This is a genomic window from Oribacterium sp. HCP3S3_B9 (assembly GCF_052064255.1).
In the GTDB taxonomy this organism is placed as follows: domain Bacteria; phylum Bacillota; class Clostridia; order Lachnospirales; family Lachnospiraceae; genus Oribacterium.
Map to the genome: position 1 here is coordinate 1 of NZ_JBQHVY010000013.1, position 57,671 is coordinate 57,671.

Consider the following 57,671-nt stretch of genomic DNA (forward strand, 5'->3'; position numbering starts at 1 on the left):
AGCATCATTATAAAGGAGTGGACCACTAAGATAGAGCTCGTGCCGACCGTTCAGAAACGGAATGCGGCCGTTTTGCTTCGCAAACCCGGCCGATTAGCTCCGCAATATGCAGTTTTCCGAGAAAGTGGTATAATAGCCCAAAAGTTTGAGCGAAACGTTGAGGTTTTATATGAAAAAGCTAAGTAGCATCCTGCTCATCCTTTGTGTCCTGCTCCTCGGATGTCAGCGGCAGAACCCGCTGGTCTATAACGTGAATAAATCCGACGAGCTCCGGGAATATGAATCCGAATCCGAAGAGGAATCGAGATTCGCCGAATCCCTGGCACAGAAGGAGAGTATGAAAGAGGCAGAAAGTCTCGCCGCAGCAGAAGCGGCGGTCTGGACGAAAAAGCTTCCACAGAAAACAGCAACGCGCGTCAAGGGAATCTACCTTACGGCAGTCACTGCCGGTTCCTCGCGCATGCAGGACATCATCGGGCACATCGATGAGACCGAGCTAAACGCCGTCGTGATCGACATCCTCGGCGATAAGGGCCGCATCGAGTACCAGATGTCCTCCCCGCTGATCGACGAGATCGGATCTCAGGAAGACACCATCCCGGACCTCCCGTCCCTGATGAAGACGCTGAAGGCGCATGGCATCTACACCATCGCCCGTATCGTCACCTTCCGTGACCCCTACCTCGCGACCGTGAAGCCGGAGTGGATGAACCATAACGCCGACGGCAGCGTGTTCACCGATAATTCCGGCATGGCCTGGGTCGACCCGTATAACCGCGACGCCTGGGAGTATAAGGTCCAGGTCGCGGAGCAGTGCGCCGACGCCGGCTTCGACGAGATCCAGTTCGACTACGTCCGCTTCTGTACCGACCGCGGCATGAACGGCGTCGTCTACCCGGAGGAGGAAACCCAGGGCATGGATAAGACGGACATCATCACCGAGTTCGTCCGCTTCGCCTCCGATCGCCTCGCAGCAAAAAATGTATTTATGTCTACCGACGTCTTCGGAACCATCATCGGCTCCTACGTCGATACCGTCTCAGTCGGACAGGACTACCCGGTGATGGCCGGTGCGGTCGATTATATGTGTCCGATGATCTACCCATCCCACTATGGAAACGGAAATTTCGGTCTCGAGGTCCCGGATCTCGAACCATATAAGGCCATTCTCGGCGCGTGCAATGCCTCCAGAAAGGACCTCGCCCTCGACTATACCGAAGGCGTGCATCAGGCGATCGTGCGCCCGTGGCTGCAGGGCTTCACCGCCAGCTGGCTGCAGAACTTCAAGCGCTACGGTGCAGCGGAGATCCGCCAGCAGATCCAGGCGGTCTACGACGCCGGCTATGACGAGTGGATCATCTGGAACGCCAGCAACGAATACGACTGGAGTGCCTACCTGAGTGATGAGCAGGCTGCCCAGGAAGATCAGCAGATAAAGGCGAAGCGTGCCGCCGACGCCCAGGCCGCCATCGACGCGAGCCGCGCCGCCGAGGAAAGCGAAGCCGCAAGCCGCGCCGCCGCCCTCGAATCCATCGCCCAGTCGAAGGAGGATGCCGCAAACGCCGTCGAAACCGCCGCGGAGTCTTCCGAAAACTGAGTTATAGCGCATATGATGATACATTATGAAAGAGCCCTTTGACGCGGCACGGGTTTCTGTTATAATTGGAGTTTGTTGAATAAACGTTAATTCGTAAGAAACTGAATCACAAGGGGATACAGATTATGAAGTATAATTTTAAAAAGATCGAACCGAAGTGGCAGGCGAAGTGGGAAGAAGCCCAGGCCTTCAAGGCGGTAGACTTCAGCGAGAAGCCGAAGTGGTACGGACTCGTCGAGTTCCCATACCCGTCAGGTGCCGGCATGCACGTCGGTCATATCAAGGCATACTCCTCCGTCGAGGTGCTCTCACGTAAGCGCAGAATGCAGGGCTACAACGTCCTCTTCCCGATGGGCTTCGACTCCTTCGGACTGCCGGCAGAGAACTATGCCATCAAGACCAACACCCACCCGCATATCATCACGGAGAAGAACATCCAGCACTTCAAGGATCAGATGGAGAAGGTCGGCTTCTCCTTCGACTGGAGCCGTGAGATCGCAACCTCTCATGAGGATTACTACAAGTGGACCCAGTGGATCTTTGAGAAGCTCTATGAGCATAATCTCGTATTCCGTGCGAAGACCCTCGTCAACTACTGCCCGCACTGCAAGGTCGTTCTCTCGAACGAGGACTCCCAGGGCGGTAAGTGCGACATCTGCCACAGCGATGTCGTACAGCTCTCGAAGGACGTATGGTATCTCCGCATCACACAGTACGCGGACCGTCTCCTGAAGGGACTCGATGATGTCGATTATCCGGAGTCCATCAAGCAGCAGCAGGTGTCCTGGATCGGCCGCAGCACCGGTGCGTTCGTCAACTTCGAGCTCGCCGATCAGGCAGGAAAGGCCGTCGATGACAAGCTCGAGATCTATACCACCCGTTGTGATACACTCTATGGCGTCACCTTCATGGTCGTCGCTCCGGAGCATCCGACACTCGATAAGTACAAGGATCAGATTACGAACTGGGACGCGGTCATGAACTACCGTGACGAGGCAGCGAAGAAGACCGAGTTCCAGCGTACACAGCTCGTGAAGGAGAAGACCGGCGTACGCATCGAGGGTCTGTCCGCGATCAACCCGATCACCGGTAAGCAGATCCCGATCTTCATCGCCGACTATGTCATGATGGGCTACGGCACCGGTGCGATCATGGCCGTACCGGCACACGATCAGCGTGACTACGACTTCGCAAAGAAGTTCGGTGTTGAGATCGTCGAGGTCATCAAGGGCGGCGATATCTCAAAGGAGGCCTACACCGGCGACGGTGAGATGGTGAACTCCGGCTTCCTCGATGGCTTCACCAACAAGAAGGATTCCATCCACAAGATGCTCGAGGTCCTCACCGAGCGTGGCATCGGTCACGAGGGCGTACAGTATAAGATGAAGGACTGGGCGTTCAACCGTCAGCGCTACTGGGGTGAGCCGATTCCGCTCATTCACTGCCCGAACTGTGGCACCGTGGTCGTTCCGGAGGAGGAGCTTCCGCTGACCCTTCCGGATGTCGAGAACTTCGAGCCGGGTACCGATGGACAGTCCCCGCTGGCGAAGATCGACAGCTTCGTGAACTGCACCTGCCCGAAGTGCGGTGGTGCGGCGAAGCGTGAGACCGATACCATGCCGCAGTGGGCTGGTTCCTCCTGGTACTTCCTCCGTTTCTGTGATCCACACAACGATCGTGCCTTCGCAGATCCGGACAAGCTCAAGTACTGGATGCCGGTCGACCACTACAACGGTGGTATGGAGCACGTAACGCGTCACCTTCTGTACTCGAGATTCTGGCATCAGTTCCTCTATGACATCAAGGAGGTGCCGACACCGGAGCCATACGCGAAGCGTACCTACCAGGGCCTCATCCTCGGACCAGATGGCGAGAAGATGTCGAAGTCAAAGGGCAATGTCATCGACCCGCTGAACATCGTGGACCTCTACGGTGCGGATACCCTTCGTACCTATGTGCTCTTCATGAGTGACTACACCGCCGCTGCGCCATGGAGCGAGGAGGGTGTACGTGGCGTGAAGCGTTTCCTGGACCGTGTGGCCGGTCTCACCGACATCGCGACCCTCGAGAAGGAGGATCCGAGCCTCGAGACGAAGACCCACAAGACCATCAAGAAGGTCTCCGAGGATATCGAGCGTATGAAGTTCAACACCGCGATCGCTGCGCTGATGACCCTCATCAACGACTATACGAAGGCCGGTGCGATCACCCGTGATGACCTCATCACCTTCATCAAGCTCCTCCATCCGTTTGCACCGCACCTCACAGAGGAAATCTATGAGACCATCGGCGGCGAGGGCCTTCTGACCCTGAGTTCATGGCCGGAGTACGACGAGGCGAAGACGAAGGATGCTGTCATCAACATGGGTGTCCAGATCAACGGTAAGGTGCGTGGCAACATCGACATCCCGGCAGAGGCGACACAGGACGATGCCGTCGCAGCTGCAAAGGCGAACGAGCAGGTAAGCAAGTACTTCGAGGGCAAGAACATCGTGAAGGTGATCTTCGTTCCTGGAAAGATCCTGAATTTCGTCGTGAAGTAAATAGTAGTCGCAGTTCAGTGCAGGGGACCCGGAGGAGCGGCAACGGAGGCACAGTACTCCGAGACCGGTTCAATCTAAGCCGGGGACCCTAAGCGGCACTAGGCCCTCTGCAATCGCTGAGTTTTCTTGATGAAAACTCAGCGTTGCTAGAGGGTGCTAAGGAAAATTGTACCAAGTGCCGCTAAGGGGACCCGGCTTGATTTCACACGGTCTCTACGTATGGCCTCCGTTGCCGCCCCCTCCGGGTCCCCTGCCTAAACTGCGACAATCATATCAATATCCAGAGCCGGTGGGCGCGCCAAGCGCACCCACCGGCTATTTCATCACTATGAGAGATAATACGAAGTTTAATATCGAGGAGGAGCTCCAGAAGCTGCCGGCGCTCCCGGGCGTCTATATCATGCACGGCCCGAAGGATGAGATCATCTATGTCGGCAAAGCGAAGGTGCTGAAAAACCGCGTCAAGCAGTACTTCCAGAAATCCTATAAGAAATCCGTGAAGATCCAGCAGATGGTGCATCTGGTGGAGCGCTTCGAGTACATCGTCGTCGATTCGGAGCTCGAGGCGCTGATGCTCGAGAATAATCTCATCAAGGAGCATAAGCCGCGCTACAACACCCTGCTGAAGGACGACAAGACCTATCCGTACATCAAGGTGACGAACGAGCTCTACCCGCGGATTCTGAAGGTGCGGAAGCAGTACCAGGACCGCGCCCGTTACTTCGGTCCATACGCGTCGAACGATCAGGTCAATGAGGTCATCGAGCTCATCCGGAAGACCTTCCATATCCGGAACTGCAACAAGTCGTTTACGGAGGATGCGCCGCTTGCGAACAAGTGCATGTACTATGACATCCACCAGTGCGACGGGCCGTGCATCGGGAAGCAGTCGCAGGCGGACTATAAGCTCCAGGTGGACCGAGCCATCGACTTTCTGAACGGAAAGTACGAGGACATCGTGAAGGAGCTGACTCGCCGCATGCAGCGCGCTTCCGATAACCTGGATTTCGAGACGGCACTCGAGATGCGGGATCTGATCCGGGCAATCGAGGCAATCCAGAACCGGCAGAAGATCGTGGCCTATGATGCCGAGGATCGGGACATCATCGGCATGCGCCGCTCCTTCGCGGACTGCATCGTTCAGATCTTTTTCGTACGTGATGGGAAGATCATCGGCCGTGACCATCAGTTCATCGACATTGACCCAGAGGAAAGTGACGAGAGCATCCTGACGAACTTCATCGAGCAGTACTACAACGGCACTCCGTTCGTACCGCGGGAGATCTTCGTACAGACCGAGCTCGAGGAGAGGGCGGTGCTGGAGCAGTGGCTGAGCCGGGAGAAGGGGAAGCGTGTGTACATCGTGACCCCGCAGATCGGGAAGAAGGAGAAGCTCGTCGAGCTCGCCATCACGAACGCCGGTATCCTCATGAACCGCTATCGTCAGCAGTACCGCGAGCAGGATGTGAAGAATGCCCGGGCCCTCGAAGAACTTCAGAAACTGATCGGACTGCCTGGACTTCCGCTTCGTATCGAGTCCTACGATATCTCGAACACGATGGGTGCGCTCAATGTCGGCTCGATGGTCGTCTACCAGAACGGCCGGCCGAAAAACAACGACTACCGGAAGTTCCGCATCCAGTCCGTCCAGGGGCCGGATGATGTCCGTTCGATGCGGGAAATGCTGACGCGCCGCTTCGAGCATGGCCTCTCGGAGATGCAGACGAACGCGCGGGACGGCAAGGATGATAAGCTCGGCTCCTTCTCGAACTTCCCGGATCTCATCTGTATGGATGGTGGCAAGGGACAGGTGCATGTCTGCGAGGAGGTACTGCGGGCGCTCGGCATCACGAGCATCACGGTCGTCGGTATGGTGAAGGATGATCATCACCGGACGCGGGCGCTGCTGTACCAGGACGAGGAGCTGCCGATCGCGGAGAACAGCGAGGCCTTCAAGCTTCTGACGCGCATTCAGGACGAGGTGCACCGCTTCGCCATCAGCTACCACCGCTCGCTCCGGGAGCAGAAGCAGATCCGCTCGCTGCTCGACGACATCAAGGGGATCGGTGAAGTACGGAAGAAGGCACTTATGCGGCGGTTCGGAGACATTGACCATATCCGCGTGGCCGGGCTCGAGGAGCTCCGGGACTGCCCGTCGATGGACGAGTATTCCGCGCGTCAGGTGTATGATTTCTTTCACAGTAATCCGGAAACGGCGGTCGGAACCTGGCGCGTCGGCGTCGAAGAAAAGCAGTGATATCGTGGCCGCCGGCATCGGAGAGAAGCGCAGCATCCGCGAGTACGAAAAATTACAAGAAAGCCTTCACAAAACCGTAAAAAATTCGTCATGTATTTCGCGGCTTCTCTCATGTACAAAGATTCGAAATCCTGTTAAGATTATAGGCGTCGTCTTCGGGCGGCGCTTTTTTAGTGAACCTTAAAACTTTGAAATGGCTTCAGGGAGTAAATATAGATAGTATGAGAGACGATTTTGAATATTCTGAGAAATCCAGAGGACAGTCCCGTGCACGCGGACAGTCCCATGCGCGTGGAGCGGCATCGAGAAGCGGCCACAGCAGTACGGGCAGTCACAGCAGCGGATATACGGGACCGCGTTCGTCGGGCAGCCACAGCAGCTATGCAGGCGGGAGCCGGTCCACTGCAGGCACTGGAAGCCGTACCGGTCGTTCGACTGGAAGAGCTGGGCGACGCGGCAGTGATTACGGACGGAGATCCCAGGATGGGCCGAACATGAAGCTTGTACTCGGCGCGGTGCTGGCATTTCTGATCGTGGGCGGTGGACTCGTGTTTGCCGTGCGCGGCGGATTTGTCGGCGGTACGCACGAATCTTCGGCGGCTGCGGAAGAGACGACACAGAACGTTCTGTATACCGATACCGATACCATCCATAAGGACATCACCCTCGACCTCCGCGCGATTTCGCCGGACGCGCAGAGCCTGAATCTGAATGGTATGAACCGTGAGGCGGTGAAGCAGGCCATCCACGGTGCCTACAGCTGGAACCTCGTCGTGAAGAACGCGAATCCCTCCATCGACAGCTTCAAGATGCCGGATCTTTCGGTCTATGATGAGGTGAAGGAAACCGAGACGAGCAGCGGCTCCGGAGAGAGTGACAATGATGGCTCCGTACAGAAGGTGGCTGTGGATAATCCGTATGCCAGCGTGACGATCCGTCCGGAGGCGAAGAGCTTCACCATCCCGGATCTCATCGGCGAGCAGGTGGATGCGCAGGTCGATCAGATCTTCACGGAGTATGCGGCGGCGATCGCGGAAGAATCTGCAACGGCGTCCGCCGGCGGTGAGACCTCGGGCGAAGCAGAGGAGAGTACAGACGCTTCGGGAGCGGAAAGTGAGACCGAGAGCACGACGGGTGCAGGCAGCGATTATACGCTGACACTGCCGGATATGAGCGCGCAGATCTCGGACTACATGAAGCAGCTCGCCATCGTATGGAAGATGAGCCCGAAGAACGGCGACATCACAAGCTACGATAAGGAGAGCGGCGAGTTCGTCTTCGGCGGCTCTGTGGCGGGCTATGCTGTGAATGCGGAGGCGACCGCACAGAAGGTGATGGCGTCGATCGGTCAGCATGTCTATGACGCGACCATCGAGTGCGAGGGCGAGAAAATCTCCGCGTCGGATTCCTCCATCAAGGACCTGTATGGCACGATCGGCAGCTTCACGACGAAGACCACGAGCAACGCGACCCGTAATAAGAACGTGAAGCTGGCAGCGGCCGCGATCAACGGTACCGTGCTCCAGCCGGGCGAGGAATTCTCCTTTAATAAGACCGTCGGTCAGCGTACCGAGGCGAAGGGCTATGGTGCGGCCGGCGCGTATAATAACGGCGAGGTCGTGCAGGAGATCGGTGGCGGTGTCTGCCAGGTTTCCTCGACCCTCTATAATGCCGTATTCCGTTCGGGTCTCACGACGACCTATCGTCGCTCTCATACCTTCGCACCGACCTATGTCACACCAGGTGCCGACGCGACGGTTTCCTACCCGGGCCCGGACTATCAGTTTATCAATAATTCGGATCACGCCATCGGTATCCGTGCATGGTATGAGGACCAGACCTGTACCGTTCAGATCTATGGTGTCCGTGTGCTTCCGAAGGGCGAGAGCTGGGAGCTCGTCTGCGAGAAGACCACAGACCTTCCGGTGCCGGCACCGAAGATCATCACCCCGGAGGAGGGAGCAGAGTCTGCGGGCTCTGCGGGCTCCGAGTGGCAGGCCTATAAGGTGATCCATAAGGCCGACGGAACGACCGAGAAGGTGAAGGATCATACGGCACACTACAGTGGTCATACACCGAAGCAGTATGCGCCGGGAACGACGGAGTCGACCGCCGAGTCCTCGATTGCAGAGAGCGGAGAGTCAACCGCGGAGAGTGGAAGCACAGCAGAATCCACGATAGCCGAGAACGGATCGAAGCCGTCCACCGGTGAAACGAAGCCGTCACCGGCTCCGGAGACGAGTCCGGCCGAGACCGCGAAGAAGCCGGAGGCACCGACCCCGGAGACGAGCGCCTCGAATCATGAGGTCATCGAAGCACCGGGGGCACAGGAAGGCCCGGATGACGATGAGATCATCCAGGACGGCCCGTAAGAATTTCGTAAGGGGGTCTGACCCCATTAAATTTTTCTAAACAGAATCTAAACAGAAGTTTATGGGGTCAGACCCCATGAAGATTTTCTTAAGAAGAGAGCAGTTGCAGTGGTGTGCGACTGCTCTTTTCTGTTACGTGGGGAAGTGACTGTACAATATATACTATAGTAGTTTACTAGGATATAATCTTTTTGTGCATTTCCTTGTATTTTATTTAGTAACGCCCCGTTTTTGTTTTGCATTTCATAGCGGAAATGTTATAATTCTTTTCGAGTATGATATCCCACTATGGGTGGGTACATATAACAACCGCTTCAAGTGGTAGTTCATTTTTTCAGGAGGAATTCTTATGGCAAGAAAAATGAAAACCATGGATGGTAACCAGGCTGCTGCACATGCTTCATATGCATTTACAGAAGTTGCGGCTATCTATCCTATTACTCCTTCATCCGTCATGCCTGAGCATGTAGATGAGTGGGCCACTGAAGGCAGAAAGAACCTTCTCGGCGAGACCGTACAGGTAACCGAGATGCAGTCGGAGGCTGGTGCTGCTGGTGCAGTTCACGGTTCCCTCGCTGCAGGTGCTCTTACTACAACCTTCACCGCATCACAGGGTCTTCTGCTCATGATCCCGGATATCTACAAGGTAGCCGGCGAGCAGCTTCCAGGCGTATTTGATGTATCTGCACGTGCACTTGCATCGCACGCACTTTCCATCTTCGGTGATCACTCCGACGTTATGGCATGCCGTCAGACCGGTGCTGCTATGCTCTGTGAGTCATCTGTACAGGAAGTTATGGATCTTACTCCGGTAGCTCACCTTGCAGCGCTGAAGGGCCACATTCCGTTCATCAACTTCTTTGATGGTTTCCGTACCTCTCACGAGATCCAGAAGATCGAGGAGTGGGATTACGAGGATCTCAGAGATATGGTTGACTGGGAGTATGTAGATGAGTTCAGAGCGAAGGCTCTTAACCCGAATCACCCGGTTGAGAGAGGATCAGCTCAGAACCCGGATATCTTCTTCCAGGCTCGTGAGGCTTCCAACCCTTACTACGATGCACTTCCTGCAATCGTTCAGGAGTACATGGATAAGGTGAATGCGAAGATCGGTACTGATTACAAGCTCTTCAACTACTACGGCGCAGCAGATGCTGATCACGTCATCGTTGCTATGGGTTCTGTAAATGATACCATCGAGGAGACCATCGACTACCTTGCTAAGCAGGGCGAGAAGGTCGGCGTTGTCAAGGTAAGACTTTACAGACCGTTCAGCAAGGACGCATTCGTAAAGGCACTTCCTGCAACCACCAAGGTGATCTCTGTTCTCGACAGAACGAAGGAGCCGGGCTCCATCGGTGAGCCGCTGTACCTCGATGTCGTAGCTGCTCTTCAGGGCACAGAGTTCGCAAACTGCACCATCCTTTCCGGCCGTTATGGTCTCGGTTCCAAGGATACCACACCTTCTCAGATCGTTGCTGTTTACAACAACGTTGATAAGAAGAGATTCACCATCGGTATCGATGATGATGTTACACACCTTTCTCTGCCGGCTGGTCCAGCACTTGTTACGACTCCTGAGGGAACCGTTAACTGTAAGTTCTGGGGTCTCGGTGCAGATGGTACCGTAGGTGCAAACAAGAACTCCATCAAGATCATCGGTGATAACACAGACATGTACGCACAGGCTTACTTCGATTATGATTCCAAGAAGTCCGGCGGTGTTACCATGTCTCACCTGAGATTCGGTAAGAAGCCGATCAAGTCTACTTACCTGATCCACAGAGCAAACTTCGTAGCCTGCCACAACCCGGCTTACATGACCAAGTTCAACATGGTTCAGGAGCTCGTTGATGGTGGTACCTTCCTCCTCAACTGCGTATGGAACAAGGATGAGATCGCAGAGCACATCCCTGGCCAGGTTAAGAAGTACATGTACGATCACAAGATCAACTTCTACATCATCAACGGTGTAAAGATCGGTATTGAGACCGGCATGGGCCCGACAAGAATCAACACCATCCTTCAGTCTGCATTCTTCACACTGACCGGTATCATCCCGAAGGAAGAGGCTAACAAGCTGATGAAGGACGCTGCACAGAAGACATACGGCCGTAAGGGTGAGGATGTCGTTAAGAAGAACTGGGCAGCAATCGACGCTGGTGCAAACGCATTCGAGAAGATCGAGATCCCTGCAGACTGGGCAAACGCACAGGATGAGGGCCTTGAGTTCAAGGATAAGACCGAGGGTGCCAAGGATGTTCTTGATTTCGTAAACAACATCCAGAATAAGGTTTCCGCTCAGGAGGGTAACTCACTTCCTGTTTCTGCGTTCAATGCTTATGTCGATGGTACAACTCCTTCCGGAACAGCTGCTTACGAGAAGAGAGGTATCGCTGTAAACGTTCCGCAGTGGAATCCGGATAACTGTATCCAGTGTAACTTCTGTTCTTATGTCTGCCCGCACGGCGCAATCCGTCCGTTCGCATTTACTGCTGACGAGGCTGCAAACGCTCCAGAGGGTATGCTGACCAAGGCGATGACCGGTATGCCGGATTACAAGTTCGGTATCCAGGTATCTGTACTTGACTGTACTGGTTGTGGATCCTGCGCAAACGTATGTCCTGGCATGAAGGGCGCGAAGGCACTCGAGATGAAGCCGATCGCTGAGGAGCTCGACAGACAGAAGTTCTTCGACTACGCAGTAAAGCTTCCTGAGAAGGATGACGTCGTTGCGAAGTTCAAGGAGACCACCGTTAAGGGCTCACAGTTCAAGAAGCCGTTACTCGAGTACTCCGGTGCATGTCCTGGCTGTGGTGAGACACCATACGCTAAGCTCATCACTCAGCTCTTCGGTGAGAGAATGTACATCGCAAATGCGACAGGCTGCTCATCAATCTGGGGTAACTCTTCACCTTCTACACCGTACACTGTAAACGCGAAGGGTCAGGGCCCGGCATGGGATAACTCCCTCTTCGAGGATAACGCAGAGTTCGGTTATGGTATGTTACTTGCACAGAACGCAATCCGTACCAGACTGAAGAAGGAAGTAGAGGAGCTCGCTGAGAAGGATGCATCTGTTAAGGATGTCGCTCAGGAGTGGCTTGATACCTTCGGTGTCGGCGCTACCAACGGTGCAGCTACCGATAAGCTCGTTGCAGCACTTGCTGATAAGACCGATGATCTTTCCAAGGATCTCGTAAAGAATAAGGACTTCCTCGCTAAGAAGAGCCAGTGGATCTTCGGTGGTGACGGCTGGGCTTATGATATCGGCTTCGGCGGCCTCGATCATGTACTTGCTTCCGGCAAGGACATCAACGTAATGGTATTCGATACCGAGGTTTACTCCAACACAGGTGGACAGTCCTCCAAGTCGACTCCGACCGGTGCAGTAGCACAGTTCGCTGCAGGTGGTAAGGAGACCGGCAAGAAAGATCTTCCTGGTATCGCAATGTCCTATGGTTATGTATATGTAGCTCATATCAACATGGGCGGCGACATGCAGCAGACTGTAAAGGCGATCGCAGAGGCTGAGGCATATCCAGGACCATCTCTGATCATTGCATACGCACCTTGTATCAACCACGGCATCAAGAAGGGCATGGCGAAGGCTATGACTGAGGAGAAGCTTGCACTCCAGACTGGTTACTGGAACAACTTCAGATACAACCCGCTTGGTGGCGATAAGAAGTTCACTCTCGATTCCAAGGAGCCGGATTTCACCGGATACCAGGATTTCCTGAAGGGTGAGGTTCGTTACCTGTCCCTCGGCCTTAAGAACCCGGAGAGAGCAAAGGCTCTTGACGAGAAGAACCAGGCTGAGTCTCAGGCTAGATATGAGCACCTCAAGAAGCTCATCGACCTGTACAACAATTAATTCACCTGAACTTCGGTTCACGTGATGTGAGAAGGGAGCCGGCGCAAGCCGGCTCCCTTCGTCGTATAGCCCGTGGCCACGGGTTTGAGGACGGATGAACGGAACTTGCCGATTTATGTATCTCATGCTAAAATTATTTAGTTAAATATGTCAATATATAGCATGTGGGCCTTCGGGCACCACGTAGTAAGGTGAAGATATGAGAAAAGTGATGGTGGCGGTGGTGGGCCGTCCAAACGTAGGTAAGTCTACGCTGTTCAACCTGATTGCAGGGAAGCAGATCTCCATCGTGAAGGATACGCCGGGTGTGACCCGTGACCGTATCTATGCGGATGCGGAGTGGCTGAATAACAAGTTTACACTGATCGATACGGGTGGTATCGAGCCGGATTCCCAGGATATCATCCTGTCCCAGATGCGTGCGCAGGCACAGCTTGCGATCGACACGGCGGATGTCATCATTTTCGTCGTGGATGTACGTACCGGTCTCGTCGATGCAGACTATGAGGTGGCGAATATGCTCCGGAAGTCCGGAAAGCCGGTCGTTCTCTGTGTCAATAAGGTCGACAGCTTCCAGAAGTTCGGAAATGATATCTATGAGTTCTATAATCTGGGACTCGGCGATCCGTTCGGCGTATCCTCGGTAAACCAGCTCGGTGTCGGTGACATGCTCGATGAGGTAATCAAGCACTTCCCGGTCGAGACAGCAGAAGTAGACGAGGATGATTCGGTGAAGGTCGCCCTCATCGGTAAGCCGAATGTCGGAAAGAGCTCCGTCATCAATAAGCTGCTGGGTCAGAACCGCGTGATCGTCTCCAACATTGCCGGCACAACCCGTGACGCGATCGATACGAAGATCGTGCATAACGGAAAGGAATATACCTTCATCGATACGGCGGGTCTTCGCCGGAAGGGAAAGATCGACGATGATATCGAGCGTTACTCTGTCATCCGTACCGTCGCGGCTGTGGATCGCGCGGATATCTGTCTCGTGCTGATCGACGCGACCCAGGGAATCACGGAGGGCGATGCACGCATCGCCGGGATCGCGCATGAGTCCGGAAAGGGCGTCATCATCTGCGTGAACAAGTGGGATGCGGTGCCGGATAAAAATGATAAGACGATGAAGGAATTCCAGACGAAGCTGATGGAGAAGTTCTCCTACATGCCGTATGCGCAGTACCTCTTCATCTCGGCCGAGACCGGACAGCGTCTGAATAAGATCTTCGATCTCGTCAATCAGGTACGGGAGAGCCAGACACTTCGTATCCGTACGGGTGTGCTCAACGACATCATGACGAGAGCGACGGCGATGAAGCAGCCGCCAAGTGATAAGGGCAAGCGTCTCAAGCTGTTCTACATGACGCAGACCGCGGTCGAGCCGCCTACCTTCGTGATCTTCGTGAATGACCAGCAGCTGATGCACTTCTCGTATACGAGATACATCGAGAATCAGATTCGTGAGGCCTTCGGCTTCCCGGGAACACCACTGAAGTTCCTGATCCGTGAGCGCCAGGCCGGAGAGGATGAGTGATGAATATACAGCATATGATCATTTCCCTGGTCGTGGGATATATCTTCGGTAACATACCGAATGGCTATCTGTATGCGAAGTCTCAGGGCATCGATATCTATAAGCAGGGCTCCGGTAATCCGGGCTCGACGAACATCAGCCGGACGCTCGGAAAGAAAGCAGGAGCGACCGTGCTGCTGCTGGATATCGCGAAGACCATCGTTCCGATCCTCATGATGCACATGATCTACAAACCGGCGACGATCGATGAGGGCACCCTCATCACCGTCTTTGCGGGCTTCGGTTCGATCCTCGGACATGATTTTCCGGCACTTCCGATGCTGCACGGTGGAAAGGGAATCGCCTGTACGGGTGCGCTTATCATCGCCTTCGACTGGCGGATGGCCATCGTACTGTTTGCGCTGTTCTTGGTGATCGCGAAGGCCACCGGCTATGTGAGCGTCGGCTCGATCTGCGGCGTATCCCTGCTGTTTATCCTGACTGCCATCTTCGGATACTTCGGCCTTCTTCCGATGTCTATGGCGATCTACCCGATCGTACTCGTCGTGTTTTTCCTGATCGCAGCGCTCGGGGTATGGCAGCACCGCTCAAATATCGTGCGGCTGAAGAATGGTACGGAGTCGAAGTTCCACTTTAAGAAGTAATCTGCTTTAAATTGAGGAGATTTTATGAAAGCATCAATCATCGGCGCAGGTACCTGGGGTACGGCCCTCGGCATTCTGCTCGCCCATAACGGACATAAGGTGACCATCTGGTCGAAGTTTCAGCAGGAGGTGGATGCGCTTCAGGAGACCCACCGTCATAAGAATCTGCCGGGTGCCGTGATTCCGGAGAGCATGTGCTTCAGCTCCGATCTGGAGGCTGCACTGAAGGATCAGGAGCTCGTCGTGCTGGCGGTGCCGTCCATCTTCGTGCGTGCGACGGCGCATGAGATGAAGCCGTATGTCGGCGAGGGTCAGGTCATCGTATCCGTGGCGAAGGGCATCGAAGAGGGTACACTCTATACGATGTCGGATATCATCGAAGAGGAAATCCCGCAGGCAGATGTCGCGGTTCTGTCCGGACCGAGCCATGCCGAGGAGGTATCGCGTTTCATTCCGACGACGATCGTGACTGGTGCGCATACCGAGAAGACAGCGCTTTTCGTACAGAACGCGTTCATGTGCGACTGCTTCCGTGTCTACATCAACCCGGATATCAAGGGCATCGAGATCGGCGGCGCGACGAAGAACGTCATCGCGCTGGCGGCCGGTATGGCGGACGGTCTCGGCTATGGAGACAACACGAAGGCAGCGCTGATCACACGCGGTATCGCGGAGATCGAGCGGCTCGGCGTGAAGATGGGCTGCCGCATGGAGACCTTCAACGGCCTGAGCGGTATCGGTGATCTGATCGTGACCTGTGCGTCCATGCACAGCCGGAACCGCCGTGCCGGTATCCTGATGGGCGAGGGCAGAAGCTACGAGGAGGCGATGCAGGAGGTCGGTCAGACGGTCGAGGGTGTGTATGCGGCGAAGGCGGCACGTGCACTCGCGGCGAAGTATGAGGTTTCGATGCCGATCGTCGAGGGCATCAATCAGATTCTCTTCGAAGGCAAGTCGGCCAGGGAAGCGGTCCGTGATCTGATGCTCCGCGACCGGACCATCGAGAACGTGAACGTTCCGTTTGATAAATAATCTTAAATTCACGCAGGGCCCCTCCGGGGCCCTGTGTTGTTCTGAGAAAAATATATTATAATACATATTCTCTAACGTTATAATATGAGCTGTAAATGTGAAAAAATGTTATAAAAGTTGTTGACTTCCATAACTACGAACTTTATAATGATGAAAAGTTTTCAGAAAGCTTGTATTTTAGAAAACTGAGAGGAGAAAAATTATGAAAAAGGTATTAAGTGCAGTACTTGCAGCTTCGATGGTTGCGTCTTTAGCAGCCTGTGGTTCTTCATCTACGCCGGAGGCGACGACAGCCGCAGCTGGTGATACAGCAGCTTCTTCCGATCTTACATGGAAGATCGGTGCCCAGGGACCGCTGACTGGTGGTGCAGCTATCTATGGTAAGGCTGTCATCAATGGTGCTCAGGTTGCGATCGATGAGATCAATGCAGCCGGCGGTATCAATGGCTACCAGGTAGAGTATAAGACGGCAGATGATGAGCATGATCAGGAGAAGGCCATCAACGCATACAACTCCCTCAAGGACTGGGGCATGCAGATGCTGATCGGACCGACCACTTCCGCACCGACCATCGCGGTTGCCTCTGAGGCACAGAATGATAATATGTTCCTTCTGACTCCGTCAGGTTCTGCAGTTGACTGTACCGCAGCACCGAATGCATACCGTGTATGCTTCTCGGATCCTGCACAGGGTGCCAAGTCCGCAGAGTATATCGGAACACACAAGCTGGCAACCAAGATCGGTATCATCTATGATTCTTCGGATGTTTACTCCTCCGGTATTCACGATTCCTTCGTTACCGAGGCCGGCAATCAGGGTCTTGAGATCGTAGCGGATGAGCAGTTCACGGCGGATTCGAAGACAGATTTCTCTACGCAGCTTCAGAAGATGCAGAGCGCAGGTGCAGAGCTCGTATTCCTTCCGTTCTACTACACAGAGGCAGCACTCGTTCTGACACAGGCAAACACCATGGGCTACAAGCCGACCTTCTTCGGCTGTGATGGTATGGATGGTATCCTCGATGTGGAGAACTTCGACAAGTCTCTCGCGGAGGGCCTCATGCTTCTGACCCCGTTCGCAGCGGATGCGACCGATGAGAAGACCGCAAGCTTCGTAACAGCTTATAAGGATAAGTTCGGTGATACACCGATTCAGTTCGCAGCGGATGCGTATGATGCAGCATACATCATGAAGGCTGCCCTCGAGGCTGGTAATCTGACTCCGAACATGTCTGTATCTGATCTTGGTACAGCGATGGAAGAGCAGATGAAGTCACTCAAGTATGACGGTCTCACCGGTACCGGCATGACATGGAGCGAGAACGGTGATGTCGATAAGGAGCCGAAGGCGGTCATCGTCAAGGATGGTGCCTATACTTCTGCCGACTGATCGGAAAAGTGATGAAGCATCATGAGAAAATCTTCTTTTTCTGCATGATGAAAGAGCATAAAGGGTTGCTTGCTACAAGCAACCCTTTATTGAATTCAGTTTATGGGGTCTGACCCCATTACGAAATGATGAAGGTTCCGTAAGGAATTTGTAAGGGGGTCAGACCCCATAAATTTTCAAAGAGGTGTTTAGAGATGATGAGTTTCATTTCCTACTTGCTGAGTGGTGTCAGTTTAGGCTCGATCTACGCGATCATCGCCCTGGGCTACACGATGGTATATGGAATCGCAAAGATGCTCAACTTCGCCCATGGTGATATCCTCATGGTCGGTGGTTACGCAGCGTTTATTGCATTGAACCAGCTGGGGCTGCCGATCCTGGTGTCGACCCTCCTGTCGATGGTGATCTGCACCCTGCTGGGCGTCGTCATCGAGAAGGTCGCGTATAAGCCACTCCGTCAGGCCAACTCTCTGAACGTTCTGATCACCGCGATCGGTGTATCGTATCTTCTTCAGAATGTGGCGCTGCTCCTGTTCGGTGCGAATCCGAAGAGCTTTACCTCCTTTGTCCCGATCAAGCCGGTCAAGCTCGCCGGTGGTGCACTGACGATTTCTGGTGAGACCATCGTGACGATCCTGTGCTGTCTGATCATCGTCGGCGGACTGGTGACCTTCATCAACAAGACGAAGGCCGGGCAGGCGATGCTGGCGGTTTCGGAGGATAAGGGCGCGGCGACCCTCATGGGTGTCGATGTCAATAAGACCATCTCGATGACCTTCGCCATCGGTTCTGCACTGGCGGCGATCGGCGGTATCCTGATGTGCTCTGCGTACCCGACGCTGACGCCAACCACCGGTGCCATGCCGGGCATCAAGGCCTTCGTTGCGGCCGTGCTTGGAGGCATTGGCTCCATCCCGGGCGCGTTCATCGGCGGGATCATCCTCGGTGTGCTTGAGAATCTGTCGAAGGCGTACATCTCCTCGAAGCTGAGTGACGCCATCGTATTTTCAGTACTGATCATCGTTCTTCTGGTGAAGCCGACGGGTATCCTCGGTAAGAAGATCATGGAGAAAGTGTGAGTCGGCATGAAAATGAAAACTACATCTATGTCAATGTCTACAGCGAAGGCTAAGACCTTCCGCTCTAATATGATCACCTACGGTATGGTGATTCTCGCGTATATCATCGTCGAGATCTTCCTGAATGCCGGACAGGTCAGCTCCCTTATCAAGGGACTGCTCGTTCCGCTCACGATCTACAGCATCATGGCGGTGAGCCTGAACCTCGTGGTCGGTATCTCCGGTGAGCTGTCGCTCGGCCATGCCGGCTTCATGTGCGTCGGTGCCTTCGCCTCCGCGACCTGGACGATGCTGATGAAGAGCAGTGCGATGCCACCGCTTCTTCGTTTCATCATCGCGATTCTGATCGGTGCAGCGGCTGCGGCTGTCTTCGGTTTCCTGATCGGTATCCCGGTCCTTCGTTTGAAGGGCGACTACCTCGCGATTGTCACCCTCGCGTTCAGTGAGATCATCAAGAACATCATCAACGCACTGTACTTCGGTATCGACGATCACGGCGCGCACTTCTCGCTGAAGGATTCGCTTTCTCTCGGTATGGATGGCGGCACCGTCATCATCAAGGGTGCGCAGGGCATCACCGGTACCCCGAAGCAGGCGACCTTCACGATCGGCGTGATCCTTCTGCTGGTCGCACTTTTCGTGGTACTCAACCTCATCAACTCGAGAACCGGACGTGCCATCATGGCCATCCGTGATAATCGTATCGCCGCCGAGTCGATCGGGCTCAATGTTACCCGCTATAAGCTGATGGCCTTCACCATCTCTGCAGCGATCGCGGGTGCAGCCGGCGTACTGTATGCACACAACCTGAGCTCGCTCCAGGCGCTGCCGAAGAACTTCGGCTACAACCAGTCCATCATGATCCTCGTTTTCGTCGTCATGGGTGGCATCGGTAATGTCCGTGGCTCCGTCATCGCGGCGGTCATCCTGACGCTCCTGCCAGAGGTTCTGCGCGGACTCAACGACTATCGTATGCTCATGTATGCGATCGTCCTGATTCTCATGATGCTGTTTACCTCGGCACCATCCCTGATCGCGCTTCGCCAGCAGATCATGGCCCGTTTCAGTAAGAAGAGTGACGAAGGAAAGGAGACGACGTAAGCATGGCTATGTTAGACATTGAAGCACTGGGCATCTCCTTCGGTGGTCTGAAGGCAGTTGATAATTTCCATGTGCAGATCGAAAAGAATGAGCTTTACGGTCTGATCGGCCCGAACGGTGCCGGAAAGACGACCGTATTTAACCTTCTGACCGGTGTATATAAGCCGACCAGTGGTCAGATCCTTCTCGACGGAGACAACATCACGGGTCTCAGCTGTGAGGAGATCAACAAGAAGGGCATCGCACGTACCTTCCAGAACATCCGTCTCTTCCACAACATGTCCGTGCTGGACAATGTAAAGGCCGGACTGCATAACCATTACACCTATTCTACGCTGGACGGTATTCTGAGAACACCGAAGTACCGTAAGCTTGAGAAGGAGATGGATGCGAAGGCACTGGAGATTCTCAAGGTATTCGACCTTCAGGACTTTGTGGACTATAAGGCCTCCAACCTCCCGTATGGTCAGCAGCGTAAGCTCGAGATCGCCCGCGCGCTCGCAACCGAGCCGAAGCTCCTCCTGCTGGATGAGCCGGCTGCCGGTATGAACCCGAGTGAGACCGAGGAGCTGATGCGTACCATCCGTCTCGTACGGGATGAGTTCGATATGACGATCCTTCTGATCGAGCATGATATGAAGCTGGTATCCGGTATCTGTGACCGTCTGACCGTCCTCAATTTCGGTCAGGTACTGAAGCAGGGTAAGACCGCCGATGTACTGCATGATCCGGAAGTCATCAAGGCATATCTCGGAGATTAAGGAGGAGAAGACATGAGTACGATTTTAGATGTACAGGATCTCAACGTATACTACGGAGTGATCCATGCATTAAAGGGCATTTCCTTCCATGTAGATAAGGGCGAGATCGTCACCCTGATCGGTGCCAATGGTGCCGGCAAGACGACGACGCTGCAGACCATCACGGGGCTGATTCCGGCGCGTTCCGGTCATGTATTCTATAACGGGAAGGAAATCACGCATACACCGGGCCATAAGATGGTCGGTGCGGGACTCGCCCATGTACCGGAGGGCCGGCGTGTATTTGCACAGCTTTCGGTCTATCAGAACCTGATGCTCGGTGCCTATACCCGGAAGGATAAGGATGGCATCGCAGAGTCGCTCGAGACGGTCTATAAGCATTTCCCGAGACTGGAGGAGCGTAAGAATCAGGTCGCAGGAACGCTTTCCGGTGGTGAGCAGCAGATGCTCGCGATGGGGCGTGCGCTGATGAGTAATCCGGAGATGATCGTCATGGATGAGCCGTCCATGGGTCTGTCCCCGATTTATGTAAACGAGATCTTCAACATCATCGAGAAGATTCACGAGACCGGTGTGACGGTGCTTCTCGTCGAGCAGAATGCGAATAAGGCACTCGCGATCGCGGATCGTGCGTATGTGCTGGAGACCGGTAAAATCACGATCGAGGGTCGGGCGCAGGATCTTGCGAATGATCCGAAGGTCAAGGCGGCCTACCTGTCAGAATAAGCAATATCGCGGCGGGCCGACTCCAGAGGCTGTTGGTCTCCGGCGGTAAAATCTAAAATATGACCCCTAAGAAACACTAGGCTCCTTCCAATCAACGAGTTTTCTTTATGAAAACTCGTCGTTGGAAGGAGTGCTAAGGAAAATGTACCAAGTGTTTCTAAGGGGTCATATTTTGATTTTACACGTCCTCGACCAGCACCTCTGGAGCCGGTCCGCCGCGATGATCCGCTTCAGAATTCATACATCTGATTGAATCTGCGCATAGAAAAGAAATATTCACTCTGCTATAATGAAAACAGCGAAATTAATTTTCATTTGAGAGAGGGAGGCCTGTATGAAGCTTCATTTTATAGGTGCGGATCATGAGGTGACGGGGTCGCTGCATTATGTAGAGGCAGCGGGGCTCAGGATTCTGGTGGACTGTGGTATGGAGCAGGGGCGAAATTACTATGAGAATGCGCCGCTGCCGATCAAGTATTCGGAGGTCGACTACATCCTTCTGACGCATGCGCATATCGATCATGCGGGGATGATCCCGATGGCCTATAAGAAGGGCTTCAACGGGACGGTGCTGACGACGAAGGCGACGCAGGCACTGTCGGAGATCATGCTGCGGGACTCAGCGCATATCCAGATGCAGGAGTGTGAGTGGAAGAACCGGAAGGGACGTCGTGCGGGTCTGCCGGAGGTGGAGCCGATCTATGATCTTACGGATGCGGCGAATGTGCTGCAGCACTTCCGCGGGGTGAACTATCATGAGATGATCGAGCTCGGGGATGGCGTTCGTGTACGTTTCATCGATGCGGGTCATCTGCTCGGTTCTGCATCCATCGAGATGTGGCTGACGGAAGAGGGCGTTACGAAGAAGCTCGTGTTCTCCGGTGATATCGGAAACTTTGATAAGCCGCTGATTCGGGATCCGGAGTACATCAAGGAGGCGGATTATGTGCTGATGGAGTCGACCTATGGATCCCGCTTCCATGATACGACGGTCAACCATCTGCAGGATCTCCTGAACATCACGCAGCGGACCCTCGATCGGGGCGGCAATGTCGTGATGCCGGCGTTTGCGGTGGGCCGTACGCAGGAGCTGCTGTATCTTTTCCGCCAGATCAAGCAGGAGCATCTCATCGTCGGGCATGACAACTTCCCGGTCTATGTCGACAGTCCACTGGCGGTCGATGCGACGCATGTCTTCTCGCAGAATCTCGATGAGTGCTACGATGATGAGACGCGTGCCATCGTTGATAAAGGTATCAACCCGATTTCCTTCCGGGGACTTAACCTCGCCATCACGCTCGAGGAGTCGAAGGCCATCAACTTCGATGAGACCCCGAAGGTGATCATCTCGGCCTCCGGCATGTGTGATGCCGGTCGTATCCGCCATCATATCAAGTACAATCTCTGGCGTCCGGAGTCGACCATCGTCTTCGCCGGCTATCAGGCGGAGGGAACGCTGGGACGGGCACTGATAGATGGTGCTGATCACGTGAAGCTCTTCGGTGAGGAGGTGGCGGTAAAGGCGGAGATCGCGCAGATGGCCGATATGTCGAGCCATGCGGATCAGTTCGGCCTCATGAACTGGATCCGTGCCTACGAGCAGGCGCCGGACCGTGTCTTCCTCGTGCATGGCAGTGATGACGGCATGGAGGTACTCTCGAAGCTGATCGAGGACGAGCTCCACTACACGGTGAACTGTCCGTACTCCGGTTCGGTTTTCAACCTCCTGAAGAATGAGTGGGAGACCGTGGCAGAGCCGAAGAAGATCGAGAAGCCGACGTATGTACTGGTGGAGGATGGCTCCTCGAAGCGGAAGAAGACGAGCGATGCCGCCTACGATCGCCTGCTGGCCGCCTACACGAAGCTGTTGGCCGCCGTCAAGGCAAACTATGGTGGTGCCAATAAGGACCTCGCACGCTTTACAAACCAGCTGCTCAGCCTGTATGATAAGTGGATACGATGATGACCGGTTCCCTCCGCCTGTGATTCCTGCAGGTGGAGGGATATACGTATGGGTCGAAGGCATTGGCCGGGTCAGAAAGAAAGGACGTAAAGCTCCATACGGGGAGCTTCTGATATACAGATGAGAAAACATGTTTCAAGCCGAATGCTCCGGGGGATTGCACTTCTGGTACTGATCCTTGCGGCGATCACCCTGGGGATTCGGATCTATCTTGATCAGGCGCTGATCCGCCATGCGTCGATGGTGACGACGGAAGCTGCTCCCTCCGAAACGAGGGAGCAGCTGATCGTTGCAGAGACGACGCCGGTGCAGGAAAGTGAGGCAGCGGAAGCGTCTGTCGACCAGATCGCGCAGTTCGAGTCTGCCTTCGCCGAGATCCGGGCACTCGAGGACATCGCCGCCGTCGAACAGCAGGGGAGTGCGCTGAAGGAGGACTATACGACGATCGCGAAGCTCTGGAACCGGGAGCTCGAGGCGCTCGGCCGTGCCATCACCGCGAACATGACAGAGAGCGAAAAGGACGCCTACATCGCCTCGGCGAGCGCGTTTCTGATCTCGCGGAACCACGAGTGCATGAAAGAGCTCGACCAGGATAAGCTCAGCGTGATGGAGAACATCGATTACCTGAGCCGTGAGATCGCCCTCACACGCGAACGCTGCTACGACCTCCTGAAGGATTACCGCTCCTATCTTGCAAGTTTCTGAGCGCTGTGCTATATTTTACGAGTTAATGTCTAAGATGCCCGTAAAGGGCTTATATATGAAACAAAGCAAGGAGAGAACGAGAATGCAGTACAGAGGCGTAAATGAGCTGCGTGAGCTGTTCCTGAGCTACTTCGAGGAGAAGGGATGCTTACGGATCAACAGTTTTTCACTGGTTCCGCATAATGACAATTCACTGCTCATTATCAATTCCGGTATGGCACCGATGAAGCCATGGTTTACAGGACAGGAGATTCCGCCGAGACGCAGAGTCACCACCTGCCAGAAGTGCATCCGTACCGGTGACCTAGAGAATGTTGGTAAGACAGCCCGCCACGGTACCTTCTTTGAGATGCTCGGAAACTTCTCTTTCGGTGATTACTTCAAGAAGGAAGCGATTCCATGGGCATGGGAGTTTCTGACCGAGCGTGTCGGCCTGGATCCGGACCGTCTGTATCCGTCTGTCTATGTAGACGATCAGGAGGCGTATGACATCTGGAAGAATGTGATGCATATCCCGGAGGACCACATCTACAAGTTCGGCAAGGAAGACAACTTCTGGGAGCACGGCTCCGGACCTTGCGGACCATGTACCGAGATCTACTATGATCGTGGTGAGAAGTACGGAAACGGCCCGGAGGACGTTATGGGCGGCGAGGGCGACCGTTACATGGAAGTCTGGAACGTCGTATTCTCTCAGTTTAACAATGATGGTAAGGGAAACTACAGTGACCTCGCGCAGAAGAACATCGATACCGGTATGGGTCTCGAGCGTCTCGCCGTCGCTGTTCAGGATGTAGGATCCATCTTCGACGTCGATACGCTGAAGGATCTTCGTGATCTCATCTGCGAGCTCGCCGGTGGCGTCAAGTATGAGGCACCGGGCTGCGAGGAGAGCGACGTATCGGTACGTATCGTGACCGATCACTCCCGTGCGATGACCTTCATGATCTCCGATGGTATCATGCCGTCCAACAACGGCCGTGGCTATGTACTCCGTCGTATCATCCGTCGTGCCGTACGTCATGGACGTAAGCTCGGCATCGGTGGCTCCTTCCTGCCGACGCTGGCAAGCCGTGTCATCGAGACCTCGAAGGACGGTTATCCTGAGCTTGAAGAGAAGAAGGACTTCATCCTGAGCGTTATCAAGGCGGAGGAAGAGAAGTTCGAGAAGACCTACGAGCAGGGCATGGCGATCCTCGAGGAGATGGAGGCGAAGCTCGCCGCAAGCGGTGCGCATGAGCTTTCCGGCGAGGATGCGTTCAAGCTTTATGATACCTATGGCTTCCCGCTCGATAATACGAAGGAGATCCTCGAGGAGAAGGGCTTCACCGTTGATGAGGCGGCCTTCCAGGAGGCGATGGACAGCCAGAAGAAGCAGGCACGTAACGATCGTCTCGCTTCCGGTAAGATGGCAGATTACAGCGGCCACGCAGCGACCGTATATGATGAGCTCGATCCGGCAATCGCAAGCAGCTTCGTCGGCTACGACAAGCTTGAGGCGGATTCGAAGATCGTGGCGATGGTTTCCCTCGCAGCAGGCGATGCCGATGCAGAGGATGCCGTCGTAGAGGCACTTTCCGATGGCGAGCATGGCGCGATCATCACGGCGGAGACCCCGTTCTACGGCACCATGGGTGGCCAGGTCGGTGATACCGGTGTGATCGAGCTCGGCAGCGAGGCCGCGTTCGAGGTGACATCCACGGAGCATGTCGGCGGCAACAAGATCGCCCACATCGGTGTGATGCGCAAGGGTATGCTGAAGCTCGGCGATACCGTGACCCTGAAGGTCGACGAGAAGAATCACATGGCGACCTGCCGTAACCACAGCGCGACCCACCTTCTTCAGAAGGCACTGCGTGAGGTACTCGGTACCCATGTTGAGCAGGCCGGCTCCTTCCAGGATGCAGGCAGAACCCGTTTCGACTTCTCACACTTCCAGGCGATGACGAGAGAAGAGCTTCAGAAGGTCGAGGACATGGTGAACGAGAAGATCCAGGAGGGTCTCGAGGTTCGTACCGATGTCATGACCCTCGAGGAGGCGAAGAAGTCCGGTGCGATGGCGCTCTTCGGCGAGAAGTACGGTGCAGAGGTGCGTGTCGTTCGCATGGGCGATTTCTCAACCGAGCTCTGCGGTGGTACCCATGTGAAGAACACCCTGCAGATCGGTCAGTTCAAGATCCTGTCCGAGACCGGTGTTGCAGCCGGTGTGCGTCGTATCGAGGCACTGACCGGGGACAATGTTCGTAAGTACTACGAGAATCTCGAGCATGAGATGATCGCGGCCGCTGAGCTCGTGAAGGCGACGCCGGCGACCCTGAAGGAACACATCCAGTCCCTTCAGAAGGAAGTGAAGGAGCTTCGCAGCGAGAATGAGGCCCTGAAGAGCAAGGAGGCGCAGAACGCACTCGGAAACGTCATGGATTCCGTGGTCGAGATCAAGGGCGTGAAGTTCCTCGGTGCACACGTATCCGGCGTGGATATGAACGAGCTTCGTAATCTCGGCGATGATCTGAAGACAAAGCTCGGTGAGGGCGTGATCCTCCTGATCTCCGACAAGGACGGCAAGGTGTCCATGGTTGCCATGGCGACCGATGGCGCTGTGAAGAGCGGTGCCCATGCCGGTAACCTCATCAAGCAGATCGCACCGATCGTCGGAGGCGGCGGTGGCGGACGTCCGAACATGGCACAGGCCGGTGGTAAGGATGCTGCAAAGATCGATGAGGCGATCGCAGCCGCTTCTGCAGCTGTCGAGGCGCAGATCAAGTGATGATTTGAGCTGATTTGTCACGAAAATCTGAAGAATTTCCTTGACGAAGCGATTTTATGTGCTATACTACATATTAAGTTTGCACCCGAAGGGAGGTTTGGGTTTCAGCATGTCAAATGTTATCGTAAAAGAGAACGAGTCTCTGGACAGCGCACTGCGTAGATTCAAGAGAAACTGCGCGAAGGCAGGCATCCAGCAGGAGATTCGCAAGAGAGAGCATTACGAGAAGCCATCTGTAAGACGCAAGAAGAAGTCTGAGGCGGCCAGAAAGCGTAAGTTCAACTAATTATAGATGATTCTTAATAGATGATTCATGTAGCCCTGATTCAGTGATGAATTAGGGCTATCTTTTTTGGTATTTTTATTTTATTATTCGGGATAGGGTCACGCTGGCGCAGAGACACGCCGTCCGCGGCGTGTAGCCCGAAGTGTGATTATAGTCCACGAAAGACCGTCGAAGGGCGGCGAGGAGGAAGCCATTGGCAAGCGTAGAAACAATTTTTGATATCCCGATGGAGCACGAGCAGAATGTTCTCGGGCTTCTCGACAGCAACCTGAAGAAAATCGAGCGTAGCTTTCATGTCACGATCATCGATCGGAACGGCGTTCTGAAAATCATCGGTGAGGAGAGGGATACCGAAAAGGCGAGAGCCGTGCTGAAGAATCTTCTCGAGCTCAGCCAGCGCGGGAACGACCTGACGGAGCAAAACGTAGATTATGCGATCTCCCTCAGCTTCTCCGAGAAGAGCTCGGGCAGCGACATGGTAGAGATCGACAAGGACATCCTCGCACGCACCGCACTGGGCAAGCCGGTCAAGCCGAAGACCCTCGGTCAGAAGGACTACGTGGATGCGATCCGTGAGAACATGATCACCTTCGGCATCGGTCCGGCGGGTACCGGTAAGACCTACCTCGGCATGGCGATGGCCATCACGGCCTTCCGTCAGCAGGAGGTGCAGCGCATCATCCTGACCCGTCCGGCGATCGAGGCCGGTGAGAAGCTCGGCTTCCTGCCGGGTGATCTCCAGTCGAAGGTGGATCCGTACATGCGTCCGGTCTACGACGCGCTCTACAGTATCATGGGTGCCGAGCAGTACCAGGCGAACGCCGAGAAGGGACTCATCGAGGTCGCACCACTCGCCTATATGCGTGGACGTACGCTGGACAATGCCTACATCATCCTCGATGAGGCACAGAATACGACACCGGCGCAGATGAAGATGTTCCTTACCCGTATCGGCTTCGGCTCGAAGGTCATCGTCACGGGTGACCTCACGCAGAAGGACCTCGAGGAGGGCAAGAAGTCCGGTCTCGAGGACGCGATGCGCGTCCTCCGTGGCGTGGAGGGCATCTCCTTCATTGAGCTAACCAGCGCAGACGTCGTCCGTCACCCGCTGGTACAGCGCATCGTCAACGCCTACGAGAAGGACGAGGCGAAGCGTGCGCGTCGCGCGCAGGCGATGCAGAGTCCGCGAAGCTACGGCGAGCATCGAAACGAAAACCGCCATCGCAGCGAGTAAGGGCGGGTACATAAGGTCTGCATTGGCCGAACGGTGTGCGGGCGGGTGCACAAGATCTGCATTGGTCGAACGGCGCACGGGCAGGTGCATAAGATGTGCATTGGCCGAATATAGAAGAGCTCTCGAACTGGTCAGGCGGGAGAGGAAGGAAGCTATGACGATTAATATCGATTTTGATACAGAGAAGAAGCTGGATCTCGATTTCGAGGCGATCATCCGGGACATCATCGCGGCGGCGATCGAGTATGAGCACTGTCCGTATGAGTGTGAGCTCAGCGTGATGATCACGGACGACGACGGGATCCACGAGCTGAACCGCGAGACCCGCGGGATCGACCGGACGACGGATGTGCTGTCCTATCCGATGGTCGACTGGGCGCGCCCGGCCGATTTCGACGCGATCGACGAGGACGATGACGATATCTTCAATCCCGACAGTGGAGAGCTGCTGCTCGGGGATATCGTGCTGAATCAGGACCGCATCGCGTCGCAGGCAGTAGAGTATGGTCATCCGGAGCGTCGGGAGCTGGCCTTTCTCGTGGCCCACAGCATGCTGCACCTCTTCGGCTATGACCACATGGAGGACGAGGAGCGCATCGAGATGGAGCGTCGCCAGAAGGAGATTCTGGAAGGAAGGGGCTACTTCAGATGAATGAACGACCATCCAGACGTCCATCGACGCGTCGGCAGGTGAACCCGCAGAGCGTGCGCGTGCAGCGGACCGCCGGTGAGCAGCAGCGGCAGAACCGCCGGAACAACTTCATCGTGCAGGGCTCCCTCCTCGCCATCGCGAGCATCATCGTGCGCATCATCGGTATGGTGTACCGGGTGCCGCTCACGGCAATCATCGGCGATGAAGGAAACGGCTACTACACCAGTGCCTTCAGTATCTATACACTCCTGCTGATCCTCAGCAGCTTTTCCATGCCGACCGCGGTGTCGAAGATCGTATCGGCGAACCTCGTGAACCGGCAGTACCGAAATACCGCTCGCGTGCTTCGTGCCGCCTTTTTCTACGCGACGATCGCCGGTGCCGCGATGTGCGGTGCCCTCTGGTTCGGTGCAGATGCCATCGCCGAGGTCTTCCTGAAGAAGCCGTTCTGCTCCTTCGCGCTGCGTGCGCTGGCGCCGACGGTCTGGCTCATGGCCTACCTCGGTATCCTGCGCGGCTACTTCCAGGGCAGCGGCAACATGGTGCCGACGGCGATCTCTCAGATTCTCGAGCAGATCGTCAATGCTGCCATCTCGGTGCTCGCCGCGAGCATCCTGTTTCACCGCGGAGAGACGGCGAACGTCCTCTACCAGAGTGAGGAGTACAGCTATGCCTTCGGTGCCGCGGGTGGTGCGATCGGTACCGGTGCGGGTGCGCTGACGGCGCTGCTGTTTTTCGTGATCCTCTTCCTCAGCCAGGTGCCGGCGATGCGCCGGGATATGCGCGAGGATACGAGTGAGGTCGACAGCTATGCCTCCATCGGCTTCCTGCTGCTCGGCACGATGCTCCCGATCCTCATTTCCTCGACGGTCTACAACATTTCCTCCGTCATGGACGACGCCATCTTCGGAAACGTGATGGCGAAGCTCGGCCACGGCGACGAGATCGTCACGCAGTGGGGCATCTTCGGCGAGTACCACATCCTCTTTAATATTCCAGTGGCCCTGGCCAATGCTCTGTCATCGTCACTGATCCCGAGTCTGACGCGGGCGGTCGCGGAGCATAACCGGCGCGATACGGTGACCCGTGTGCGCTACAGTATCCGCTTCACGATGCTGATCGCGATTCCGTCGACGGTGGGGCTCTGCGCGCTGGCGGATCCGATCTGTCGCATGCTGTTCCCTGGAAAGCATGTCGCGATGCTCATCATGCTGACACGGATCGGTTCGCTGGCCGTCGCGTTCTACAGTCTCAGTACCATCAGTAATGCGATCCTGCAGGGACTCGGACACCTGAATGTGCCGCTGGTGAATGCGCTGATTTCCCTCGTGTTCCACGTGGTCTGCCTGCTGCTTCTCCTGATGACGGGCATGGGCGTATATGCGGTCGTGATCTCAAACATCCTCTTTGCGTTCATGATGTGCTTCCTGAACCAGCTGGCGATCCGGAAGCACGTGCGTTTCCGCCAGGGTGTGGCGAAGACCTATGTGATGCCGGCCATCGCGAGTGTGGTGATGGGCATCGTGGCCTTCGCAATTTCAACCGGGGTGCGGATCGTGCTGCCGGAGGCAGAGAAGTACTCGCGGATCGGCTCGGTGCTGATGGTGGTGCCGGCGGTGATCGTGGCGATCGTGCTGTACTTCGGTATGTTACTGGCGATGCATGCGTTTACGCGTGAGGATCTGGATCATATGCCGATGGGTGGACGGCTGAAGCGCTTTGTTTCGTAATTTAACAGGCCCCGGTGGGCAGCCTGTAGAAACACAGTACTTCGAGGCCGGAAAAATCACATTATTAAGGCCCCCTGTGGGCTGGCTGCAGAAGCACAGTACTGCGAGCTCGGAAAACTCTAAGTCGAGCTCCCTAAGCGGCACTAGGCCCTCTGCAATCACTGAGTTTTCTTTATGAAAACTCAGCGTTGCAGAGGGTTCCAAGGAGAGATAACACCAAGTGCCGCTAAGGGAACCCGACTTGATTTTTCACGACCTCTTCGTATGGCTTCTGCAGTCAGTCCACAGGGGGCCTTGATTGTATTGCGTTTTTCGGTGTCTATGTATGGCTTCCACTCAAGTTTTAGGAGCGTTCAGTATGGAAAGTAAGAGAAATGAAAACAGGAAGACGACAGTGGCGGTGATCGGTGGTGGAGCGGCCGGGATGATGGCGGCGATCGAGGCGGCGCGGGCCGGGGCGATCGTAACGCTGATCGAGAAGAATCCGCAGCTGGGGAAGAAGCTGGCGATGACGGGTAACGGGCGCTGCAATTACACGAATCTCGATATGAGTGATCGGATCGGTGGGAAGTTCCGGGGCTTTCATCCGGAGTTTGTGGCACCGTCGCTGGATGCGCTGCCGCCGGAGGCGGTGCTGGACTGGTTCCGTGCGATCGGGGTGGAGCCGCGTTTCCGTGGAAGCTATGTCTATCCGAATTCGGATCAGGCGAGTGCTGTCGTGGATGCGCTCCGGGAGGAGCTTCACCGTCTGTCGGTGAAGGTGTACTATAACGCGGAGGTGAAGAGCGTGCAGCGTGTCGACGCGGATGCGGAGTTTTCGGCTGCAAAGGCGTCCATGCCGGGGAAAGCTGCGTCTGCGTCGGAGATTCGCGAGAAGAGGAACGCTGGATATTTTATGATTCAGTGTACGGATGCGACGGTGAAGGCAGATCGAGTGATCCTCGCGGCGGGTTCGAAGGCGGCACCGAAGACGGGCTCGAACGGGGACGGATACTTCATCGCGCGGAAGCTGGGGCATACCATCGTGCCGTATGTGCCGGCACTCTGCGGGATCCGCTGCGCCGGAGATGCGTTTCGGGCACTCGCCGGGATCCGTACAGAGGCGGCGCTCGAGCTGGTGATCGACGGGCACAGTGTCGACCGTGAGGCCGGGGAGCTTCAGCTCGTCGATTATGGGATCTCGGGCATCCCGGTGTTCCAGCTGTCCCGTTATGCGGCGTATGCGCTGCAGGAGGGGAAGAAGGCCGCGGTCTACATCAATTTCCTGCCGGGATTCACAGAAGCAGGTGCAGCAGTACGAAATTCGAAACGAGCGTCTTCGGCTTCTGGGATTTCGACGATCGAAGTATCGGCGGCAAAAAATGCGCAGAATGCGCGAGCAGAGGTGTCGTGCTGTGCTGCAAAGGCAGAGGACCCGAAGGACCTCGCGGTTCAGCTGTACCGGCAGCGGCAGGAGCGGCTCGCGGGGCGGAAGATGGAGAGCTTCTTTACGGGGCTGCTGCACCAGAAGCTTGGGCAGCTTCTGCTTCGGATGGCGAGCGTGCGTCCAGAGCTTCCGGTCGCGGAGCTCAGTGAGAAGCAGCTTCGAAGCCTTGCATCCCTCAGTGTTCGCTTCAAGGCAGAGTGTGTCGAGATGAACGGCTTCCTGCAGGCACAGGTCGTGGCCGGTGGTGTCGACACGACGGAGGTTGATCCGGGCACCATGGCTTCCCGTCTCGTCCCGGGCCTCTACTTCGCCGGTGAAGTCCTCGACATCGACGGCATCTGCGGCGGCTACAACCTCCAGTGGGCCTGGGCCTCCGGCTTCGTCGCCGGGCGGCACGCCGCAGTGTGACCGTTCAGACAGGGGGCCCGGCGGGACGACAACGGAGGCACAGTACTACGAGACCGGTTCAATCTAAGCCGGGGACCCTAAGCGGCACTAGGCCCTCTGCAATCGCTGAGTTTTCCTGATGAAAACTCAGCGTTGACAGAGGGTGCTAAGGAAAACAGACAAGGAGACGATGCCATTAGATGCGCCTACGGCGCGGGCATCGTCGCTTGATTTTGCCACCTTGGTGGCAAAACGGCCTCGCCGCCCGGGGGCATCCATGCGCCAAAGGCGCATGGATATTTACCAAGTGCCGCTAAGGGGACCCGGCTTGATTTCACACGGTCTCTACGTATGGCCTCCGTTGTCGCCCCGCCTGGTCCCCTTGTCTGAACAGTCACGCTGCTGTCTGTATTTTTCGTGAAACGCAGTCGTAAATCTTGCGTATATTTAAAATTAATAGTAAAATATTTATAAAATTTAGTGATCGGGTACATGATTTGTTGTAATAGGATCAAACATGCACTGTAAATGTCCGGGTTTTAGTACTCTGTCTGATGAGTGTTTCGCGATATAGAGGGGAGTATCACGCGTGAACAAAATGTTGCATAAGATCCAGCTGACGATGACCATCATCTTTTCGCTCGGTATCCTGATGGTGGCGATCGTCGTGACGGGTCTTACGTTGTCCAGCTCGAATACGACCCTGCGGCAGCAGGTGTCGGTGCTGGTGTCGGCGAATTCGAAGCAGCTGGAACTGAATATCGATAACTATATCCGGGAGGTTCAGCAGAAGGCGGCCCTCCTTTTTTCCAGTGAGGAGTACTATGGCTATGATCCGCTGGATACGACGCTTGATGATTATAAAAAGCTGCAGCGGGAGAAGGCCATCAACGAGAAGATCGTCGATCTCGGGATCATGGAGAACTTCTCGGATTTCGGCATCATCTACAGTGATGAAAGCACGATCGGCTGGATCTCACAGGTGACGAAGGCGATGTTCCCGAAGGGCGGCATGTATGAGACCTTCGCGAAGACCATACAGAATCCGCAGACGTCGGACGGCTGGTCCTTCGGCATCAACGGAAATTATGACCGTCTCTACTACACGAAGCGTCTGAATCCGCATGCGCTCGTCGTGGCGTCCATCTATAACCGCGAGCTCGAGAGTGTGTTCGAGCTCCCGAAGGCACTGAACGATATGACGGTACGTCTGGTCAATGCAGACGACCAGATCCTGTACTCGAGCCGTCAGCGTGAGGTTTCCACCATGCTTCCGGAGCATATCGTATCGCTTTTGAGTGGTGTCGAGAGCGGCAGCGTAATGGACAGCGAGTATCTCGTGACGAAGGACAGCTGCCAGAACGGCTGGCACGTCATCTGTACGATTTCCGTGGAGTCGATGACACGTGAAAATTCCATCGCCGCGCAGAAGACGATCTTGATCGTCGCCTGCATCTGCTGTGTGCTGATCCTCGGCGGTATCTTCGTCTATACCGTATTCAACCGTTCGGTATCCGGCATCGTAACCGACTTGAATGATAAGGCGAGTCATGATCTCATGACCGGACTTCTGAATAAAGCTTCCTTCGAAAGCTTCGTCACGAACGAGATCGCGGCGGTTTCCGAAACGCAGGTGAGCAGCTTCATCATGCTCGATCTCGATAACTTCAAGAAGGTGAACGACCAGCTCGGCCACAGTGTCGGGGATGAGGTCATCATCCGAATGGCGAAGCTGCTCCAGAATGCCTTCACCGAGAATGTGCTGATCGGACGTATGGGCGGTGATGAGTTCGCCATCTACCGAAACTATCCGGAACTTTCCTTCGAGGAGGCGAACGAGATGGCGCATGACGAGATCCATCATCTCTATAACTGCTTCAAGCGGGAGTTCGAGAAGGAACGGGATATCTGCCAGATTTCCGTGAGCTCCGGCATCTATCTGATGGATAAGGGAAAATATCATTTCGAGGACGTCTATAAGCGTGCAGACAGTGCCCTCTATGAGGCGAAGCGCAGCGGAAAGGCGCGTCCGAACTATGTTTCGTAAGGTGGTGAGACGGGATGAGAAAAATCGCATGGAAAAAATTATTGGCATGCACCCTGATCTCAGCATTGGCCCTCAGCACCGGTGGCTGCAGCTTCTGGCACCAGCGCGTGCTCGGTGAGGGCACGCAGACGATCTACCGGCAGGATACGGAGCAGACGGCGATTTCCTACGCCTGGTGGGGAAATGACGCACGCCACCAGTACACGCTGACCGGTATCCAGGTCTTCGAGGAGAAGAATCCGGACATTCGTGTGAACCACACCTATGGTGTGTGGGACGGCTACGAGACGCGCAATCAGGTGTTCATGAAGAGCCATACGAACGCAGACGTCATGCAGATCAACTATTCCTGGCTGCATACCTACTCGCCGGATGGGACAGGCTACTATAACCTCAACTACCTGACGGATGTGCTGGATCTCAGCCGCTATACGGAGGCGGATCTCGCACTCGGTACGGTGAACGGGCATCTGAATGCGATCCCGATCGCCTACAATATGTCGGTGTTCTTCTATAACAAGGATGTCTATGACCGCTATGGGCTCGACATCCCGGAGACCTGGGATGATCTTTTCCAGGCGGCGGAGCAGATGTCGAAGGATGGGATCTATCCGATCGGCATGGTGAAGAAGCATTTGTTTCTGTGCCTCGTTGCGCATTTCGAGCAGACGACGGGCCGGGTGCTGTTCACGGCGGATGGAAGCTACTGCGGAACAGCGGAGGACTGGGTGGAGATCCTCGACTTCTATAAGCAGCTGCTGGAGAAGAAGGTCATTCCGCGGGTAGAGGATTTCGACGCGACGGATTTCGAAAACGGGACGACGGCAGGGGCCGGCTGCTGGGCGAGTGATGCGACGCGCTACTGCGCGGAGCTCTCTAAGTCCGGGGTCAATGTCGTCATCGGGAACAACATCAAGGAGCCGGGGGCGCTTCGCAGCGGCTGGTACACGAAGCCGGCGACGCTCTATGCGATCAGTGCGACGACGCAGCACCCGAAGGAGGCGGCGCGCTTCCTGAACTTCCTCATCAACGACGCAGATATGGCGCGGCTGCAGGGCACGGAGAAGGGTGTACCGATTTCAGAGCGGGCGCTGGATGCGCTGAAGAGTTCGCGGCAGGTGGATTCGCTCGAGTATGCGGCGGCGCAGGAGATCAGGGAGATGCAGGATGAGAACGCGATCATGATTCCGCAGCTGGAATCGACGACCGTGATGGATGCCTTCAAGAACACGGCGGATAAGTATTTATATGGGAAGGAGAGCCTGGAGGCGTGCGCGGCGGAGATCAACGCGCAGCTGCAGGGAAACTCCTAAAAAAATAAACAGTGGCCGGAGGGCAGGCAGCGGAAACGCAGTACGGCAAACAGCCGGAGGGCAGACATCGGAAACACAGTACGCCCTGCGGCGGTAAATTCTAAAACAGGACCCCTAAGAAACACTAGGCTCCTTCCAATCACCGGGTTTTCTTTATGAAAACCCGGCGTTGGAAGGAGTGCTGAGGAAAAATTACTCCAAGTGTTTCTAAGGGGTCCTGTTTTGAATTTACACGTCCTCGGCGTATGGTTTCCGATGTCTGTCCTCCGGCTTATTTGTGATCGTGCATAGGTTTTCCGCTGCCTGTCCTCCAGCCTGCTACGTGTCTATAATTTGTAGCAGTTCAGCCGGGTTTCTTTCTAAATCCAGCTGGTTTTTGGGGGCGCTTACCCGGGGCGCCTCTTCTCGTTTGCCTGCCCACCCCCGGCGTACATCTTTTATCTACTCACATATCGGCCCGCCCCATGCAGGCAAACAAATAATCGGCGCCTGTTTCAGGCCGAGCGGGTGAGGCTGTATCAAAACCGTGAATAACAGGTATGATGGGGTAACGGTAAGAGGGGCTCCAGGTCCAAACTAGGGCATGTCCTATCCAATATGGCTTGATTTTGAAAATACTGGATATGTTTTTGAACTGGAATAATAGAGGAAGGCTGGAAAATATCCACTCTTAATCGATTTTGAAAATGCTGGATATGAAAAGCCTTATTTTACAAGAGGAATCCGGGATCGAGTATCCAGTATTTTATAAATGAAGGTATATTGGATATACGCTTATGGAAATTCTTCTTAGAAGCCCGAAATACATATCCACTATTTGAAAAATCCAGGTAGATTGGATGGTACGCATATATGCGTATGCCTGATTTTACGGAAAACTATCCAATATTTGCCCGATTATGAAATAGTGGATATCTTAGCATCGTGCGCTAAAATGATAAACGATGTTAATATTATCCACTATTTCATAATCCGCCAGTTATTAGATGAAACCATCGATTTTCATCTTTTTCGCCCGGGTTGCCAGAAGTTTGAGGGCTCCTCATGAGCGGGGGTGGGACCAGAACGTATAGTCATCCACGAATCCTATGGGGTGGGCGAATGAGGAGCAGCCTCAAACTTCCATGGAGAGCCAGGGGGATGGACTGTTACTATGATTTCGTATTTCTCCTGTTTTGTGTTATGATGGCAGTGTTTTGTTAATGGTCGGAGTGGAGCTCCCCGGAGCGCTGCCTGCGATGGTGGGTTCTGAACGGTGAATCAGTGCCTCTCATTTGAGGCGTTTGAATAAAGGAGTTTTTATGATTAAGGTGAATCAGGTGAAGCTTCCGGTGACGGCGTCGGTAAAGATGCTGCGGCTTCAGTGTGCGAAGCTGCTGGGGGTGAAGCCGGCGGAGATCGCGACGCTGGAGGTGCTGCGGCGGTCGATCGATGCGCGGAAGCGGCCGGAGATTTTCTTCAGTTATACGCTGCTGGTGGAGCTGGAGGGTGGTCTTCGGGCGGAGGAGAAGCTGGTGAAGCGGCTTCGGAACCGGGATGTCCAGATGGGCGAGCGGGTCGAGTATCGTGCGCCGGAGCTCGGTGAGAAGATCGGGAACGTGCCTCGGCGTGACTACTTCCGGGAGGAGGCGCATCGTCCGGTGGTCGTGGGCTTCGGTCCGGCTGGGATGTTTGCGGCGCTGATCCTCGCGCGTGCCGGGATGCATCCGATCGTGTATGAGCGTGGTGCGTCGGTCGAGGATCGTGTCGAGGATGTCGAGCGTCTCTGGGCGACAGGCGAGCTGAAGCCGGACTCGAATCCGCAGTTCGGTGAGGGCGGCGCTGGAACATTCTCCGACGGAAAGCTGAACACGCTGACGAAGGATCCGGATGGGCGCAGTCGTTTCATCCTGAATCTGTTCGTCGGCTATGGGGCAGATCCCTCCATCCTCATCGACGCGAAGCCGCATGTCGGGACGGACTGTCTCGTCGATGTCGTGCGCGGAATTCGCTATGAGATCGAGGCGCTCGGCGGTGAGATTCACTTCCATACGAAGTTTACGTATGATCCGGTGCGGGACAAGGATCGGAAGATCATCCTCGCGATCGGTCACTCGGCGCGCGACAGCTATGAGGAGCTCTACGCAGCCGGTCTCCACATGGAGGCGAAGGACTTCGCGATGGGCTTCCGTGTACAGCATCCGCAGGCGATGATCGATGCGGATCTCTATGGTGCGGTGGATGCGGAGACGCGGCGGGCGCTCGGGCCGGGTGCCTACAAGTTGACGCACACGAGTGCGAAGAATGGGCGTGGTGTCTACAGCTTCTGCATGTGTCCGGGCGGCTATGTCGTGAACAGCTCGTCGGAGCCGGGGCGTCTCTGCGTGAACGGGATGAGCTATCATGCCCGGGACGGGAAGAATGCCAATGCTGCCATCATCGTGTCGATTCGGAAGACGGATTATGATGGGGCGGCCCATCCGCTCGGCGGCATCGCACTGCAGCGAACGCTGGAGGAGCGGGCATACCAGCTGCTGGATGGCCGTGTGCCGGTGCAGACCTACGGGGATTTCAAGGCGGATCGCGAAACCACCGACGAAACGGTCGGGAGCATTGGCCCAGAAATCAAGGGGCAGTACGGCTACAGTCGGCTGAACGGGCTGTTCTGCTTCCCGGCGGACTCGTCCTATGCGGCGCTCAATGAGTTTAACGAGACCTTCATCGAGGGGATGGAGAGCTTCGAGCATAAGCTGCATGGCTTCGCGCAGGACGATACGCTGCTCTGTGGCATCGAGGCGCGGACCTCGAGTCCGGTGCGGATTCCGCGAGGTGAGGACTTCTGTTCGAACATCCGGGGGCTCTATCCGTGCGGCGAGGGTGCCGGCTATGCGGGCGGTATCATGAGCGCGGCGATGGACGGCATGAAAGCCGCGGAAGCACTTGTCAAGTCGTATAATTAATTATAGAATATTCCATTATTTGTTTTTTATTTTCGTTCGACGCCTCGGAGGGATGGCAGCAGAAACACAGTACTCCGAGGCGTCTGTCTGAAATGAATCATAGAATATTTCAGTTCTCGGGAGTGTTATGGAAAAAACGAATCATGAGATGAGAGCAAGTTTAAAAAATAAGAAGCGGATCGTGATTAAGGTGGGGTCCGCGAGCATCACCCACAAGGAGACGGGGAGTCTGGATCTTCGGAAGATCGAGAAGCTGGTGCGTGTGATTTCGGATCTGAATGCGGAGGGGAAGGATGTGATCCTCGTGTCGTCGGGTGCGATCGCGACGGGGCGGAGTGTGATCGGGATGCATCGTCGTCCGCGGAGCATGGCGGAGAAGCAGGCGTTCGCGGCGATCGGGCAGGCGCGTCTCATGATGACCTACCAGAAGATTTTCTCGGAGTACAGTGTGATCGCGTCGCAGGTGCTGCTGACGAAGAACATCATGCTCGATCCGCGTTCACGTATGAATGCGACGAACACCTTCCTCGAGCTGCTGAATCTTGGCACAGTGCCGGTCGTCAATGAGAACGATACGGTGTCGACGTCGGAGATCAATCAGGTCGAGTCCTTCGGGGATAATGACCAGCTGGCGGCGATCGTCGGTGCCGTGGTGCATGCGGATCTGGTGATTCTGCTGTCGGATATCGATGGTCTCTTCACGGACGACCCGAAGAAGAATCCGGATGCGGAGTTTATCCCGTTCATTCCGGAGATCAATGCGGACATCCTCGAGATGGGGAAGTCGGACAGCGGGTCCAATGTCGGCACCGGGGGCATGAGTGCGAAGCTCGCGGCGGCACGGATTTCGACGGACAGTGGTGCGGATATGGTGATCGCGCGTTTCACGAGTGCGGATGTGATCACGGAGATTCTCGAGGGAGAGAATGTCGGCACGCTGTTCGCAGCACATGAAAATAAGGATTTTGATCTCGTACAGTATCTCGAGAGTGAGGAGAATGCATAATGGTTACAGAGCAGGATATCAAGCGTATCAATGAGCTTTATCATAAGTCGAAGGAGGGCAGCGGCCTTAGTGAGGAGGAGAAGGCCGAGCAGGCGACGCTTCGCCGTGCCTATATCGATTCCGTGAAGGCGAACCTCGGCGTGTACCTGAAAGACATCAAGAACGCGTCGAAGCAGTCCGAGCAGGACGCCGCAGACGCCTTCGACCCGAAGACGAAGGCGCAGCAGGCGATGGCTGCGACCGACGCCCAGCTCGATGCCGAGAAGGCCATGGCGGAAACCGACCAGGAACTGAAGGAAGAGAAAGGGGTCTGACCCCGAAAAGTAGGCAGGGGCCCGGAGGGGTGGCAACGGAGGCACAGTACTCCGAGACCGGTGAACTCTAAGCCGGGGACCCTAAGCGGCACTAGGCCCTCTGCAATCACTGAGTTTTCTTTATGAAAACTCAGCGTTGCAGAGGGTTCCAAGGAGAGATAACACCAAGTGCCGCTAAGGGAACCCGGCTTGATTTCACACGGTCTCTACGTATGGCCTTCGTTGCCACCCCTCCGGGGGAACCCTGCCTGAGCGGTTACAAGTTGACTTCCGGGCGGCCAAGGGGTCTGACCCCCGCGTAGTGCCTGACGTCCCGTAGATTTAGCCGGAAGGGGGTCGGACCCCGGAAAGCAGTAGGAAGTGACGGGAGGCCAAGGGGTAAGACCCCCGCGTAGCGGTTGATGTCTCGTTGATATAGCCGGAAGGGGGTCTGACCCGGAAAGTATCGGGAAAGCCAAGGGGTCTGACCCCCGCGTAGTGCCTGACGTCCCGTGAATTTAGTCAGAAGGGGGTCGGACCCGGAAAGTATCGGGAAAGCCAAGGGGTCTGACCCCCGCGTAGTGCCTGACGTCCCGTGAATTTGGTCACAAGGGGGTCGGACCCCTGATTGTTAAGGGAAGTCACTCGTGACCCCTGAAAGAAGAAAGTAGAGGGAAACATGATCGATCTTGAGCGAATCGGTGCGGATGCGCGTGCAGCGGCGCGGACGCTGGCGGTGCTGGATGCAGCGAAGAAGAATCAGGTGCTGAGGATGGCGGCGGATGCCCTCGATCGGGAGGAAAACCAGGCGGCGATCCTCCGGGGCAATGCGGAGGATCTCGCCATCGCAGATCAGAATCAGATGCCGGCGGGGCTCCGGGATCGTCTGCGGCTCACAGAGGAGCGTCTCCATGCGATGGCGGATGCGATCCGTGACATCGCGTCTCTCGAGGATCCGGTCGGCGAGCTGCTGTCCGAGACGACGCGCCCGAACGGGCTCCGGCTTCAGAAGGTGGCGGTGCCGATCGGTGTGATCGGGATCATCTACGAGGCGCGTCCGAACGTGACGAGCGATGCCTGGTCCCTCTGCTTCAAGACGGCGAATGCCGTGATCCTGAAGGGTGGGTCGGATGCGATCCACTCGAACCTCGCGATTACGAAGGTCCTCCGGAGCGCCATCGAGGCCGCCGGCATTGACCCGAACGTACTGCAGCTGATCGAGGCGACGGATCACGAGACGACGAACCGCTTCATGCAGATGAATGAGTACGTGGATGTGCTGATCCCGCGCGGTTCGCATCGGCTGATCCAGGCGGTCGTGCGCAATGCTTCCGTGCCGGTCATCGAGACCGGAGCCGGGAACTGTCACATCTTCCTCGACGCAAGTGCGGATGTGGCGAAGGCCGTGCCGATCGTGTTCAACGCGAAGACGCAGCGCATCGGTGTGTGCAATGCCTGTGAGTCGCTGGTTGTGGATGCAGAGGTGCTGTCGACGGTGCTCGTGCCGGTGATTCGGAAGCTGCAGGAGATGCAGGTCGAGGCGTACTGTGATGCGCCGAGTTACGCGGCGGTGCAGGCGGCGGCAGCGGCCGGGGAGGGCATCGACATGCGCCTCGTGCATGCGGCGACGGAGGAGGACTTCACAACGGAGTACCTCGACTATAAGATCTCGGTGAAGACGGTGCACTCGGTAGCGGAGGCGATCTCGCACATCAACCGCTGCAGCACCGGGCACAGTGAGTCGATCATCACGGAGGATGCGGCGCATGCGGAGCAGTTCCTGAACGGGATCGACAGTGCCTGTGTCTACTGGAACGCGTCGACGCGCTTCACGGATGGCGGCTGCTTCGGCTTCGGTGCCGAGATCGGGATCTCGACTGGAAAGCTGCACGCGCGTGGCCCGATGGGACTTCGAGAGCTCACCACCTATAAATATAAGATCTACGGAGATGGACAGATCCGTTGAATTCTGCAGGGCCCTGAAGGGGTGGCATCTGAAGCACAGTACTTCGAGACCGGTGAACTCTAAGCCGGGGACCCTAAGCGGCACTAGGCCCTCTGCAATCACTGAGTTTTCTTTATGAAAACTCAGCGTTGCAGAGGGTGCTAAGGAAAATGACGCAAGGAGACGATGCCATTAGATGCGCCTACGGCGCGGGCATCGTCGCTTGATTTTGCCACCAAGGTGGCAAAACGGCCTCGCCGCCCGGGGGCATCCACGCGCCAAAGGCGCATGGATATATACCAAGTGCCGCTAAGGGGACCTGACTTGATTTCACACGGTCTCTACGTATGGCGTCTGTTGTCGGTCCTCCGGGGACCTTTGGCTGAACTGCTACCAATACTTGGAAATATAGAAAGTTGATTTGATTTATGGATTACATTATAGATTTTAAAGAAATCGTGGAGCAGGCACCGGCGGAGGAGCCGGCGCGGCAGTACTATTTCATGGACCGTGTCCGTGAGCTCGTGGAGATGAAGAAGCAGGAGGGCTATGCGGCGCACTGTATGGTCGAGGTCATGGGCTGTCAGATGTCGGCGAAGGATGGTGAGAAGCTGCTCGGTATCCTGGAGCGCTGCGGCTACACTGTGACGGAGGATGACCGGGATGCGGATGTCGTGCTGTTCACGACCTGTACGGTGCGGGAGAATGCGAACATGAAGCTGTACGGTCGGGTCGGCCGTCTGAAGCATCAGTACGAGCGCCGCGATGGGATGATCATCGGTATCACCGGCTGCATGATGCAGGAGAAGGACGAGGTCGAGGGGATCCGGAAGCGCTATCCGTACGTGCGTCTCGTCTTCGGTACGCACAATGTCTACAAGCTCGCGGAGCTTCTGTACCAGACGCTCGTCACCGGGAAGCGGACCTTCGAGGTGCTCGAGGATACGAAGATGATCGTCGAGGAACTGCCGAGTGACCGTCGCTACCGCTTCAAGGGCGCGGTGAACATCAGCTACGGCTGTAATAATTTCTGCACCTACTGTATCGTGCCGTACGTGCGTGGTCGGGAGAAGTCGCGTAATGCGACGGCGATCCTCCGTGAGTGCGAGCAGCTGATCGCGGATGGCTGTCTCGAGATCACCCTGCTCGGTCAGAATGTCAATTCCTATGGCAATGACATCCCGGGCAGCACGAGCTTCCCGGAGCTGCTCGCCGCCGTGGCAGAGCTGCCGGGTCTCCGGCGCGTACGCTATATGACCTCGAACCCGAAGGATCTCTCGGATGAGCTCATCGAGGTGATGAAGACGCACCCGAACATCGAGCGGCACATTCACCTGCCGCTGCAGTCCGGCTCCAGCGCGATTCTCAAGCGCATGAACCGGCACTATACGAAGGAGAGCTACCTCGCACTCGTGGAGAAGATCCGCCGGGAGCTGCCGGAGGTGGCGCTGACCACCGACATCATCGTGGGCTTCCCGGGTGAGACTGAGGCGGACTTCCAGGATACCGTGGAGGTCGTGCAGCAGGCGCAGTTCGACGCGGCGTACACCTTCATCTACAGTAAGCGGACGGGCACACCGGCGGCGAGCTACGAGCAGGTGCCGGAGGAGGATGTGAAGGACCGCTTCGCCCGGCTTCTTAAAATCGTGCAGGAGAGCTCGGCGGCGAACGAGACCCGCGACCTCGGAAAGACCATGGAGGTCCTCGTCGAGGATGAGAACAAGAACCAGGAGGGCTACCTCACGGGACGGCTCTCAAACAGCGTGCTCGTGCACTTCCCGGGCCCGAAGGAGCTGATCGGCACCATGCAGATGGTGAAGCTTACGGAGTCGAAGGGCTTCTACTACTTCGGCGAGCTCGTCGGACGGCAGTCGGAAGCATAGTACTGCGAGACCGGTTCAATCTAAGTCAGGGACCCTAAGCGGCACTAGGCCCTCTGCAATCGCTGAGTTTTCTTCATGAAAACTCAGCGTTGCTAGAGGGTGCTAAGGAAAATGTACCAAGTGCCGCTAAGGGGACCTGACTTGATTTCACACGGTCTCTACGTATGGCTTCCGGCTGCTGTCCGCCGAGCTACGTCTTGACTTAACGACGTTTCAACAGTGACGGGCGGAAGACAGATGTGTGCATTGGCCTGCGGGGCGCAGGCAGCGAAAGGAAACAGATGGCTGAGAAAAAGTTGTCGCCGATGATGGCGGAGTACCTCGAAACCAAGAAGCAGTATCCGGACTGCATCCTCTTTTATCGGATCGGCGATTTCTACGAGATGTTCTATGAGGATGCGAAGACCGCGTCGTCGGTGCTGGATCTGGTGCTGACCGGGAAGGACTGCGGACAGGCGGAGCGGGCACCGATGTGCGGCATCCCGTTTCATGCGGCGGACAGCTATGTGACGCGTCTCGTGGGTGCGGGCTATAAGGTGGCCATCGCGGAACAGCTCGAGGATCCGAAGCTTGCGAAGGGACTCGTGAAGCGAGGGGTCATCCGCGTGGTGACACCGGGAACATTGACCGCCGAGCAGGGGCTCGATGAGACGAAGAACAACTTCCTCATGAGCATCTTCTACGATGCGTCGGGCTTCGGCGTGAGCAGCGTCGATGTGTCGACCGGCGAGTTTCTGACGACGACCTGCGGCACGGTGAAGGAGGTGCTCGATGAGCTGAGCCGCTTCCAGCCAGCGGAGATCGTGTGTAATCAGGCGTTTATGATCTCGGGCGCGGATACGGATTTCATCAAGGAGCGCTTCAATCTGATCATCACGGAGCTCGAGGATGGGGTGTATAAGGATGAGGCGGCGACGAAGCTGCTCGAGGAGCACTTCCATGCGAGCATTCAGGGAATCGGCCTCGCGGACCGGGATCTATCGCGCCTGAGTGCGGCGGCGGCACTGCACTATGTCTATGAGACGCAGAAGAACAGCGTCGCGCATATCTCGAACATCCGCTACTACGCAAGCAGCCAGTACATGATCATCGACACGGCGACCCAGCGGAATCTCGAGCTGATCGAGACGATGCGGGAGAAGAAAAAGCGTGGCACGCTGCTCTGGGTTCTCGACAAGACCCGGACGGCGATGGGCGCACGTATGCTCCGTCGTTTCCTCGAGCAGCCGCTCATCGACCGGGCGCAGATCCTCGCGCGGCAGGACGCGATCGAGGAGCTCTGCGGGCACTATATCGACCGGGAGGAGATGTCCGAGTACCTGAACACCGTCTACGATTTCGAACGTCTGCTCGGAAAGATCTGCTATAAGACGGCAAATCCGCGGGATCTCATCGCCTTCAAGCAGTCGCTTCGCATGCTGCCGGATATCCGGCAGGAGCTCGGGCTCTTCCAGTCACCGCTTATGAAGGAGATCTATGAGGGCATCGACGAGATGCAGGAGCTCTACCAGCGTATCGACCAGGCGATCGTGGAGGATCCGCCGGTATCGAGCCGCGATGGCGGCATCATCCGGGAGGGCTACCACGCGGAGGCGGACCGCTACATGCAGTCGAAGCTGAACGGTAAGCAGTGGCTCGCGGAGCTCGAGCAGCGGGAGCGGGAGCGCACGGGGATCAAGACCCTGAAGGTGAAGTTCAACCGTATCTTCGGCTACTGTATCGAGGTGACAAACAGCTTCAAGGACCTCGTGCCGGCGGACTATATCCGGAAGCAGACCCTGACGGGTGCGGAGCGCTACACGACGGAGGAGCTCGAGAAGCTTCAGAATGAGATCCTCGGTGCGGAGGAGAAGCTGCACCAGCTCGAGTACGAGCTTTTCTGCGATGTGCGGGATACCATCGCGGAGAATGTGCAGCGCGTGCAGAAGACCTCGCACTATGTGGCGCTGCTCGACTGTCTGATCTCGCTGTCGAAGGTCGCGACGAGCAACAACTACTGTCGTCCGGAGATCAACGAGGCGGGGCGTATCGATATCCGGGATGGGCGTCATCCGGTCATCGAGAAGCTGCTCCAGGATGGGATGTTCGTGACCAATGATACCCGCCTAGACGATGCGAAGGACCGGATCGCCATCATCACCGGGCCGAACATGGCCGGTAAATCGACCTACATGCGGCAGGTGGCGCTGATCGTGCTGATGGCGAGCATCGGCTCCTTCGTGCCGGCGAGCCATGCGGATATCTCGATCTGCGATCGTATCTTCACGCGGGTCGGCGCGAGCGACGACCTCGCGTCCGGTCAGTCGACCTTCATGGTGGAGATGAACGAGGTGGCGAATATCCTTCGGAATGCGACGACGAAGTCGCTGTTGATCCTCGATGAGATCGGTCGCGGTACCTCGACCTTCGACGGCCTCAGCATCGCCTGGGCCGTGGTCGAGTACATCGCGAAGGTCGTTCGGGCGAAGACTCTCTTCGCCACGCATTATCACGAGCTCACCGAGCTCGAGGGACGGCTGGACGGCGTCAACAACTACTGTATCGCGGTAACCAACCACGATCAGGATATCGTGTTCCTCCGGAAGATCATCCCTGGGGGCGCCGACCAGTCGTACGGCATCGACGTGGCGAGCCTCGCCGGCGTGCCGCGCCCGGTCATCGAGCGGGCGAAGGAGATCGCCGCGGAGCTCAGCGACGCGGATATCCTCGCGAAGGCGCGCGAGCTCGACTGCGAGCCAGGCTTCCGTCAGGAAAGCCTCGCGCTCGAGGAGAGCGGCGCCGGCGCGGACGGAGACCTGTCCTTCGATGCCGCGGATGCGGCGAAGGGCATGGTCGCGGAGCGGATGCCCGAGGCTACGCGCGGAGCAGCTGGCTCCACAGCCGACGGCACAGCCCCGGCAGGTGCAGCGACACCAGCGGGTACGGCAGGTACCGAACCGGCGCTCCCGGCATCGATCCGCGACGCCCTCGACTACCTCCGCAGCATCGACATCAACCACATGACCCCGCTCGACGCCATGAACACCCTCTACGAACTAAAGGACCGCTTCCAGCTGTCATAACATGTCCGCGAGGCCAAGGGGTCAGACCCACGCTTTACGGCCTGAGTCCCGTAAATTCAGCCATTCGGGGGTCTGACCCCAGTAACTTCCGGGAGTTAATGCAGCTCCGACCGTAAACTATCGGGAGGCCAAGGGGTCAGACCCACTTCTATCGTTTATGCCCCCTTGAATCTATCCACAAGGGGGTCTGACCCCGGTGACTTCCGGGAGCCATCAGGACTCCGACTCTATGAATCGAGGATTGACACATGAAAATCAACATTTTAAGTGATGAGACCATCAATCAGATTGCGGCTGGCGAGGTGATCGAGCGGCCGCTCAGTGTCGTGAAGGAGCTCCTCGAGAACGCCATCGATGCTGGCAGCACCGCGGTCTCGGTCGAGATCCACGACGGCGGCATCTCCATGATCCGTGTGACGGATAACGGCGGCGGCATCGCAGAGGAGGATGTGCGTAATGCCTTCGTCCGCCATGCCACCTCGAAGATCCGCGATGCCCGCGACCTCCTCAGTATCCAGACACTCGGCTTCCGCGGTGAGGCCCTCGCCTCCATCGCCAGTGTCGCCCGCGTCGAGCTGATCACGAAGACCCCGGGTGCCCTCATGGCTGTGCATTACCAGATCGAAGGCGGTGTCGAGAAGGATTTCGCCCAGATCGGCGCACCCGACGGCACGACCTTCATCGTGCGGGATCTCTTTAAAAACGTCCCGGCGCGCCGTAAATTCCTGAAAAGTCCGCAGGCCGAAGCGGCCCGGATCCAGGATATCCTGGAGAAAGAAGCATTGGCCCACCCGGAGGTCGCTTTCCGCTACCTGCAGGACGGCCGCCAGCTCCTCGCGACGCTTGGCAACGGCTCCCTCCTGGACGTGGTCTACTCGATCTACGGCCGCGACGTCACGAACCAGCTCATCACCGTGAACCGCGCCTACCAGCGCTCGGCCCTCACCGGACTCCCGGCGGTCACCGTCCGCGGCTTCATCGGAAAGCCTGTGATCACCCGCGCGAACCGCAACTTCGAGCTCTATTTCGTGAACGAGCGCTTCGTGAAGAACCCGATGATCATGAAGGCGATCGAGGACGGCTACCGCGCCTTCCTCATGCAGCACAAGTTCCCGTTCGTCGTGCTGATGATCGACGTGAATCCGGAGATCGTCGATGTGAACGTCCACCCGCAGAAGCTCGAGGTGCGCTTCTCCGACGGCATGCTCATCTATAACTCCGTCCTCGACGCCGTGCAGAACGCCCTCCGCCAGACGGAGCTGATCGTAAACACGGATCTGGACAATGCTGCCGACGGCAGAGGCGCACACGCCGCCACTTCGACTGGCAGCGGAAGTGCCGTGCCGAAACCCCCGGTCATGCCACATGTCGAGCCGTTCGAAAAGAAGCGCGTGGAGGCGACTCGTGAAGTCTTCGCGGAAGCCCTCCGCCCGCAGCTGCACCCGGACGCCGCTCCGAAGGAGGACATCTACCTCCAGGGACAGCCACGCAACGGCAACAGCGGAAGCCATGACGGACTCCATGAGCGGAGAAGCGAAGCGGAGATGCCGCGTGCCGTGACCTCATCGTCTGATACCGTGACAGCCGCAGGAGAACAGAAAGCTACTGTTGCTGAACGTCTTTCGACAGATGATGTTTCAGTCACGAAGGACATTCAGGCAGCCGCTGGAACGAGCGCTGTTCCGATGGTGCACGAAGTGAAGGAAGCAGGCAATGCATCTGCGATTTCTGCCTCTTCGGAAGAGAAGAGTACCGTTGCCGACGCTGCATTATCCGCGTCGTCTGAGATGGTGAGCGCACCAGCGCCATCCGCGTCATCGGAGACCACGGCACCCGCACCAGCGCCACAGAAGCCGGAGCAGGAAACCCTGTTCTCAGATCGCTTCCTCAGTGAACAGGCGCGCACCGCGCACCGTATCATCGGGCAGGTCTTCGAGACCTACTGGCTCGTCGAGTACGGTGATAAGCTCTACATCATCGACCAGCACGCCGCCCACGAGAAGGTGAACTTCGAACGCATGATGAAGCGCCTTCGAGAGAAGAAGCCGGCCAGCCAGTACCTGAATCCACCGATTCTTCTGACCCTGACCGCCGACGAAGCCCGTGTCCTTGAGGAGCACATGAGCTACTTCGAAAAGCTCGGCTATGTGATTTCCAGCCTCGGGGATCGCGACTACAGCATCTCCGCCATCCCGACCGACCTCCCGGAGCTCGGAAAGAAGGAGCTCCTCCTTGAGATCCTCGATGAGCTCACGGACGAAGCCGGCATGACGACCCCGGATACCATCTACGACAAAATCGCTTCGATGTCCTGCAAGGCCGCCGTCAAGGGCAACAACAGACTCAGCCTCATGGAAGCCGACGCCCTCATCGGCGAGCTCCTGACACTCGAGAACCCGTACGCCTGCCCGCACGGCCGTCCGACGATCATCTCGATGTCGAAAACAGAACTGGAGAAAAAGTTTAAAAGAATTGTCTGAATACCAGACATTCATGTAAGGCGGGCCGCAGGAAGCCCTCCGGCCACCGAAAGGAAGCAGAGACTATGAATATCAACATTGCGAAGAGACCGCTCATCATCCTCGCCGGCCCGACCGCCGTAGGGAAGACGAGCACCTCGGTGGCGCTCGGGAAAGCGCTCGACGGTGAGATCGTCTCGGCGGATTCCGTCCAGGTCTACCGAGGCCTCGACATCGGCTCTGCGAAGGTGACGAAGCAGGAGATGGAGGGTGTTCCGCACCACCTCATCGACGTCATCGACGTCGACACCGATTATGACGTGCAGGCCTTCCAGCAGATGGCGTCGGAAGCGATCGACGGCATCTACCGGCGCGGCCATATCCCGATTCTCGTCGGCGGCACCGGCTTCTATATCCAGGCGCTTCTCTATGGCATCGACTTCACGGAAGAGGATGCTACGAAGCATCAGGAAGTATCGGCCCGCCTCCAGGCGATCGCCGACCAGCCGGGCGGCGCAGAGCAGCTCTACGAGCGCCTCCGTGAGGTCGACCCGGCGTCGACCGAAAAGATCCACGCCCACAATATCCGCCGCGTGATCCGTGCCCTCAGCTTCTACGAGCTCCACGGCACCCCGATCTCAGCCCATAACGAAGAGGAGAGGGCGAAGACCGCTATTTACGACAGTGTTTTCTTCGTCCTGAACGACGAACGAGAGAAGCTCTACGCGCGCATCAACCAGCGCGTCGAGGGGATGCTGTCGGACGGCCTCCTCGACGAGTGCATCCGGCTCCGTGCCCGAAACCTGCCGCCGGAGCGCACCTCGATGAAGGGGATCGGCTACCGCGAGGTCCTCGCGGCGCTCGACACGATCCTCGCGTATCAGAAGGGGATTTCCGTCGAAGAAGCCTCGAAATCCGTGGTTTCCGAGGCGGAACTCCGGGCCCTTCCGCTTGAAACCCCGGAGAATCGTGTTATAATGGCTCAGGCTGTCGCTAAGATTCAGCAGAACTCGCGGAATTATGCGAAGCGCCAGCTCACCTGGTTTCGCCGCGAACGCGACGTCCACTGGGTCGAGCTTCAGAATTTTGAATATAAGAAGGAAAAGATAGTAGAATGGATAATCGAGACATGTTCCGTGCACTGGGCATAAAGGAAGAAGTATATACACTCTGTGAGGAGGCCCTCGCCGACCTCCGCGACCGCTTCGCAGAAATCGACAGCATCGCCGAGTACAATCAGCTGAAGGTCGTGAAGGCCTTCCAGGACGCGCACGTATCCGAGGCGCATCTCTATGGCACCACCGGCTACGGCTACGACGATATCGGTCGAGATACCCTCGAGCAGGTGTATGCCAATGTCTTCGGCACCGAGGATGCACTCGTCCGCTCACAGATCACCTCCGGCACACACGCCCTCGGCATCGCCCTCGCCGGCAACACCCGTCCGGGGGACGAGATCCTCTGTCCGGCCGGCGGCCCGTATGACACCCTAGAGGAGATCATCGGCATCCGTCCGTCGATCGGCAGCCTCGCCGAGTACGGCATCACGTACCGTCAGGTCGACCTGCTGCCGGACGGCGGCTTCGACTACGACGGCATCCGTGCCGCCATCAACGAGCGTACGCATCTCGTCGAGATCCAGCGCTCGAAGGGCTACGCAAGCCGGGATACCTTCTCTCCGGAGCGCATCGGCGAGCTCATTGCCTTCGTGAAGTCCATCAAGCCGGACGTGATCTGCATGGTCGATAACTGCTACGGTGAGTTCACCCGCCGTGAGGAGCCGTCCCTGTACGGAGCCGACATGGTCGTGGGCTCCCTCATCAAGAACCCGGGCGGCGGACTCGCGCCACTCGGCGGCTACATCGCCGGCACGAAGGACTGCGTGGAGCGTGCAGCCGTACGCCTCACGACCCCGGGCCTCGGTAAGGAGGTCGGTGCTTCCCTCGATAACAACAAGCTGTTCTACCAGGGCCTCTTCATGTCCCCGGTCATCACGGCCAATGCTGAGAAAACCGCCATCTTCGCTGCAAAGGTGTATGAGCGCTTAGGTTTCCAGTGCCACCCGAGTGCAGACACCACCCGCTACGACATCATCCAGGCGATCACCCTCGGCTCCGAGGAGGCCATGGTCGCGTTCTGCCAGGGCATCCAGGCAGCCGCACCGATCGACAGCTTCGTCACCCCGTATCCGGATGATATGCCGGGGTACGACAGCAAGGTCATCATGGCGGCCGGTGCCTTCGTTCAGGGCAGTTCCATCGAGCTCTCTGCCGACGGCCCGATCCGTGCACCGTACAACGTCTACTTCCAGGGCGGCCTCACCTGGTACCACGGAAAGCTCGGCATCATGATGTCCGTACAGAAGATGCTGGAAAAGGGCCTCATCACGATTTAAATATTAAAAAACAAGACACAGAATCATCACAAAACCGTAAACTCTTAGGCGTTTACGGTTTTGCCGCTTTATGTTAGAATAAGGCATCGTGGGCTCCATGTTCTTCCCTGGGACAAGGAGTAAATATGTGTAATAAATGGAATAATCTGAAACCTGAGGAGATGCCGTACGAGAAGTGCATGACGCTGGGGGCGGAGAGCCTCACCGACGCGGAGCTCCTCGCGATCCTGCTGCGCACCGGCACGAAGAATCACACGGTGCTGGAGGTGGCAGAAAAGGTGCTGTCCATGAATCCGGAATTTGACGGACTCGTCGGGATGATGCACTTTACGCCGGAGGAGTACCGGCAGGTGGAGGGGATCGGCTATGTGAAGGCCGTTCAGCTCAGCGTCGTCGGTGAAATCGCGCACCGCATCTGGCAGCGGGCGAAGAGAGTGAAGCATACCGTGTTTTCACGCCCTGAGCTGGTGGCAGAGTACTATATGGAGGATCTCCGGTATCTCGACCATGAGGTCGTCCGCATCCTCTACCTCGACTACCAGATGCAGCTTCTGAAGGATAAGCTCCTTTCGACCGGCACCTGCTGTCGCTCTGCGATTTCATCACGGGAGATCTTCATCGAAGCGCTCGGCATTCATGCCGCCTGCTTCATCATGGTGCACAATCACCCGAGCGGAGATCCGGCACCGTCGGAGGAGGATATCAAGTTCACGCGTGAGCTGGAGCAGGCCGCACAGCTCGTCGGGATACGCCTCATCGATCATGTCATCATCGGCGACCATCGCTATATCAGCTTCAGAGAACAGGAATTAATCAGTGGAAAACAGGAAGAGTAAATATATCTTTATTGTTCTTACGGTACTATGCGTCATGATGATCGTCCTTTCGAGCGTAAAGGACGGTCTCATGAACCCGATCCGAAACACCATCGGCTATGTGCTGGTGCCGCTCCAGACCGGCGTGAACCGCGTGGGCTACGGGCTCTATGAGGAGCTCGAGGACCATCGCAGCCTGAAGGCCGTACAGGAGGAGAACAAGCGCTTAAATGAACAGATCGACCTGCTCACGGAGGAGAACAACCGGCTCGCCCAGAACGAGGGCGAGCTGAGTCGCCTCCGTGATCTTTATGCCCTGGATCAGGATTACCTTCAGTATGAGAAGGTAGCCGCCCGCGTCATCGCAAAGGATTCCGAGAACTGGTTCCAGGTCTTTCGTATCGATAAGGGCTCCCAGGACGGCATCCGCGTCGATCAGAACGTCATGGCGAACGGTGGACTCGTCGGCATCGTGACCGACGTCGGCCTGAATTACGCGACCGTCCGTTCCATCATCGACGACGAGTCCCGCGTTTCTGCGATGTGCCTGCAGTCGAGCAGCACCTGCATCGTCGCCGGCGACCTGACCCTTTACCAGCAGGGACGGCTCCGCATCACCGACATGCAGAAGGACGCGACGATCCAGGACGGTGACCGCATCGTCACCTCCAACATCTCCTCGAAGTTCATGCCGGGGATCCTCATCGGCTACGCCGTCGATATCCAGGATGACGAGAAGAAGCTGATGAAGACCGGCTATCTGATTCCGGCAGCCGATTTCGATGATCTCACCGAGGTCCTCGTGCTGAAGGATGTAAAGTCTGACCACTTCCTCGACACGAATGAGGGACAGGATGTCCTGATGAAGAACCTGACGGACACGACGGCCGCCGAGGAGAGTGCTGCCACCGAGGAGAGTGCAACCGCCGAGGAGAGTGCCACTGCAGCAGACGGACAGAGCATCGCGTCCACGGAGGCGTCTTCACAGTGGTCCGGGATGGAAGGGCTGACGCCGCTCAGCGACATCACCGGCGAGACGAGTGCCTCTGACGAGAGCACAGACGAGAATGCAGGGTGAGGTCGGATAGGATATGAACGCAGTTACGAAACGAAAATTACCGAAATGGAAGCCTTTGAAGCGGAAGACGAAGCAGCGTCTTCGTATCCTCTTTTATATCGCATCCCTGGGGCTTGCGTTCCTGATTCAGACCAGCGTATTTCCGCTGATTCCGTTTCTCGCCGCTTCCCCGAACCTGCTGCTGATCCTGACCTTCTCCTTCGGCTTCCTGCACGGCAGTCTGCCGGGCATGATCTACGGACTCGGTGCCGGCCTCCTGATGGACCTTTTCTATTCCGGTCCCTTCGGCTTCTACAGCCTGGTCTTCGTCCTGATCGGCTATCTCAACGGCTTCTTCAGCCGCTTCTACTACGAAGAGTACATCACCCTGCCGATGTTCATGTGCGTATTCAATCTCATGATCTACCACATCTACATCTATGTGTTCCGCTTCCTGATCCGACTGAAGCTGAATCTTCTGTACTATGGACTGCACGTCGTATTGCCGTCCATCGTATTTTCACTGCTCGTCACACTGGTACTGTATCGTTTCTTCTTCTCCGCCCATGAGCGGATCGAACGCTAGAGGAGTCTTCATTGTTCAAGGAATTACTGAGCGCAGTTAAAGAATTTATCATCCGTTTCATCAGCTCCCGTCTCTTTGCACTGGGGATGATTTTCACGCTTTTATTTGCGGTACTCGCAGGACGCCTGTTCGAGCTGCAGATCGTGAACGGAGATCAGTACCTCTCGGATTATCAGAACCGTACCCTGACGAAGGTGACCACGGTCGGTACGAGGGGCAATATCTATGACCGCGACGGTCGTCTCCTCGCGTATAACGAGCTTCAGTACAACATCACGATCGCCGACAACGGTGCCTACGACACGACGGATCAGGGCATCAACCGCCGGAATCTGATGCTGTATCACCTGACGGAGATCATCGAGAAGTACGGCTATTCCGTCGACGGACAGTATAAAATCCGGCTCGATGAGAATCATGAGTTTCAGTTCACGACGAGCTCGGAAAATGACCGGAAGCGCTTTATCGCGAACATTCGCGGGCGCAATGTCTCCGACCTAAGCGCCAAGGACTTTAACATAAGTGCACAGGAGGCCTTCAACACCTCGAAGCGTCGTTACCGCTTCGATAACATCAAGGATGAAAACGGCATGGCGATCGTCCTCGATGACGAGACCGCCCTCGATATGATCAACATCTTCTATACCATGCGTCTCACCGCCTACCAGCGCTACCAGACCACGACCATCGTAAAGAACGTGTCGAAGGAGTGCATGGCGGAGATCCTCGAGGCGAAGGGTGAGCTGCAGGGTGTCGATATCGAAAATGTTTCCGTACGAAAGTACAACTATGCGCCGTACCTGAGCCACATCGTCGGCTATACCGGCCAGGTCCGGGAGGATCAGCTCGCAGAGCTCCGAAAGATCGATGAGGGTTACGAGCTGAACGACACCGTCGGCGTCTGGGGTCTCGAGAAGAGCATGGAGTCCGAGCTGAAGGGACAGAAGGGCTACCGCGAGATGTACCTGAACTCCGTCGGCTCTGTCCTCGAGGTCGTCTCGGAATCCGAGGCGAAGGCGGGCAATGATATCTATACCACCATCTCCGCGAACGACCAGATCGCGATCTACCACCTGCTCGAGCAGGAGCTGGCCGGCATACTCGCATCGAAGATCGTCGAATCGGATGCTCCGCAGAACGTGCAGGTAAAGCAGTCCCAGATCACCATCCCGGTGAAGGACGCCTACTTCCAGCTCATCAATAATAACGTGCTGGATTCCGCCCATTTCGCCGAGGCTGCGCCGGGCAGCGCCGAGCGCCAGATCGCGGACATCTTCGCGGACAATAAGGAAAAGAAGCTTCAGCGCATCGAGCAGGAGCTCCTGAACCCGAGTACGAGTGAACTGAATGCGCTTCCGAAGGATATGCAGGCCTTCATCGTCTACATCTATGACTATCTTCTGAGTGACGCCTCGGGTATGATTCAGAGCTCGAATCAGAAGTTTAAGGATTCGGAGGCCTACCAGGCATGGCGAAACGACACCATCAGTCTCCACGACTTCATCATCGCCGGCCTCGAGGAGGCGTGGCTCGATACCTCGAAGCTGTCGCTTTCCGAAGATTACTATGATACCGAGAACATCTACCAGCTGCTCGTCGAGCAGCTGATGGTGCGGCTCCGGGACGATACGGATTTTGACAAGGTCCTTTATAAGTACGCGATCGCGGACAACACCCTTCAGGGCTACCTCTTACTGATGGCCCTCTTCGAGCAGGGCGTTCTCCCGGAGGATGCACAGGCCTACCTGCAGCTTTCAACCGGCGACGCGCACTATGCCTACACCTTCCTCGTGAAGAAGGTCCGGCAGATTGCATTGACCCCGGCACAGCTTGCGCTGGATCCGTGCAACGGCTCGGTCGTCGTGACGGATGTGAAGACTGGAAAGATCCGGGCCCTCGTGACCTATCCGGGCTTCGACAACAACCGGATCACGGACAGTGATTACCTCGCGAAGGTGAACAAGGACCTGTCCCTGCCGCTTCTCAACAACGCAACCCAGACCCAGCTCGCACCTGGTTCGACCTTCAAGCCGATCACCTCGATCGCGGCGATGGAAGAGGGCGTCATCGACCTCTCGACCATCATCGACTGTACCGGTATCTACAAGGACGTCGTACCGAACATCCGCTGCTGGATCTACCCGGAGAAGCATGGGGAGGAGAATATCATCGATGGTATCAAGAACTCCTGCAACTTCTTCTTCGCCGAGGTCGGCCATCGACTGGCGACGGATCCGAACGGCATCTACAGCCAGACTCTCGGTCTCGAGCGGATCGCAAAGTACGCCGCTGCCTTCGGACTCGATTCCCTCTCGGGCGTCGAAATCGATGAGACGAAGCCGCACATCTCGGATTACGATCCGGAGCGTTCTGCGATAGGTCAGGGTAATCATGCATACAATAACGTGCAGCTCGCCCGCTATATCACCGCTGTCGCAAACCGTGGCACAGTCTTCGACCTCTCGATCCTCGACAAGGTGACGGACTCCGACGGAAACGTGCTTCGTACGATCGAGCCGAAGGTGAAGGACCAGCTTGAGTTCAGCACGGTAACCTGGAACGCGGTGCAGACCGGACTTCGTGAGATGATCACGGATGGTGTCGCGAAGAACGTCTTCAGCGGTCAGAATATCCCGATCGCCGGTAAGACCGGTACCGCAGAGGAGCGTGAGGACCGTGGTAACCATGCGGTTTTCGTTTCCTACGCGCCGTATGACAATCCGGAGATCGCCGTCACCGTGAACATCCTGTACGGATATTCCTCCGGTAACGCCGCGAGTCTCGCAAACAACGTATACAATTACTGCTATGGCAAGGACAGTCTCGAGGCCATCCTTTCACGGGATGCGTCCTACGTTTCCTCGGTCAATGTTTCCGACTAAGCATCGTCACCTTCCTTTCCGTGTGTGCGCGTGCGCATGTGTAGGCAACAGGCGCTGCGCAGCACAGGCAGTCATTCATAGAAGAGTAGACATATGAGGTTTGATTACAATTTTAAGCATTATGATTTCCGGCTCGTCCTCTATATGATCGTGCTGAACATCTTCGGCGTGCTCGTCATGCGCTCCGCGGTCGGTGCCGAGAGCTTTCGGGACGTACAGGTCGTGCGTCAGATCCTGGGTTCCTTCGCCGGGCTGGCGATCTGCATCGCCCTGTCGCTCGTGGACTATCGCTGGATCGTGCAGCAGGCGAATCTGATCTACCTGTTCTGCGTCCTGCTCCTCGCGGGTGTTCTGATCTACGGAACCGCCGCCGGACACGATGCGGTCCGCTGGATACAGCTGCCGGTCATCGGACAGGTCCAGCCGGCCGAGTTCGTGAAGATCGGACTCATCGTGTTCTTCGCTGCCTACTTTCAGCGGGCGAAGGACCAGATCAATCTGCCGCACATCGTGCTGATGGCCTTCGTGTGGTTTATGATCCCGATCCTGCTGATCCTTCTGCAGCCGAACCTGAGTACGAGTATCATCATCACGATCATCGTAGCGGCCATGGTCTTTGCGTCGGATATCAGCTTCCGGTGGATCCTCGGTGTGGTCCTCGCCATCGTTCCCTTCGCCCTGATCTTCGTCTATCTGTTCCGGTCGGGCCTCTATGATAAGATCCCGCTGCTGCGTGGCTATCAGGCACAGCGTATCCTGACCTTCCTGAACCCGTCGGAGAACACGCAGACCTTCTACCAGCAGATGTACTCCATGATGGCGATCGGCTCCGGAAAGCTGACGGGCAAGGGGCTCTACAACAGCTCCATTTTTTCCGTGAAAAACGGTAATTTCCTCGCGGAGGAGGATAATGACTTCATTTTTGC

At 56.4% G+C, this 57,671-nt stretch carries 37 protein-coding genes and 1 pseudogene (1 of these 38 running past the window's edge); all 38 read left to right on the forward strand.

The window, feature by feature from the left end:
* Positions 1 to 186, forward strand: a 186-nt coding sequence (locus ACTNC3_RS07500) for a hypothetical protein (protein ID WP_441226998.1), incomplete at its 5' end; no start/stop codon positions are given.
* Positions 170 to 1,597 carry a putative glycoside hydrolase gene (locus ACTNC3_RS07505; protein ID WP_441226999.1) on the forward strand — a complete coding sequence of 476 codons (1,428 nt, stop codon included), beginning with the start codon at positions 170 to 172 and terminating at the stop codon, positions 1,595 to 1,597. The genes ACTNC3_RS07500 and ACTNC3_RS07505, both read left to right, overlap by 17 nt.
* Before the next feature lie 125 nt (positions 1,598 to 1,722).
* Positions 1,723 to 4,140, forward strand: coding sequence for a leucine--tRNA ligase (gene leuS / locus ACTNC3_RS07510; RefSeq protein WP_441227000.1), 2,418 nt, complete (start codon positions 1,723 to 1,725; stop codon positions 4,138 to 4,140).
* Between the two features lie 328 nt (positions 4,141 to 4,468).
* Positions 4,469 to 6,397, forward strand: coding sequence for an excinuclease ABC subunit UvrC (uvrC, locus tag ACTNC3_RS07515; RefSeq protein WP_441227001.1), 1,929 nt, complete (start codon positions 4,469 to 4,471; stop codon positions 6,395 to 6,397).
* A 221-nt stretch (positions 6,398 to 6,618) separates the two neighbouring features.
* A complete protein-coding gene (locus tag ACTNC3_RS07520) occupies positions 6,619 to 8,769 on the forward strand; it encodes a VanW family protein (RefSeq protein WP_441227002.1) in 2,151 nt (716 codons plus the stop codon).
* Positions 8,770 to 9,118: 349 nt separating this feature from the next.
* A complete protein-coding gene (nifJ, locus tag ACTNC3_RS07525) occupies positions 9,119 to 12,646 on the forward strand; it encodes a pyruvate:ferredoxin (flavodoxin) oxidoreductase (RefSeq protein WP_410043929.1) in 3,528 nt (1,175 codons plus the stop codon).
* 199 nt (positions 12,647 to 12,845) lie between these two features.
* Entirely contained in the window at positions 12,846 to 14,180 is a 1,335-nt protein-coding gene (der, locus tag ACTNC3_RS07530) for a ribosome biogenesis GTPase Der (RefSeq protein WP_410043928.1), read from the forward strand.
* On the forward strand, positions 14,180 to 14,824 hold the full coding sequence (locus tag ACTNC3_RS07535; RefSeq protein ID WP_410043927.1) for a glycerol-3-phosphate acyltransferase: 645 nt from the start codon (positions 14,180 to 14,182) through the stop codon (positions 14,822 to 14,824). The genes der and ACTNC3_RS07535 overlap by 1 nt, the downstream gene beginning before the upstream one ends.
* Positions 14,825 to 14,848: 24 nt before the next feature.
* Positions 14,849 to 15,856, forward strand: a complete 1,008-nt coding sequence (locus ACTNC3_RS07540; protein ID WP_441227003.1) for an NAD(P)H-dependent glycerol-3-phosphate dehydrogenase — start codon at positions 14,849 to 14,851, stop codon at positions 15,854 to 15,856.
* A gap of 202 nt (positions 15,857 to 16,058) precedes the next feature.
* Positions 16,059 to 17,246, forward strand: a complete 1,188-nt coding sequence (locus tag ACTNC3_RS07545) for an ABC transporter substrate-binding protein (RefSeq protein WP_441227004.1) — start codon at positions 16,059 to 16,061, stop codon at positions 17,244 to 17,246.
* Positions 17,247 to 17,443: 197 nt separating this feature from the next.
* Positions 17,444 to 18,325, forward strand: a complete 882-nt coding sequence (locus ACTNC3_RS07550) for a branched-chain amino acid ABC transporter permease (RefSeq protein WP_410043944.1) — start codon at positions 17,444 to 17,446, stop codon at positions 18,323 to 18,325.
* Positions 18,326 to 18,358: 33 nt separating this feature from the next.
* Complete coding sequence (locus tag ACTNC3_RS07555; protein ID WP_410043924.1) at positions 18,359 to 19,426, forward strand: branched-chain amino acid ABC transporter permease; 1,068 nt, start codon at positions 18,359 to 18,361, stop codon at positions 19,424 to 19,426.
* Between the two features lie 2 nt (positions 19,427 to 19,428).
* Positions 19,429 to 20,187 (forward strand): ABC transporter ATP-binding protein, encoded by a 759-nt coding sequence (locus ACTNC3_RS07560; RefSeq protein WP_441227005.1) that lies wholly within the window; start codon positions 19,429 to 19,431, stop codon positions 20,185 to 20,187.
* Between the two features lie 12 nt (positions 20,188 to 20,199).
* Entirely contained in the window at positions 20,200 to 20,913 is a 714-nt protein-coding gene (locus tag ACTNC3_RS07565) for an ABC transporter ATP-binding protein (RefSeq protein WP_441227006.1), read from the forward strand.
* A gap of 334 nt (positions 20,914 to 21,247) precedes the next feature.
* Positions 21,248 to 22,876, forward strand: a complete 1,629-nt coding sequence (locus ACTNC3_RS07570) for an MBL fold metallo-hydrolase RNA specificity domain-containing protein (protein WP_441227007.1) — start codon at positions 21,248 to 21,250, stop codon at positions 22,874 to 22,876.
* Between the two features lie 120 nt (positions 22,877 to 22,996).
* Complete coding sequence (locus tag ACTNC3_RS07575; RefSeq protein ID WP_410043920.1) at positions 22,997 to 23,581, forward strand: hypothetical protein; 585 nt, start codon at positions 22,997 to 22,999, stop codon at positions 23,579 to 23,581.
* An 82-nt stretch (positions 23,582 to 23,663) separates the two neighbouring features.
* Positions 23,664 to 26,348 (forward strand): alanine--tRNA ligase, encoded by a 2,685-nt coding sequence (alaS, locus tag ACTNC3_RS07580; protein ID WP_410043919.1) that lies wholly within the window; start codon positions 23,664 to 23,666, stop codon positions 26,346 to 26,348.
* A 109-nt stretch (positions 26,349 to 26,457) separates the two neighbouring features.
* On the forward strand, positions 26,458 to 26,634 hold the full coding sequence (rpsU, locus tag ACTNC3_RS07585) for a 30S ribosomal protein S21 (RefSeq protein ID WP_005539624.1): 177 nt from the start codon (positions 26,458 to 26,460) through the stop codon (positions 26,632 to 26,634).
* 193 nt (positions 26,635 to 26,827) lie between these two features.
* Positions 26,828 to 27,868 carry a PhoH family protein gene (locus ACTNC3_RS07590; protein ID WP_441227008.1) on the forward strand — a complete coding sequence of 347 codons (1,041 nt, stop codon included), beginning with the start codon at positions 26,828 to 26,830 and terminating at the stop codon, positions 27,866 to 27,868.
* Between the two features lie 154 nt (positions 27,869 to 28,022).
* The gene (ybeY, locus tag ACTNC3_RS07595; protein ID WP_441227009.1) at positions 28,023 to 28,520 is read left to right on the forward strand and encodes an rRNA maturation RNase YbeY; all 498 of its coding nucleotides are present in this window, start codon (positions 28,023 to 28,025) and stop codon (positions 28,518 to 28,520) included.
* Positions 28,517 to 30,250 (forward strand): putative polysaccharide biosynthesis protein, encoded by a 1,734-nt coding sequence (locus ACTNC3_RS07600; RefSeq protein WP_441227010.1) that lies wholly within the window; start codon positions 28,517 to 28,519, stop codon positions 30,248 to 30,250. Before ybeY ends, ACTNC3_RS07600 begins: the two co-directional genes overlap by 4 nt.
* Positions 30,251 to 30,608: 358 nt before the next feature.
* Complete coding sequence (locus ACTNC3_RS07605; protein WP_441227011.1) at positions 30,609 to 32,084, forward strand: NAD(P)/FAD-dependent oxidoreductase; 1,476 nt, start codon at positions 30,609 to 30,611, stop codon at positions 32,082 to 32,084.
* 577 nt (positions 32,085 to 32,661) lie between these two features.
* Positions 32,662 to 34,110 (forward strand): GGDEF domain-containing protein, encoded by a 1,449-nt coding sequence (locus ACTNC3_RS07610; protein WP_441227037.1) that lies wholly within the window; start codon positions 32,662 to 32,664, stop codon positions 34,108 to 34,110.
* A gap of 14 nt (positions 34,111 to 34,124) precedes the next feature.
* Positions 34,125 to 35,423, forward strand: a complete 1,299-nt coding sequence (locus ACTNC3_RS07615) for an ABC transporter substrate-binding protein (RefSeq protein WP_441227012.1) — start codon at positions 34,125 to 34,127, stop codon at positions 35,421 to 35,423.
* A 1,301-nt stretch (positions 35,424 to 36,724) separates the two neighbouring features.
* Positions 36,725 to 38,362 carry an NAD(P)/FAD-dependent oxidoreductase gene (locus ACTNC3_RS07620; RefSeq protein ID WP_441227013.1) on the forward strand — a complete coding sequence of 546 codons (1,638 nt, stop codon included), beginning with the start codon at positions 36,725 to 36,727 and terminating at the stop codon, positions 38,360 to 38,362.
* Between the two features lie 127 nt (positions 38,363 to 38,489).
* Complete coding sequence (proB, locus tag ACTNC3_RS07625) at positions 38,490 to 39,368, forward strand: glutamate 5-kinase (protein WP_441227014.1); 879 nt, start codon at positions 38,490 to 38,492, stop codon at positions 39,366 to 39,368.
* Positions 39,368 to 39,682, forward strand: coding sequence for a DUF896 domain-containing protein (locus tag ACTNC3_RS07630; protein ID WP_410043977.1), 315 nt, complete (start codon positions 39,368 to 39,370; stop codon positions 39,680 to 39,682). Before proB ends, ACTNC3_RS07630 begins: the two co-directional genes overlap by 1 nt.
* A gap of 658 nt (positions 39,683 to 40,340) precedes the next feature.
* Entirely contained in the window at positions 40,341 to 41,627 is a 1,287-nt protein-coding gene (locus tag ACTNC3_RS07635) for a glutamate-5-semialdehyde dehydrogenase (protein WP_441227015.1), read from the forward strand.
* A gap of 407 nt (positions 41,628 to 42,034) precedes the next feature.
* A complete protein-coding gene (gene miaB / locus ACTNC3_RS07640) occupies positions 42,035 to 43,489 on the forward strand; it encodes a tRNA (N6-isopentenyl adenosine(37)-C2)-methylthiotransferase MiaB (RefSeq protein ID WP_441227016.1) in 1,455 nt (484 codons plus the stop codon).
* Between the two features lie 281 nt (positions 43,490 to 43,770).
* Positions 43,771 to 46,551 carry a DNA mismatch repair protein MutS gene (gene mutS, locus ACTNC3_RS07645; protein WP_441227017.1) on the forward strand — a complete coding sequence of 927 codons (2,781 nt, stop codon included), beginning with the start codon at positions 43,771 to 43,773 and terminating at the stop codon, positions 46,549 to 46,551.
* A gap of 248 nt (positions 46,552 to 46,799) precedes the next feature.
* Positions 46,800 to 49,031: a DNA mismatch repair endonuclease MutL gene (gene mutL / locus ACTNC3_RS07650; RefSeq protein ID WP_441227018.1), complete on the forward strand. Its 2,232-nt coding sequence runs from the start codon at positions 46,800 to 46,802 to the stop codon at positions 49,029 to 49,031.
* Between the two features lie 65 nt (positions 49,032 to 49,096).
* The gene (gene miaA, locus ACTNC3_RS07655) at positions 49,097 to 50,161 is read left to right on the forward strand and encodes a tRNA (adenosine(37)-N6)-dimethylallyltransferase MiaA (RefSeq protein ID WP_441227019.1); all 1,065 of its coding nucleotides are present in this window, start codon (positions 49,097 to 49,099) and stop codon (positions 50,159 to 50,161) included.
* A complete protein-coding gene (locus ACTNC3_RS07660) occupies positions 50,125 to 51,405 on the forward strand; it encodes an aminotransferase class I/II-fold pyridoxal phosphate-dependent enzyme (RefSeq protein WP_441227020.1) in 1,281 nt (426 codons plus the stop codon). The genes miaA and ACTNC3_RS07660 overlap by 37 nt, the downstream gene beginning before the upstream one ends.
* A 125-nt stretch (positions 51,406 to 51,530) precedes the next feature.
* A complete protein-coding gene (gene radC / locus ACTNC3_RS07665) occupies positions 51,531 to 52,241 on the forward strand; it encodes a RadC family protein (protein ID WP_441227021.1) in 711 nt (236 codons plus the stop codon).
* Positions 52,222 to 53,040 (forward strand): annotated as a pseudogene (gene mreC / locus ACTNC3_RS07670) (rod shape-determining protein MreC); the annotation flags it as partial. The gene radC and the pseudogene mreC, both read left to right, overlap by 20 nt.
* A 271-nt stretch (positions 53,041 to 53,311) precedes the next feature.
* A complete protein-coding gene (gene mreD, locus ACTNC3_RS07675; RefSeq protein ID WP_410043605.1) occupies positions 53,312 to 53,863 on the forward strand; it encodes a rod shape-determining protein MreD in 552 nt (183 codons plus the stop codon).
* An 11-nt stretch (positions 53,864 to 53,874) separates the two neighbouring features.
* A complete protein-coding gene (locus ACTNC3_RS07680) occupies positions 53,875 to 56,745 on the forward strand; it encodes a penicillin-binding transpeptidase domain-containing protein (protein ID WP_441227022.1) in 2,871 nt (956 codons plus the stop codon).
* A 93-nt stretch (positions 56,746 to 56,838) separates the two neighbouring features.
* Positions 56,839 to 57,671, forward strand: partial view of an FtsW/RodA/SpoVE family cell cycle protein gene (locus ACTNC3_RS07685; protein ID WP_410043603.1) — the 5' portion only. 307 nt of this gene lie beyond the right edge of the window; 833 of the gene's 1,140 nt are visible here — the first part of the coding sequence; the start codon lies at positions 56,839 to 56,841; the stop codon falls past the right edge of the window.

Bases quoted from the DNA above. Each gene is read 5' to 3' on its own strand.
- ACTNC3_RS07555 (WP_410043924.1), top strand. From the start codon at position 18,359: ATGTCTACAGCGAAGGCTAAGACCTTCCGCTCTAATATGATCACCTAC.
- miaA (WP_441227019.1), top strand. From the start codon at position 49,097: ATGAATATCAACATTGCGAAGAGACCGCTCATCATCCTCGCCGGCCCG.
- ACTNC3_RS07620 (WP_441227013.1), top strand. From the start codon at position 36,725: ATGATTAAGGTGAATCAGGTGAAGCTTCCGGTGACGGCGTCGGTAAAG.
- ybeY (WP_441227009.1), top strand. From the start codon at position 28,023: ATGACGATTAATATCGATTTTGATACAGAGAAGAAGCTGGATCTCGAT.
- ACTNC3_RS07575 (WP_410043920.1), top strand. From the start codon at position 22,997: ATGAGAAAACATGTTTCAAGCCGAATGCTCCGGGGGATTGCACTTCTG.
- mutS (WP_441227017.1), top strand. From the start codon at position 43,771: ATGGCTGAGAAAAAGTTGTCGCCGATGATGGCGGAGTACCTCGAAACC.
- ACTNC3_RS07635 (WP_441227015.1), top strand. From the start codon at position 40,341: ATGATCGATCTTGAGCGAATCGGTGCGGATGCGCGTGCAGCGGCGCGG.
- ACTNC3_RS07630 (WP_410043977.1), top strand. From the start codon at position 39,368: ATGGTTACAGAGCAGGATATCAAGCGTATCAATGAGCTTTATCATAAG.
- uvrC (WP_441227001.1), top strand. From the start codon at position 4,469: ATGAGAGATAATACGAAGTTTAATATCGAGGAGGAGCTCCAGAAGCTG.
- ACTNC3_RS07605 (WP_441227011.1), top strand. From the start codon at position 30,609: ATGGAAAGTAAGAGAAATGAAAACAGGAAGACGACAGTGGCGGTGATC.
- ACTNC3_RS07615 (WP_441227012.1), top strand. From the start codon at position 34,125: ATGAGAAAAATCGCATGGAAAAAATTATTGGCATGCACCCTGATCTCA.
- ACTNC3_RS07535 (WP_410043927.1), top strand. From the start codon at position 14,180: ATGAATATACAGCATATGATCATTTCCCTGGTCGTGGGATATATCTTC.
- der (WP_410043928.1), top strand. From the start codon at position 12,846: ATGAGAAAAGTGATGGTGGCGGTGGTGGGCCGTCCAAACGTAGGTAAG.
- ACTNC3_RS07560 (WP_441227005.1), top strand. From the start codon at position 19,429: ATGGCTATGTTAGACATTGAAGCACTGGGCATCTCCTTCGGTGGTCTG.
- ACTNC3_RS07610 (WP_441227037.1), top strand. From the start codon at position 32,662: ATGTTGCATAAGATCCAGCTGACGATGACCATCATCTTTTCGCTCGGT.
- mreD (WP_410043605.1), top strand. From the start codon at position 53,312: ATGAACGCAGTTACGAAACGAAAATTACCGAAATGGAAGCCTTTGAAG.
- miaB (WP_441227016.1), top strand. From the start codon at position 42,035: ATGGATTACATTATAGATTTTAAAGAAATCGTGGAGCAGGCACCGGCG.
- ACTNC3_RS07540 (WP_441227003.1), top strand. From the start codon at position 14,849: ATGAAAGCATCAATCATCGGCGCAGGTACCTGGGGTACGGCCCTCGGC.
- ACTNC3_RS07565 (WP_441227006.1), top strand. From the start codon at position 20,200: ATGAGTACGATTTTAGATGTACAGGATCTCAACGTATACTACGGAGTG.
- ACTNC3_RS07660 (WP_441227020.1), top strand. From the start codon at position 50,125: ATGGATAATCGAGACATGTTCCGTGCACTGGGCATAAAGGAAGAAGTA.
- leuS (WP_441227000.1), top strand. From the start codon at position 1,723: ATGAAGTATAATTTTAAAAAGATCGAACCGAAGTGGCAGGCGAAGTGG.
- ACTNC3_RS07550 (WP_410043944.1), top strand. From the start codon at position 17,444: ATGAGTTTCATTTCCTACTTGCTGAGTGGTGTCAGTTTAGGCTCGATC.
- ACTNC3_RS07520 (WP_441227002.1), top strand. From the start codon at position 6,619: ATGAGAGACGATTTTGAATATTCTGAGAAATCCAGAGGACAGTCCCGT.
- alaS (WP_410043919.1), top strand. From the start codon at position 23,664: ATGCAGTACAGAGGCGTAAATGAGCTGCGTGAGCTGTTCCTGAGCTAC.
- ACTNC3_RS07570 (WP_441227007.1), top strand. From the start codon at position 21,248: ATGAAGCTTCATTTTATAGGTGCGGATCATGAGGTGACGGGGTCGCTG.
- ACTNC3_RS07600 (WP_441227010.1), top strand. From the start codon at position 28,517: ATGAATGAACGACCATCCAGACGTCCATCGACGCGTCGGCAGGTGAAC.
- rpsU (WP_005539624.1), top strand. From the start codon at position 26,458: ATGTCAAATGTTATCGTAAAAGAGAACGAGTCTCTGGACAGCGCACTG.
- mutL (WP_441227018.1), top strand. From the start codon at position 46,800: ATGAAAATCAACATTTTAAGTGATGAGACCATCAATCAGATTGCGGCT.
- radC (WP_441227021.1), top strand. From the start codon at position 51,531: ATGTGTAATAAATGGAATAATCTGAAACCTGAGGAGATGCCGTACGAG.
- ACTNC3_RS07545 (WP_441227004.1), top strand. From the start codon at position 16,059: ATGAAAAAGGTATTAAGTGCAGTACTTGCAGCTTCGATGGTTGCGTCT.
- ACTNC3_RS07505 (WP_441226999.1), top strand. From the start codon at position 170: ATGAAAAAGCTAAGTAGCATCCTGCTCATCCTTTGTGTCCTGCTCCTC.
- proB (WP_441227014.1), top strand. From the start codon at position 38,490: ATGGAAAAAACGAATCATGAGATGAGAGCAAGTTTAAAAAATAAGAAG.
- nifJ (WP_410043929.1), top strand. From the start codon at position 9,119: ATGGCAAGAAAAATGAAAACCATGGATGGTAACCAGGCTGCTGCACAT.